This window comes from Nonomuraea mangrovi, assembly GCF_042681425.1.
GTDB classification, from domain to species: Bacteria; Actinomycetota; Actinomycetes; order Streptosporangiales; family Streptosporangiaceae; genus Nonomuraea; species Nonomuraea mangrovi.
The window spans coordinates 225,767-280,624 of the sequence record NZ_JBHUFV010000016.1 but is presented as its reverse complement, the minus strand read 5'-3'; the positions used below and the strand labels follow the sequence as shown (position 1 = coordinate 280,624).

Genomic DNA, 54,858 nt, shown 5'->3' with positions numbered 1-54,858 from the left:
CTGATACCTGCCGCCCTCTGTCAGGTACGGCTGGCAGGCTGGCCCCATGCATCGCATCTACCTGGAGCTCGGTCCCAAGAAGGTGTTCGCCTGCTCGCTCGACTGGCCCGGCTGGTGCCGCGTCGACAGGACCGAGGAGCCGGCCGTCGACCGGCTGGCCGAGTACGCCCCGCGCTACCGGTTGATCGCCGAGCGCGCCGGACTGGTCTTCGAACCGGGTGAACCCGTCGTGGTCGAGCGGGTCAAGGGCAGCAGCACCACCGATTTCGGCGCGCCGGACGCCGAGCCCGCCGCCGACGCCGAGCCCTTCGACCCCGCGACGGCCGCCCGCGACGTGGCCCTGCTGAGGGCGGCGTGGGCGCTGTTCGACGAGGCCGTCGCCGTCACCCCCGAGGAGCTGCGCAAGGGCCCGCGCGGCGGCGGGCGCGACCGCTCCAAGATGGTCGCCCACGTGACCGAGGCCGAACGCGGCTACGCCCGCAAGCTCGGCGTCAGGCACCCGCCGTACACGTCGGTCGCCGACCGGGAAGCCATGCGGGAGGAACTGGCAGGGGTCCTGCTGGAGGGCGGCTCGGGCGGCTGGTCCTGCCGCTACGCCTGCCGCCGCATCGCCTGGCACGTCATCGATCACCTCTGGGAGATGGAGGACCGCAGGTCGTTCTCGTAGGCCAGGATGACCAGCTGGACCCTGTCCCTGACGCCCAGCTTGGTGATCGCGCGCGAGATGTGCGTCTTGACGGTCAGCGGGCTGATCACCAGATGGCGGGCGATCTCCTCGTTCGACAGCCCGGCGGCGATCAGGCCCACGACCTCCAGCTCGCGTGCCGTCAGCGCGTCCAGGCTGCCCGACGGCGCCGGACGGCTCGCGAAGCGCTCGACGACCCTGCGCGTGACGCCCGGCGACAGCAGCGAGTCGCCCGCGTGGACGACCGCGACCGCGCGGCGCAGCTCCGCGGGCTCGACCTCCTTGGTCAGGAATCCGCTGGCGCCCGCGCGGAGCGCGGCGAAGACGTTCTCGTCGGTGTCGAACGTCGTCAGGATGATGATCCGGCAGGCGGGCAACTCGGCGAGAATGCGCCGGGTGGCGGCGATGCCGTCCGAACCCGGCATGCGGATGTCCATCAGCACCACGTCGGGCTTGAGCCGCAGCGCCTGGCGTACCGCCTCCTCGCCGGTGCCTGCCTCGCCGACCACGGCGATCTCCTCGTCCTTGGCCAGCAGGGCGCGGAAGCCCGCGCGCACGAGCGCCTGGTCGTCGGCGAGCAGCACGTCGATCGTCATACCGGCAATCCTGCCCTGACGGCGAAGCCGTCGCCGGCCTCGATCTCCAGCCAGCCGCCGAGCGCGGTGACCCGTTCGCGCATGCCGGTCAGGCCGTGGCCCTCGGTGTAGGAGACGGGGCCCGTGCCGTCGTCGACGACCTCGACCCGCACCTGGTTCGAGGAGTAGTCCAGGTGGACCAGCAGGCGGCGCGCGTCGGAGTGCTTCAGCGCGTTGGTCATGGCCTCCTGCACGATGCGGAAGGCGGCCATGGCCTGCGCCGCGGGTACCTCGGTGGGATCGCCGCCCTCGTCGAGGGTCACGTCGAGTCCCGCCTCCCTCGCCCTGGCCACCAGGTCGGCGATGGAGGAGAGCTCGGGCTGGGGCTCGCCCGACACGTCCCGCAGCACGCCGATCAGCGACCTGAGGTCGGCCATCGCCTTCTTGCGGACGTCGGAGGCGACCCTGATGGCTCCCTTGGCCTCGGGGAGGGAGTCGGCCTCGGCGGCGACGTTCAGGTGGAGGCCGACGACGGTGAGGGTGTGCGCGACGACGTCGTGCAGTTCCCTGGCGATCTGCAGCCGCTGCTCGGCCAGCCTGGTGCCGGCGGCCTCGCGCAGCCTGGCCTCGTGCTCGGCGCGCCAGCGCAGGTGCTGGCGGTAGCCGTGCGCCAGGGCGAGCACCAGGGCGAGCCACAGCAGCTCCGCGCCGCCCCTGGCCAGCTCCATGGTGGGCGCGACAGCCGCGGCCAGGGTGAGGACGCAGATCGCGGCCGTCCAGGGCAGGTTGGCCAGCCCCGCGGTGAAGACCGCGACCGTCATCGGCCAGATGACGCCGCCCTCGAACAGCCCGCCGTACTGCGCGCCCAGCAGCACCGCGGCCGACAGCGCCAGCACGACGACGGGACCGCGCCGCCTGGCCAGCAGCAGCAGGCCGAGTGCGATCGCGACGGGAATCGTGCCGTCCCAGGTCAGCGGGGCGCCGACCGAGGCGAGGGAGGTCAGGGCGCAGATCGCGGTGAGTACGGCGAGCACGGCGTCGAGAAGCAGGAGAGGCATGCCGCGAACGCTAACGAGGGTTGTGCCCCCGGGTCGTCCTCCTTCGCGAGTCATCGGGCTACATCGATCGATGTATGAGCCGGGGCAGCGACGTGATGTGCGCGGCGAGATAGACGCCGAGGGCCTCGGGGACCAGCCGCCGCGAGGTGATCTCGGCGGGGTCGAGGGGCAGCCGCTCGACGTCGTAGACGCCGCTCGCGGGGTCCTCCACCTCGGGGCCGTGACGCAGCGCCGGGTCCATGGAGACCAGGCGGCAGCCGTACACGTGCTGGGTCTTGACCGCGCCCTGGTAGGGATAGGTGAGCGTGGTCAGCGGCGTGACCGCGGAGACGACCGCGCCCAGCTCCTCCAGCAGCTCTCTGCGCAGGGTGTGCTCCAGGCTCGCGTCCTCCGGTTCGACGTGTCCGCCCGGGATCGACCAGTACAACTCCTTGCCGGGGACCGTGCGCCGGAAGACGACCAGCCGCTCCTCATCATCAAGCAGGACACCTCGGACACTAGGTCGCATAAAGACCCTCCAGTTTCTTGGGGTAGCCTAACTTACGGTTGCGTAGCTTGAAGGAGATGAGCTTTATGGTGATGAGTCAGACGGAGCTCCTGCACGAGCTTGAGCCGGTGGTGGCGGGCGAGCTCGACCGGCACCTCAAGGTCGCCAAGGAGTGGTTCCCCCACGAGTACGTTCCGTGGAGCGAGGGCCGCAACTTCGACGGCATCTTCGACGGTGACGCCTGGCAGGAGAGCGACTCGACCATTCCCGAGGCGGCCCGCGTCTCGCTGATCGTCAACCTCCTCACCGAGGACAACCTGCCCAGCTACCACCACGAGATCGCCACCACCTTCGGCCGCGACGGCGCGTGGGGCACCTGGGTCGGCCGCTGGACCGCGGAGGAGGGCAGGCACGCCGTCGCCATCCGCGACTATCTCACCGTCTCGCGCGCCGTCGACCCCGTCGCGCTGGAGCGCGCCCGCATGGTCCACATGGAGGGCGGCTTCCAGACCGAGTACGGCACGATGCTGCAGCAGCTCGCCTACGTCTCCTTCCAGGAGTTGGCCACCCGCATCTCGCACCGCAACACCGGCAAGGCGTCGGGCGACCCCAACTGCGAGCGCCTGCTCGCCAAGATCGCCGCCGACGAGAACCTCCACATGCTCTTCTACCGCAACCTGCTCAAGGCGGCCTTCGAGCTCGACCCCAACCAGACGATGCGCGCCATCACCGACGTCGTGACGACGTTCCAGATGCCGGGCACCACCATCGAGGGCTTCACCCGCAAGGCGATGGTCATCGCCCACGAGGGCATCTACGACCTGCGCCTGCACCTCGACGACGTGCTCATGCCGGTGCTGCGCCAGTGGGCGGTCTTCGACAAGACCAACCTGGACGGCGACGGCGCCAAGGCCCGCGACGAGCTGGCCGCCTTCCTGGACAAGAGCGAGACGACGGCCGCCAGGTTCGTGGAGCGCAGGGAGGCCCGCAGGGCGCGCGAAGCCGCCATGCGATGATCTGCGGATGCCCCTGCTCCTAGCCGTCTCCCTCGCCGTCGTGCTGCTGATGCTCGCGACGGCGGCGCAGCGATTGCTCGACGTCAGGTTCGGCCCCGTCCGCATGACCCTGGCAGTGCTGCTGGCGCTGATGCTCACCCCGGTGTTCCTGGCGCCGGTCTTCCAGTCGTTCGAGAAGTACGACGCCACTCGCGATCCCGGCCTCGGCCCCCTGTGGATCGTGATCCTGGTGTCGATGTGCGTCGTGCTGATCCCCATGGTCATCCTGGTGCTCGGCGAGGCGCTCGTGCCGCCCGGCTCCATCCCGGGGCCGATCGAGCTGGTGAAGTCGGTGCGCGGGCGGCTCGCCCGCGCCCGCCGCTACTCCCAGATCACCAGGATCGCCTTCAGGCACGGCCTCGGCCCCTACCTCAGGGGCAGGGGCGACGACCCGGCGGACCGCGGCGGCAGGGTACGGCTGGCGGCCTCGCTCCGCGAGGCGCTCGACGACGGAGGCGTCACGTTCGTGAAGCTCGGGCAGGTGCTGTCGACCAGGCGCGACCTGCTTCCGCCCGAGTTCGTCGACGAGCTCGGCCGGTTGCAGGACCACGTCAAGCCCGCGCCCTGGGAGGAGATCGCCCAGGTCGTCGACCTGGACGCGTTCGCCTCCTTCGACCGCACGCCGCTGGCCGCCGCCTCGATCGCCCAGGTCCACGCCGCCCGCCTGCACAGCGGCGAGGAGGTGGTCGTCAAGGTTCAGAGACCGGGGATCGCGCCGGTCGTGGCCAAGGACCTCGACATCGTCGCCAGGCTGGCGGCGACGCTCGAGGCCAGGACGAAGTGGGGCAGGGCGCTCGGCCTCAGGGAGCTGGCCGCGGGGTTCGCCGCCGCCCTGCGCGAGGAGCTCGACTTCCGCGTCGAGGCGGGCAACATGGCGGCCGTCGCCGCCTCGGCCGGCGGCTCCGTGGTCTATCCGACCCCCTACACGCCGCTCTGCACCGAGAGGGTGCTGGTGATGCAGCGCCTGTCGGGCAAGCCGCTGGCGACGGCCCCCGCCGCCGAAGGCCCCGCGCTGGCCCGCACGCTGCTCGACTGCCTGCTGCGGCAGATCCTGCTCGACGGCGTCTTCCACGCCGACCCGCACCCCGGCAACATCATGCTGCTGACCGACGGCTCGGTGGGCCTGCTCGACTTCGGCTCCGTCGGGCGGCTCGACGCGTCGCTGCGCTCTGCGCTGCAGCGCTTCCTCCTGGCCATGGACAGACAGGACCCGCTCGGCGTGACCGACGCGCTCCTCGAGGTCGTCCCCAGGCCTGAGGACATCGACGAGGCGGGACTCGAACGCGCGCTCGGCCAGTTCATGGCCAGGCACCTCGGGCCCGGCATGGACAGCGTCGCGATGTTCACCGACCTGTTCAGGATCGTCTCCGAGTACGGCCTGTCGATCCCGCCGGAGGTCGCCGCCGTCTTCCGCGCGCTCGCGACGCTGGAGGGCACGCTCGTCAGGCTCTCGCCCGGATTCCACCTCATCGGCGAGGCCAGGGCGTTCGCGGCGCGCTACCTGGCCGAGCAGGTCAACCCCGGCAGCGTGAAGGAGGCCGTGGCGCAGGAGGTCACCGCGCTGCTGCCGATGCTGCGGCGGCTGCCCCGACGGATCGAGCGGATCGCCAGCGCGGCCGAGCACGGCAGGTTCTCGATGAACGTGCGGCTGCTGGGTGACGAGCGCGACCGCGCGTTCGTCACGAACCTGCTGCACCAGACGCTGCTGACGGTGCTCGGCGCGACGGCGGGCCTGATGGCGGTGCTGCTGCTCGGCACCGAGGGCGGCCCCGTGGTCATGGCAGGGCAGATGTCGCTGTTCCAGCTCATCGGCTACAACCTGCTGGTGGTCAGCTCGGTGCTGGTACTGCGCGTCCTCGTCGGCATCTTCCGCCGGAGACCGCCCTCGTAGGCCTCACATCATGGACGGCGGGCGCGGGCCGTCCATGGCGAAGACATGAGCAGGCCGACCGGCTGGATCGCGGAAGCGCCGCCGAGCTCAGAACTCGCGGCGGAGCCGTTTGAGGTCGGAGCGGTGCTTCTTGGTGAAAAGCCGGCGCTCGACTGCGCCCTTGCTCGGCTTGGTCGGTCTGCGCCGCTTGGGCGGCGGCGCGACGGCCTCGCGGATCCGCTGGGCGAGCCGGTGCGCCGCGGCCTCGCGGTTGCGCAGCTGGGAGCGGTACTCCGAGGCGGCCACCGTGATCACCGGCGACGGCAGCCGCTCCAGCGCGCGGGACTTCAGCGCGGGCGGGATCGCCGTGCTCGACGACACGTCGAACAGCAGCTCCACCCTGCTGTCGGTGGTGTTCACCCCCTGACCGCCCGGTCCTGAGGAACGCGAGAAACGCCACACGAGCTCGTCGCCAGGAATGGCGATCGAGTCGTTGACGATCAACGGGCCGACCATCGGAACGCCTCCTTCGCCTGGAAACCGTACCCGGGTGACATATGCCCAAGGCAACAAGATTTTCCCCGTAACCCATCCGCAAGCCGGGCGTGGCACCATGTCCCCGGAAAAGTGGGGAGTGATCACGGTGGGGATCGTCGGCGTGCACGGCATCGGCAAGTACGACTACTACCTGCGGGCCGGCAGGTCGGTGGGAGGCGCGGCCGAGGCGATGCGGATGAAGTGGGACCGCTACCTCAGCGCCGGGCTGGGCGGCCCGCCGGGCGCCTACTTCGCCGAGGTGGCCTACTACGCCCACCACCTCAACGACCAGGGCAAGGCCAAGCAGGTCGAGTCGATGGGGGCCACGGAGCAGCAGGTGTTCGTCGCATGGGCCAAGCAGCTCGGCGTGGGCGAGACCTTCACGGGGGCGCTCAAGGCGTTCACCGGCTGGCTGCTGACCAGGCTGGACAGCAGGGCTGCGGCCTTCGCGGCGCTGTTCTGCCCCGAGGTCGCCGCCTACCTCACCGACGCGGCCAGGCGCGAGCGGTGCAGGGGGGAGGTGGCCGAGGTGCTCAGGCGGCGCGCGCCCAGGGTCGTGATCGCCCACTCGCTCGGCAGCGTCGTCGCGTACGAGACCCTGCACGCCAACCCGGACATCGAGGTGGACCTGCTGATCACCCTGGGCAGCCCGCTCGGCATGCGCAACGTGGTGTTCGAGCGCCTGCTGCCCGCCCCCGTCAACGGCCTCGGCGAGCGGCCGAAGGGTGTGCGGCGCTGGGTCAACATCGCCGACAAGGACGACATCGCGGCCATCCCGCCCGGCCTGCGCGACCACTTCACCGGCGTCGACTTCGAGGCGCTGGTCAACCTGGACTGGCTCGACTTCCACACCGTGGAGAAGTATCTGGGCTGTGGTGCGATAAATCAGCATCTCCACCCATACCTGGCATAGTGTCGGGCGTGGAAAACGCCTTTCAAGTGGACCTGCGCGGCGTCGTCGATCTGCTGAGCCGTCACCTGTACTCCAGCCCCCGCGTCTACGTGCGCGAACTGCTGCAGAACGCGGCCGACGCCATCACCGCCCGCGCGGAAGGCGAGGGCCGCGTCGCGATCGAGGTCGCCGAAGGACAGGTGCGCGTCCACGACAACGGTGTCGGCCTCACCGAGGCCGAGGTGCACACGCTGCTCGCCACCATCGGCCGCTCCTCCAAACGTGACGAGCTGGGGTTCGCCAGGCACGAGTTCCTCGGGCAGTTCGGCATCGGGCTGCTGTCGGGCTTCCTGGTGGCCGACGAGATCCACGTCGAGACCAGGTCGGTCACCGGCGCCCCCACCGTGAGCTGGACCGGCAGGTCGGACGGCACCTACCAGGTGTCGCCCGCCCCCGCCGAGCGGCCCGAGCCCGGCACGACGGTCACGCTGAAGGCCCGCAGGGACGCCGCCGAGTGGGTCGACCCGCGCACCGTCGCCGAGCTGGCCGCCCTGTACGGCTCGCTGCTGCCGATCGCGGTCACCGTCAACGGCGTCGCCACGACGGCCGACCCGCCGTGGCTGTCCCCGCACGACTCTCCCGACGCGCGCAGGGCGGCGCTGCTGGAGTACGGCAGGCAGCTGTTCGGCTTCACCCCGTTCGACGTCATCGACCTCGACGTCCCCGAGGCGGCCCTGACCGGCGTCGCGTTCGTGCTGCCCAGCCCCGCCAACCCGACCGCGCGCGCCACCCACCGCGTCTATCTCAAGCGCATGCTGCTCACCGAGCGTGCCGAGGGGGTGCTGCCCGAATGGGCGTTCTTCGCCCGCTGCGTCCTCGACGCGGGCGAGCTGCGCCCCACCGCCAGCCGCGAGGCCCTCTACGAGGACGACCTCCTGGAGCACACCCGCGACCACCTCGGCCGCCAGCTGCGCGAATGGCTCGTCAGGCTGGCCGAGACCGACCCCGCCCGCCTGCGCGCCTTCCTGCGCCTGCACCACCTCGGCGTCAAGGCCCTCGCCCTGCACGACGACGACATGCTGCGCCTGGTCGACAGGTGGCTGGAGTTCGAGACCAGCGACGGCCCGATGACGCTCGCCCAGTTCAGAACCCGCCACCCGCAGGGCCGCTTCACCTCCAGCGTCGACGAGTTCCGCCAGCTGTCGGCCGTGTCGGGCGCGCAGGGCGTCGGCCTCGTCAACGGCGGCTACGTCTACGACAGCGACATCCTGCAGCGCCTGCAGCGGATCGACCCCGACATCCGCCTCGACCGCCTGGACCCCGGCGAACTGGCCACCCACCTCGGTCCCGTCGACCCGGGCGCGGACCTGGCCGCCAGGCCCTTCCTCTCCGCGGCCGCCCGCGTCCTCGACCCTCTCGGCTGCGAGCTGGTCCTGCGCGACTTCGACCCCGCCTCGCTGCCCGCCCTCTACCTGACCAGCAGGGCCGCCGAACACCAGGCCGAGCTGCGCGAGGCCAAGGAGGCCGCCGACGACCTGTGGGCCGACGTGCTCGGCGCGATGGAGCGGACCGTCGCCGCCGACCGTCCCCGCCTGGTGCTCAACCACCGCAACCCGCTCGTGCGCCGGGTCGTGGTCCTCAAGGACCTGTCGCTCGCCGCGACCGCCGTGGAGGCGCTGTACGGCATGGCGCTGCTCCACGGCCACCACCCCCTGCGCGCCGCCGACACCGCCGCGCTGAACCGTTCGTTCCTCGGCCTGCTCGACTGGGCCGTCCTCGGCAAGGAGTGACCCCGATGGCCGACGTTGAGGAGATGCTGGACCAGGCCAGGCAGATGCCGTACGGCGAGGCCAGGTCCGTGCTGCTCGAACAGGCGCTCAAGGCCGCCGGTCACGACCCCGAGCTGGCCTTCGAGGTACGGCTGGAGCTGACCGAGGCGTACCAGTACGGCGCGGAGCCCGCCAAGTCGTTCGCCACGTTCTCCCGCAGCGTCGCCGACTACGACGCCGACCCGGGGCGCTGGTCGGACTGGCAGACCTACAGCCTGCTGTGGCAGTTCAAATGGATCGCCAGCGACATGCGCCGCTTCCCCGAGGTCCCGCTCCAGCGGGCCTACGACGCGCTCGCCGAGATGGAGCGCCGCTACGTCGAGGCGGGCTACGGCCTGCACGCCGTCCACACCCAGCGCACCTACGTCGCCGAGCACATCGGCGACAGGGCCGCCGCCGACGAGTGGTTCCACCAGTGGCAGACCACCCCGCGTGACGACATGTCCGACTGTGAGGGGTGCGATCCGAGCGGCAAGGTGTGGCACCTGTCGTGGATGGGCCGCGACGAGGAGGCCATCGAGCTGGCCGCCCCCGTCGTCGCAGGGCATCTGACCTGCCACGTCCAGCCGCAGGGCATCCTCAGCAACCTGCTGCTGCCGTACCTGCGCACGGGGCGGCTCGACGAGGCCGCCGCCGCGCACCTGCGCGCCTACCGGCTCGTCCAGGGCGACGCCAACTACGTCGACGACTTCGGCGACCACATGGAGTTCTGCGCCCTCACCGGCAACGAGACCCGCGGCCTGGAGATCCTGCAGCGCGAGCTGCCACTGCTCGAGCGCTCGCCCACGCCGAGCGACCGCATGCACTTCGCCGGGTGCGCGGCGCTGCTGCTGCGCCGCCTGGAGGACCTCGGCCAGGGCGGGCTGACCGTGCGGAGGAACGGCGCGGACGTTCCCGTCGGCCGCCTGCGCGAGGAACTGGAGGCCGACGCGCGCGCCCTGGCGGCCCGCTTCGACGCGCGCAACGGCACCGGCGAGCAGAGCCGCAGGCTGGAGGAGCGGCTGGCGGCCGAGCCGCTGGTCGACCATCTGCCGCTGACCCCGCACGCGCGCAGGGTCGTGATCCCCACCGCCCCGCCCGCGCCCCCGCCGGCCACCGCGGGACCCGACGAGCTGCTCGACCTGGCCGAGGACGCCTGGCGGCGCAGCGACCACGACGCGGCCTTCGCAGCGTGGGAGCGCTACGACGAGATCGGCGGCGAGGCGGGCGGCAGGCGCACCGACGGGCTCGGGTTCGCCGCGCTCGTCCAGGGCGACGTGGAGCAGGCGCGCGAGCTGTGGACCCGCGCGGCCGAGCTCCACGCCCTGGCGGGCGACGAGGTCAGGCGGCAGGTCGCGCTCGGCAGGCTCGGGCTGGTCACGCCCGAGGGGCTGCCGCTGGTGGAGGAGTCGCACCGGTGGCTGTCGGCCAACGGCGACGAGCGTCAGCGCACGGCCGCGGTGTCGCGGCTCGCCCAGGCGTACGCGAGCGCAGGGCGGGTCGGCGAGGCGATCGCGCTGCTCGAAGGGTCGAAGGACGGCGACCGGCTGTCCCTGCTGGCCAGCCTTCTCGCCGACGGCGACCCGGAGCGCGCGGCCGAGACGGCACGAGAGGCGAGGAAGGCGCTGCGGGCCGAGGGCGACGTGCTCGTCCTCGCCAGAACCGCGCTGTTCCAGGGGCAGCTCATCCAGCGGCATGGCGGCGAGCTGGAGGAGCTCCTCGGCGCCTTCGGGGAGGTGCTGGCCGTCGCGCCGCGCACCGAGCCTGGGCTGCGCGCGGTCGCCCACGCCTCCAGGGGCGAGGTGCTGGTCATGGTGGAGCGCGCGGCCGAGGCGACCGAGGACCTGGTCGAGGCCGTCGCCCTGTTCACCGCGCTCGGCCAGTCCGGCAACGCCGCGCTCGCCAGGGTCGACCTGGCCGCCGCCTACCTGGCGGGCGAGCGGCCCATGGACGCCGCCATCGCCGCGGAGGAGGCGCTGGCGATGCTCGACACCGACGACCTGGACAACACCACGAGCGTCATGTGGACCCGCGCGAACGCGCTGCGCATGCTGGACGACAGGGACGCCGCGCTCGCCGACTTCACCGCGCTCGTCCCGATGTACGCTCACCCGCTGCAGTCGGCCAGGGCGGCGGAGTCCGCGGCGAGCATCCTCGACGAGCTGGATCGCGACCAGGAGGCCGCGGACACCTTCGCCGCCGCGGCCGGCTACTACCGCGCCGCAGGGAGCACCGATGACCAGGCCAGGATGACCCGCAGGCACGCCATGTCGCTGCACTGGGCGGGCAGGAGCGCCGCCGCGATCGAGGCCATGGCCGAGGCGAGGACTCTGCCCCAGGACCCGTTCCAGCTCGCCGCCCTCGCCTACGACGAGGCCCGCGTCCTCGACGGCCTCGGCAGGAAGGACGAGGCGCTCCTGCGCGCCCGCGAGGCGGTCGAGCGCTTCACCGAACTCGGCGACGAGCGGGCGGTCGAATCGGCGAAGGACCTGCTCACCTGGTTGGAGGAGTGATGTTCATCTCCGCTTGACTCGGCTGTCATGGCCGGGTCAGCGGAGGAGGACATACCTGGGGCGTGGAACGCAGAACCTTCCTCGCCGCGACGGCCGCCTCCTTCCTCCTCCCTCCCTCCCGAGCTCTCGCAGGTGATCCGTTCACGCTCGGCGTCGCCTCGGGAGACCCCACCACCGACGGTTTCGTGCTGTGGACCAGGCTCGCGCTCGACCCGCTCGGCGGGGAGGGGCGCGGCGGGATGCCCTCCCGCTCCATCGACGTCGACTGGCAGATCGCCACCGACGAGCGCTTCTCCACGATCGTCCGGTCCGGTACGGTGACCGCCACGGCCGCGGGCGCGCACAGCGTGCACGTCGAGGCGCGCGGCCTCGAACCGGGACGCGAGTACCACTACCGCTTCAGGACCGAGGGCAAGCTGTCGCGCGCCGGCCGTACCAGGACCACCCCGACCGGGGCGCAGCCCCTCTCGTTCGTCGTGGCGGCCTGCGCCCACTACGAGCACGGCTACTACACCGCCTACCGCCGCCTGGCCGAGCAGGAGCCCGACCTGGTCGTGCACCTGGGCGACTACATGTACGAGTACGGCCCCAGCGGCTACACCGCGCTGGCCGGCAGGGTCCGCACGCACACGCCGGGCAAGTGCGAGACGCTGGCCGACTACCGGTTGCGGCACGCGCAGTACAAGAGCGACCGCGACCTGCAGCGCGCGCACGCCGTCGCGCCGTGGCTGGTCGCCTTCGACGACCACGAGATCGAGAACAACTGGGCGGGGCCCGTCTCCAGCACCGGCGCCCGCGACTTCGCCAGGCGCAGGGCCATGGCCTTCCGTGCCTACTACGAGAACATGCCGCTGCGCCGCGCGAGCGTCCAGGGCGCCGTCCTGCGCGTCAACCGGCGCGTCTCGTGGGGCACGCTGGCCCGCTTCCACCTGCTCGACACGCGCCAGTTCAGGGACGACCAGGCCTGCCTCGACGGGGTCCGCGCCTCCTGCGACGAACGGCTGTCGGCGCGCCGCACCCTCCTGGGCGACGAGCAGCGGCGCTGGCTGTCGGAGGGGCTGCGCTCGTCCACCACGCAGTGGAACCTGCTCGGCCAGCAGATCATCATGGCGCAGCGCGACTACAAGGTCGGGCCGGGCCGCGAGGTCAACCTGGACTCGTGGGACGGCTACGCGCCCGAGCGCGACCGCCTGCTCGGCTGGATGAAGGAGACCTCCAATCCCGTCGTCCTGACCGGCGACGCGCACATGCACCACGCGGCCGAGCTCAAGCTCGACTTCGACGACCCGTCCTCGCCCGTGGTCGCCCGCGAGCTGGTCACCTCCTCCATCGCCAGCGACGGCGACGGATACCGCGACAAGGCCTGGATCGCCGAGGCGCTGGCGGAGAACCCGCACATCTCCTACATCGACCAGCGGCGCGGCTACATCGCGGCCAGGCTCACCTCGTCGGAGCTGTCGGTCGACTTCCGGACACTCGACTACATCTCCCGCAGGGGCGCGCCCGCCAGGACCACCAAGTCCCTCACCATCCCCGCCGCCCCACTCGGCCGCTGACCCCCGCGCCACCGCGGGTCGTGAGTTAGCGTCTGTTGTCATGACCTGGGTGCTGTTTGACTACGGAAACGTCCTGTCCCTCCCGCAGCCGAAAGCAGACGTCGAGGCCATGGCCGCCGCCGCGGGGGCCGACCAGGACACCTTCGAGCGCGGCTACTGGAAGCACCGCCTGGAGTTCGACAGGGGCACGATCACCCCGCGCGCGTTCTGGTCGCTGGCGCTCAACCGCGATGTCGGCGACGAGGAGGTCGCCAGGCTCGTCGAGCTGGACGTGGCCAGCTGGTCGCACCCCAACCGCGACACGGTGGCCGTCATGGAACGGCTGCCGCGCGTGGCGCTGCTGTCCAACGCGCCCGACTGCGTCGCCGACGGCATCGACGGGCTGCCGTGGATGGCCAGGGTCGAACCCCGCTTCTACAGCGCCAGGATGCGCATGACGAAACCCGACCCCGAGATCTACCTCGCCGTCCTGGACGGGCTGGGAGCCGAGCCTGGCGAGGTGACGTTCGTCGACGACAGGCTGGAGAACATCGAGGCCGCCGAGCGGGTCGGCATCGTCGGCGTGCACTTCCGCGAACCCGGCGACCTGGCGCCGCTGCTGGGCTGACCCGCTCGCGACCGGCTCCGCCGATGCCGGCCCGCTCTGCCCGCGACCGGCTCCGCCGAAAGGCTGACGCGCTGTCCCCGCGACCGGCTCTGCGAAAGGCTGACGCGCTGTCCCCGGCGTCCGGCTCCGCCGAAAGGCTGACGCGCTGTCCCCGGCGACCGGCTCAGCCGAAGGCGTAGCCGTACAGGCCGGGGCCGCTACCGAGCTTGTGGGCCTTGCCGGGGCGCAGCCCGGGAAACGGACCGGGGCGGCGCGAGCCAGGCACGAAGGTGACCACGCCCGTCCCGGGCGCCGCCACGACGAGCCCGTCGACGGGACGGGCCGTCGACAGCGTCCGGTAGCGGCCGACGGCGGGCAGAGCGGTCAGCGACGCCCCGAAGTCGCGGCCCCTGCCCTTGATCAGCAGGTCGCCGTACCGGGTCAGGCCGCCCTTCCTGGCGCTCGCCAGCACCTGCACCGAGTTCTCCCCCGGCACGCCGATCGCCAGCTCGGCGTCGCCGTCGCCGTTGAAGTCGCCCGTCGCCAGCGCCGCGCCGAACCTGTCGTAGTAGCGCGGGGTCCCCTTCAGCAGCCGCTGCGTCCACGCCTCCCAGCGGCCCGTGCCGTAGCGGACGTGGACCATGCCGTCGCCGTAGTCCATGGCCCGCTGGTTGGCGCTCAGGCCCTCGCCCGGCACGCCGATCGCCAGGTCGTCGCGCCCGTCGGCGTCGAAGTCCGCGGCGGCGAGCGAGGCGCCGAAGGCGTCCCACTTCTCCGAGCCGCCCTTCACCCCCGGCGAGGACTGGGTGTACTGCACGGCCCTGCGGCTGCGCGGGTTCACCACGGTCACCGAGCCCTGGCCGTCCAGGCGGACGGTGTCGGCCGGGGCGCCGATCGCGATCTCGTCCTTGCCGTCGCCGTCGAAGTCGCCGGTGGTCAGCGCCGAGCCGAACTGGTCGGTGACCAGACCGCGCTGGCGCAGGCCGCGCTGGGTGATCTGGTACCGCCCGCGGCCCTCGAAGCCGTCGACGACGACCGTGCCGCCGGTGCCCATCGCGGGCGCGCCGATGACCAGCTCGTCGGCCTTGTCGCCGTCGAGGTCGCCCGCCGCCAGGGCCGCGCCGTACCGGTCGGAGCCGCGCTTGGCCGGCGACAGCTGCCTGCCGGGGGTGAGGCCGCGGGGCGAGCCGTGGAAGAGCTGCACGGCGCCGTTGCCGTCGGCGCCGGGGACCGGCGTGCCGAAGAACTCCTCCGAGACGCCGACAGCGAGGTCGGCGCAGTCGTCGCCGTCGAAGTCGCCGACGGCGAGAGCGGAGCCGAAGGAGTCGCCGGTCTCCGGGTCGCCCGGCACCCCGGGCGTCGCCTGGGAGAGCCTGGCCTTCTGGCCGGAGCCGTACATGATCGTGACCGCGCCGGCGCGGGAGCGGCCTTCCACGCTCTCGTACGGCGCCGCGATGGCCAGGTCGGGCAGTCCGTCGCCGTCGAAGTCCGACGGGTGCCCGCCGCAGGACGTCACCGAGGCGCCGGCGGCCGGCATGGGGAGGAAGGGGAGGGTGAGGCAGGCGACGGCGAGCAGGGCGGTGCGCGAGACGTTCATGCCCGGATGGTCCCCAGGCCCGTCGAACCTGGCCTTAACACCCCGGGAACGTGCCAGGATAGGCGGGTGGACATCGACCTCGCGGACCTGGACTTCTGGCGTAAACCGCTCAAAGAGCGGCAGGAGGCGTTCGCCAGGCTCCGGCAGATGGAGCACCCGGTCTTCTTCCCCGAGCGGAAGGTGCCGCTGCTGCGTTCGGGCACCGGGTTCTACGCCCTCGTCAGGCACGCCGACGTCGTCGAGGCCAGCCGCAACGCCAAGGTCTTCTCCAGCGAGCCCGCCGTCACCAACCCCGAGCCGCCCGGCTGGGTCAAGCACGTGTTCGGCGAGTCGATGGTCAACATGGACGACCCCCGCCACGCGAGGCTCAGACGCATCGTCTCGCGCGCCTTCAGCCCCAAGATGCTGCAGAACCTGCAGGCCGATATCGAGAAGGCGTGCGAGCGGATCGTCGACGACGTGATCGCCGCGGGTCCTGGCGACTTCGTCACGCAGGTCGCCGCCCGGCTGCCCATCCACGTCATCTGCGACATGATGGGCATCCCCGACGAGTTCCGGGCGAAGGTGCACGAGCACGTCGACGCCTCGACCGCCTACAGCGGCGTACGGCCGAGCGTGCTGCAGAGCGCCCGCCTGGCGGGCAAGAACGTGGTGGCGCTGCTGGCTCTGCAGCGCATGGTCATCCAGCTCGGCCACCAGCGCGTCGCCGACCCGGGCAAGGACCTGGTGTCGGCGCTGGTCACGGCCAACCCTGACGGGGAGAGGCTGACCGACAAGGAGCTGGGCTCGTTCTTCGCGCTGCTGCTGGTGGCGGGCAACGAGACGGCGCGCAACACGATGGCCCACGGCATCAAGCTGCTCACCGACCACCCCGAGCAGCGCGAGCTGCTCATGGGTGACTTCGACGGGCACGTCAACGGCGCGATCGAGGAGATGGTCAGGCACGTCTCGCCGATCATCCAGTTCCGCAGGACCGTCACCGAGGACTACTCCCTGCGCGGCCTCGAGCTGAAGAAGGGCGACAGGGTCGTCCTCTTCTACGGCTCGGCCAACCGCGACGAGGAGGTCTTCCCCGACGCCGACGCCTTCGACATCACCCGCGACACCAAGCCGCACGTCGGCTTCGGCGGCCCAGGACCGCACTTCTGCCTGGGCGCGAACCTGGCCAGGCAGGAGATGCGGACCATGTTCCGCGAGCTGCTGACCAGGTTGCCCGACATCAGGTCGGTGGGCGAGCCCGAGCTGCTGGTGTCCAACTTCGACAACAGCGTGCGCAGTCAGTCGTTCACGTTCTGAGGCCGCTGCGGGGTCTGCGGGGCCAGCACGTTGGTCCTGATCGTGAGGAAGGTGATCAGCGCGGAGACGGCCATCATGCCGGCGCTGATCAGCATCGCCCTGGTGAACCCCGCGGCGTACCGCACGGGGTCGCTGAGAGCGTCGCCCGCCAGCCCGACGAACGGCGGGATCGCCGCCACCGCCAGCAGGCTGCCGGTCCTGGCCAGGGCGTTGTTGATGCCGCTTGCCGTACCGGCGTAGCGGTCGTCGGCGGTGGCCAGCACGGTCGCGGTCAGCGGCGCGACCGCCGCCGACAGGCCGAGGCCGAAGACCGAGACGGCGGGCAGCACGTGCAGCCAGTAGCTGGAGCCCTTGCCGATCGTGCTCATCAGCAGGAAACCGGCGCCGGCCACGAGGATGCCGGTCGTCATCGGCAGCCGCGGCCCGTACCTCTTGGCCACCTCGCCCGCCCGCGCCGACAGCAGCAGCATGAGGATGGTCACCGGCAGCAGCGCCGACCCCGCGGCGACGGGGGAGAAGCCCGCGACCGTCATCAGCTGCAGGGTGAGCAGGAAGAAGACCACGCCCATCGCCGCGTACATGATCAGCGTGACCACGTTCACGGCGCCGAACACGGCGTTCTTGAACAGGCTCATCGGCACCAGCGCGTCCGGCGACCTGCGGATCTCCCACGCCACGAACACCCCACCGAGCACCAGGCCCGCGACCAGCGGCACCAGCTGGCCCTTCTCGGTCAGGCCGTAGGTGATGCCCGCCAGGGCCAGCGCCGCCAGGACCGAGCCGACGATGTCGAACCTGCCGACGGCCTGCTCGTCCTTCGTCTCGGGGACGTGCCTGAGCGTGATGACGACGACGAGCGCGGCGAACGGCAGGTTCACCAGGAACGCCCAGCGCCAGCCCGCGTTCTCCACCAGCCATCCGCCCAGCAGCGGGCCGATCGCGGCGGCCACGCCGCCCAGCCCGGACCACGCGCCCACCGCCCTCGGCCGGTCCTCGCGCACGAAGCTCGCCTGGATGATCGCCAGAGAGCCGGGGGTGAGCAGCGCGCCGCCGATGCCCTGCAGGCCCCGGGCCAGGACCAGCAACTCGATGTTGGGGGCGAGCCCGCACAGCGCGGAGGCCAGCGCGAACCACACCGTGCCGATGAGGAAGACCCTGCGACGGCCGAACCGGTCGCCGAGCGAGCCGCCGAGCAGGATCAGGCCCGCCAGCGTGAGGGTGTAGGCGTTGATCGTCCACTGGAGGCCGGCCATGTCCGCCTTCAGCTCGGCCCGCAGCGCAGGAAGCGCGACGTTGACGATCGTGCTGTCGAGCATGGCCAGGCCTGAGCCGAGCACGGTCGCTGCCAGGATCCACTTGCCCTGTGCGGATTTGAGCTGGACGTCCATGTGGACAATCTTGTCGTAAGACTCGAAGCGGACTGGACTCCCCCCTCTGAGGGGACGCCCGCCGGGGGTGGGGACGGTCAGGAGGTGCTGCTCAGGGCGCGCAGGACGAAGCCCGACACGATCTCCTCGGCCGCCTCCACGCTCACCCGGCCGCTGATCAGCGGCTCCCGTTCGGCGCCGATCACCGCGAGGATCATGCGGGCCGTCGCCGCCACGTCCTGTACCTGGAAGTCGCCCGACCCCGCGCCGCTGTCCAGGATGTCCACGAGGATCCGCTGCATGGGCGCCACGTGGTCGGCCAGCTGCTGGTAGGCGTCGGGACCGAGCGTCGCGCTCAGCCCCGCCGCTCCCGGGTGCGGGTGCGCGAGCAGCCCCGCCAGCTGCAACCGCACGAACGCCCGCAGCCGCTCGGCCGGCGTGGCCGAAGGAGGCAGCTCGCTGGTGTAGGCCTCGATGAAGTAGTGCGTCACCCGCTCGGTGAACGCCAGCAGCAGCGCCGCCTTGTCCGGGTAGTAGTTGTAGAGCACGGTGCGGGTGATGCCCGCCTCGTGCGCCACGTCCGTCATCGAGATCGCGTCGATGCCCTGGACGCGCGACAGCCGCGAGACCGCCTGCAGGATCCGGTCCTGCGTCTGGGCGCGGTGCTCGCCGATCGTGGCGGCGGAGATCCTGGGCATGAGCACATGTTAGGCCGCGGACCTGACCATGTGCAGCAGCTCTGCGAGCACCTCGGTGTTGAGCTGGTACGCCAGGCGCACCTCGCGGATGATCCGCTGCTGCTCGGCCTCGTCGACGGGAAGGGCGTCGAGCCTGGCGCGGTAGTCGTTCTTGAAACGGGGCAGCGAGCCGACCTCGTCGAAGATGTAGAAGTCGACGCCGCCGCCCTTGCCGTACCCGTAGATCTTCTGCAGCTCCATCCTGATGAACTGGCCGCCGGACAGGTCGCCCATGTAGCGCGTGTAGTGGTGGGCGATGTAGCCGCCCGGCCAGTCGGCGACCTGCTCGATGCGGGCCACCAGCGTCCTGGTCGCCTTGGAGGGCTCGATGCGCTCGCGCCAGGCGGGACCGTAGACGGTGGCGAGGTCGCGCTCGAGCGCCGCTTCCCGGTAGAGGGAGGGGAAGACGAACGGCCCCGCCATCGGGTGGTCGGCCAGGCGCTTGGAGACGCCGTCGAGGGCCAGGTAGGCGAAATAGTGCTGGGCGACCATCTCGCCGTACTCCTGCGCGCTGAGCCGCCCTGCCATGAGTTCCTTGAGGTAGCTCTCGTCCTCGGCGGACTCGTGGTCGCCCCAGGTGGCGTTGCGCAGCGTCTCGGAGAAGGTCATGACACAGTGTCACCAAAATCTGCGGCCCGCGTCAAGCCGATGACGACACCATGTCATAAAGACCAGGGCAAGAGCCACGACCGGGAGCCATGCCAGCCGTTCGAGCACCCACGAGGGCGTGTCGGGCCTGCCGTACAGGCCGAAGGCGAGCACGGTCACCACCAGCGCCGTCTGGTGCCACAGGAAGATCGACATGGCGCCCAGATTGGCCACGGCGACCGGCGCCCACAGCCTGGGCCTGCGCATCAGCCGGCTCAGCGGCCCGTGGAGAAGCAGCGCGAGGCCTGCCTGCGCCAGGCCGAAGCAGACCGCGGCCAGCGTCGGCGGGCTGAGGTTGGAGGCGCTCTGCCCCGTGATGCCGATCATGGCGGCCGGGTACCCGCCCCACGCCACCAGCGCGATGGCCGCCGCGCCTCCACCGGCCAGGAGCCACGGGCCGACCCTGCGCGGGCACAGGTCGCCGCGCGCCCACAGCACGCCCAGCAGGTACGGCACCAGCCACGCCGCCGCGAGGTTCACCCAGCCGACCGCCGCCGGAGCGCCCAGCCCGAACCGCAGCAGGTCCACGGCCGCCACGACCGTGACCGCCGCGCCGACCGCGACCGGTCCCGCCCTGACCAGCCACGGCGTGAGCGCGGTCAGCGCCGCGAACACGCCGAGGAACCACAGCGGGCCGAGCGCGGGCTTGGCCAGCGCGACCACCGACGCGACCGGCTGGCCGTTCAGCACAGACACCAGCGCGCCGAGGGCCGCCCACGCCAGCAGCAGCGGCACCACCGGCAGCGCCAGGCGGACCAGCCGCGCCACCACCCACGAGCGGTACGGCTCCCGCACCCCCCGCGCGGCCGCGTAACCCCCGACGAGGAAGAACACGGCCAGTGTCTGGAGCACCCACGAGACGGGCGACAACTGCGGCATGTACGCCAGCGGAGAGGAGATGACCAGGTGCGGGTTCCGCTCCCACGCGCTGACCAGCCAGTGCCCGAGCACGACCCCGACGATCGCCACCGCCCGGAGCGCGTCCACGCCCCTGTCACGGCCCGCCGGCGTCGCCGCCTCGATCCTGCGCACGTCAAGCACGGCCCACCTCCTCGCCGCTGGTCGTCGGGGTGGCGGCCTGGATGCTGCGCACGTCAGGCACGGCCCACCTCCTCGCCGCGGTCGAGCGCGATGAGGGCGAGGTTGCGCAGGGAGGCGGTGCCCTCGTCGAAGTAGTCGCTGTGCCCGCCCGGCCCGGTCGCGAAGATCCGGGCGCCGAACGCGGGATCCATCGGATCACGCCCGAACCCGACGGGCCCGGCCTTCAGGTGGGGCACCATCGAGATCCAGTCGCCCGCACCCCGCCCCGCCCACACGCGCGGCCCGATGAGCGAGGCCCTGCGGGCGCCGCCCATGCCGGGGCTGCCGACGACGGCGAGGTCGGCCACCGGCAGTCCCGGCGCGGCCAGGGCGCAGACGACCGAGCCGTAGCTGTGGCACAACAGCGCGACCGGCGCCTTCGGCAGGCTCAGCACCCGCTCGCGCAGTTCCCGCGCCCCGTCCGCCGCCGCCACGTCGGTGAGGGCGGACAGGCTCCAGGTGGGCGGGCTGTCGTAGCCGAGCCATGCGACGACCGCCAGCCTCGTGCCCGGCTCGATCCTGCGCGCCTCGGCCAGCAGCGCCCTGGCCGCTCCGCCCGGCCGGTGGGTCCCGTTCTCGAAGGTGGCGGCGGTCGAGTCGCTGCCCGGCACGATCACCGCGATCCGGTCGGCGGTGGCGAGATCGCCGTACACCTTGACGAGCCGATCGCCGGGCGAGACGGGCATGGCGAAGGCGGCGACGCCGAGCAGCAGCGCCCCACCTGCGCAGAGTTTCCTGACCATGGGGCCGAAGGTAGGAATCGCGGCCGCTAGCGGTCGTCGCTCCCCGGCACGATCTTCGCTGGTCCCTCTCAGGTGCTAGCTCGTCCGCGCGAAGAACCCGTGACCTTCGGCTGATGAGCGTCGGCCACCCCCGCTCGTGCGAGATGCCGGGTCACTGCATGTGATCTTGTATTGGCCTAGCATCAATCTAGACCGACTAGACAGGGGGCTCCCATGAGCGGATGGCAGGTGCAGGAGGCGAAGCAACGCTTCAGCGAGGTCGTGCGACGGGCGGTCAGTGAAGGCCCGCAAGTGGTCACGCGGCACGGAGAGGAAGTGGCCGTGGTCATCGACATCGCCGAGTATCGCCGTCTCAAAGGCGACGCTCCGGACTTCGGGCAGTTCCTCCTCGCTGACCCCGACTGGGACGACGACATGGAGTTCCCACGGAACCAGGACCTCCCCCGAGAGGTGGAATTCGACTGATGGGCGTCGGCTACCTCCTCGACACGAACGTGGTCTCCGAGGTTCGGAAACGCAACGGAAGCTCTCACGTCAGGAACTGGATAGGCGAGGCACACGGGCCCACGCTCTACCTCAGCAGCCTGACGGTGGGTGAGATCCGCAGCGGAGTCGAGCTCCGCCGGCGCAGGGATCCCGCGCAGGCGACGATTCTGGAACGCTGGCTTCACGGGCTTCACCGGCAGTTCGGTGATCGCATCATTCCCATCACCTCGGAGATCGCGGAAGAATGGGGACGCCTGAACGCCATCCGTCCGATCCCGACGATGGACGGCCTGATCGCCGCGACGGCCAGAGTGAACGGCTGGACGCTGGTGAGCAGGAACGTCAAAGACTTCGAGGGGACGGGCGTGTCCGTGGTCAATCCCTTCGAGCCGCCGCGGCGAGATCAACCCCGCGTGTAGCGGTGCTTGGAACCTGGCGGGAAGTAGTCGGGGTCGCCCGTCTCACGCAGACGGATGAACGGCGGCTGCCTGTCCGCGGGAACGTAGGCGGCGAACTCGCTGTTGAGCCGGAGCAACTGGCCGAGGATCGCCTCCCCGACGGCCCGCGCCGTCTCCTCAGCGGGCGGCACGCCTTGCGCCAGCTCGACGGTCACGGTCAGCCGCCGGTCGCGCTCGGCGTCCTCGACCACCTCCAGCACGAACTTGCCGGTGACCATCCCGCTCACCTCCGGCTGCTCCAGGCCGACAGAGATGTTCTCGGGGTAGAACATCAGTTAACGCTGTCATTCCCCCGGAGGGCTCATGATCCCCGTCGTGTCATACGCCCGCATCTCGATGGACGGCAAGAAGGACGAGCACGGAGTCCAGGACCAGCATGCGGTCAACCGGCAGACCGCAGCCCGGCACGGCTGGACCGTCGTGCACGAGTTCACCGACAACGACAAGTCGGCGGCGAAGGCGCACGTCGTCCGCGACGCATTCGAGGCGATGGTGAAGGCACTGCGGGCAGGCAAGCTCGACGACGGCACGCCGGTTCAGGGCGTGGTGGTCGTGGCCGATGACCGTCTCGCCCGGCGGTCCGGAGACTACGAACGGTTCGTGGAGGCGTTCACCAAGCGCGATGGCCTGGTCTTCGCCGACTCCAGGCAGGTGAAGAACCTCTACAGCGAGGACACCGAGAGCATGGGCCTGTTCGGTGTGGTGATCTCCAAGATGGAGGTCCGCAAGATGCAGCGCCGGATGCGTCGTTCCCACCGGGCCCGGGCCGAGAGCGGAACGCCGGTTGGCGGGCATCGTCCGTTCGGTTGGCAGGACGACCGGTTGACCCTCGACCCGGTGGAAGCGCCGTTGGTCCGCCAGGCCGCCCGTGAGTTCATCGCAGGACGCTCGCTCTACTCGATCGTCAGGGCCTGGCAGTCGGACGGCGTGAAGACGGCACGGAGGAAGGTCTGGCAGAGCGTCACCCTTCGAGCGCTGCTGTCCTCTCCCCGGCTGTGCGGATGGCGTCGCTTGGACGGCGAGATCGTCCGGGACACCGAGGGAAACCCGATCGTCGGCAAGTGGGAAACGATCCTCACTCCTGAGGAATGGCTGGCCGTCCAAGCCATCATCGACGGTAGGAAGGGCAGGCTCGTCAACAACGACGGAACCGTGGCCAGGGCGATTTCTCCGCAGGAAAGGGAACGTCAGTATCTGCTCTCCGGCATTCTCCGCTGCGGACGCCCGACCGCGGACGGAGGCATCTGCAACAAGCCACTCCGGATCAGCCGTCGTCAAGGAATCGAGCATCACAGTTATTCCTGCCCGTCGAAGGGCGCGGGTGGTTGTGGTGGCATCTCGCGCCGTGGTGATGTGGTCGACTTTTTCATCTCCGAACTGGTGATGACCAAGATGGAGGAGGCCACTTTTGCCGCATCGGAGGGGGACTCCGAATGGACGGGAGAGGAGGAACTTGCGACCGCTGTGGAGCAGCTCGACGAGCTGACCCGCCGATGGAGAACCAAGGAGATCAGCGGAGAGCTGTAGTTCCGGGTTGCCCCGGAGCTGGAGGCGACCATGGCACGCCTGCGGGCGGAGAAGGCCAAGCGGACCGCCTCGGCAGAGGTACGGCAGGCACGGGCGGCCTTGAGCATGAGCGAGATCCGGCGACGCTGGTACCTCCCGGAGGAGGAGGGCGGGCTGCCCCTGTCCAGCAAGCGTGCTCACATCACGGACGCCCTGCACGCCATCATCGTCCATCCGAGAGGCGGCGGGCGCGCCCCCTTCAACCCGGACCTTCTCGAACCGATCTGGCGGGAGTGACGTCTCAAGACGTCCTCGACGATCAAGGGAGCTGTCCGCCTTACTGAGGGGCGACAGCTCCCTTGCTTTTCGATGCTGGTGATCAGATGCAGCGGTAGGCAGCGGGACGCCACGGGACGCAGCGGTATGTCAGTGGACGTCCTGGGACGGCTGAAGGGACGGGATCCGCGTAATTCACGCTCGCATAGATTCGCATGCGCGGTGGTACAAATGGAGATACCCAAAGCTCCCGTCATTCCGGGAAGGCAGCGAGAAACCAGCCGCGACAGAAACGAGCGTAGAAAGCCACCGGGCACAACCAACGAAAGCCGTTCCGCTGGAGGGACCCGGCCAGCGGTAGGCCAGCAGTACCGGCATCGCTCACTGGTGAAGAGTCGCGCAACCCTTAACACTCCAAACTCTCGCTGAAAGGCCACTGTTCTCGCCAGACATGCACGATTCGCATGCCTGGCGATGATGCACGCCTTCTTACTGGGCATGGCGGCAGCTCCCTATGAGGAAAGGAGTTGTTTGGTTCCCGAAGGAATGGGGCCATATGTCGCGCTCTCCAAGGAGTGGTGCGAGCGCATGATCGCCGACTCGCCCCGGTGGTCCGCTGATCGATGGCGACGCATCGCCGCCATCCACGGCATCGAACTCGTCGAGGAGACGGCTCCTGCCACCGCCACACGACGCAAGGAGATCGAGAAGAGGGAGAACGCCGCATGACAGAGGTTCCATCCTTCTCCGCTGATGTGCTCGCCGCCATGGAGCGTGCTGCCATGCCGGACTTTGGACGGTGGCGACGCATGGTGTACGCCACCGGCGGTTGCGCTCAGCCCGTCCGGCTCCGCGGTGAACGGATCACCGTGGACGCCGGAACGGGTGAGGTCCTGGACGTCTACCGGACCGTCGACGAACCGACCGGCTTCCTGCTGACCGCGTGCGGCAACCGGCGCGCGTCACGCTGCCCTGCCTGCTCGGCCACCTACAAGGACGACACCTATCACCTGATCATCTCGGGCCTGCGCGGCGGCAAGGGTGTCCCCGAGGACGTCAGCACCCACCCTCGCGTGTTCGCCACCTTCACCGCCCCGTCATTCGGTGCGGTCCACGCTCACCGGGAGAAGAACGGCAAGACCCTGCCCTGTCGCCCCCGGTGCGACTTCCCCGTCTGCGTGCACGGACGGCCCGAAAGCTGCGGCGCTCGTCATGACCGGGATGACCCCCAGGCTGGGCAACCGCTCTGCGCGAGTTGCTACGACTACGAGGGTGCCGTGCTGTGGAACGCCCATGCCGGTCGGCTCTGGCGGGAGTTCACCAAGACTGTCCCGTCCGTCTTCGCGCGGTTGCTCGGCGTCAGCCGTACCGACCTGCGCGGCATGCTGCGAGTGTCCTACGCCAAGGTCGCCGAGTACCAGGTGCGCGGCTTGGTCCACTTCCACGCGGTGATCCGCCTCGACGGCCCGGGCGGCCCGGCTGACCGCCCCCCGGACTGGGCAACCGTCCCGCTGCTGGACAAGGCGATCCGCCAGACGGCTCACCAAGTCGTCATCTCCATGCATGGGGAGCGCCCGATCTCGCTGCGCTGGGGCGAACAGCTCGATGTGCGCCCGGTCTACGTCTCCACCGATCTCGACGGCATGAGTGATCGGCGTGTGGCCTCCTACGTCGCCAAGTACGCCACCAAGGGCGCGGAGTCGGCGGGGACCGTTGACCGCCCTGTCCGCCACTCGTGGGAAGTCCGGAACCTGGACGTCACCGAACACGCCCGGCGCATGATCTACACCTGCCTTCTTCTCGACGACCTTCCGGAATACCGGGACCTTCCGCTCCGGCAGTGGGCTCACATGCTGGGCTACCGCGGCCACTTCTCGACCAAGAGTCGTCACTACTCGACAACCCTGGGAGCACTGCGCCAGACGCGTGCCGACTACCGCGCGGCGCAGGCCCGGATGCTGCAGGGCCTACCTGACCCCGGCCAGGGCAACACGCTCACGGTGTCCGAGTGGACATACGGCGGCACTGGCCACCGGAACGGAGAATCGTTTTGGGCCGAACTCGCCAGGCAACACATCGCCGCTACTCGGCGGATCACGCGGGTACGTGACGAGGAAGACCACAACTGAAGCTTTTTGTCCTGAGTAGCGTGGCGCTGAGGCTCGCATCCGTGCCGCTGAGCTGGCCGAAGATCGCTACCCGATCTCGCCGAGGTCGAAGGCGACGTCGGCGAGGTGAACCGTCCGCACCTCCGGGTCGTCGAGGAGCTTGCGCAGGTCGGAGAGTTTCCAGCGGTCGACGACGAGCCCGTGCACGACGCCCTCCTTGGCCGCTCCGGCGAGCCACTCGTAGTTCAGCCCGAACGCGCTGAAGTCGTCGCCCTCGTCAAGCAGCCCGACCCACCTACGGAACTCCGCCAGCGCCGCCTCGGGCTCGGTCTCGCACTGATAGGTGAGATCCCTCCCGGTGTCGTCCTTGGCCATGACGCGGTTCCAGACGACCGCGTTCAACGGGGGCTCACCGCTGGAGTCGTCGTAGTTGTACGGCGAGTACATGTAGGAGACATCCGCCCCTCCGCAGGTGCTGTGCCTCCGGTTGAAGGCGACGAGCCGCTCTGTGGTCATCGAGTTCGCGAACTCCACGACCGCGACAGCGTCGAGCGTCTGGGGAAGCCCGTCGATGATCTTTCGAGCCTCTTCCGCCAGCTCACTGTCGACTTGCTCACTGTCGACGCCGAGGTCCGCCTCCACTGAAGCGACCGCGTCGGCCAAGCTGCCGGACGGCCCGTCAAGGGAGGGGGCCCTGACGCCGTCGAACAGGCTCTCCACGATTTCGTACTCCCCCTCACCCTCGCCCGGACCGGCCCGGCGCGGCTCACCCCACAGCGTGTAGGTCGTCTCCAGAAGTCCTCCGCCATCGCTGTAACCGTGCGTCAAGCGCTTGTCCGGGTTCGCGACGCGGGCGGCCGTGCCGTACACCTGGGCCATCCGCTCGTCGTTGAAGTCGATGAACAGCCACAGAACTCGCTCGACCGCGCTGAGAGCCAGGAACAGCGCCGCGGTGACGGCCAGGACCTTGGCAAGGGACCTGGCCACGTAGGCCCAGTCGGGCACCCTCACGTTCATCACCGCGCACTCCTGCGACCTAGATCAAATCGGGTACGGTGCACCATAGCCGTCCAGAACCAGCGTGGACAGGGCAGATCAGGGTGGGACTCGGTTGGCGGCGCAGCCGGAACTGCTGCAAAGCAGGGCTGCATGCCCCGGCTGGCGGGCAAGCGCAGCCGGGCTCACTGATGGGCCCGTTCTCAGGCGAGTGGCGTGGCCGGCGGAATGCCGAAGGCACCCGTAGGGCGAGCGAAGCGAGTTCGGCCGGCGACGCCACGACCATCAGTCTCCCGCCGACGCCGAGGACAGGGAGAGCCTTGACCCGCCTATTCGCTGTCGGGAGAGAGCTCCTGGCGCTCCTCGCGCGTGGTCACGAAACTGCCCATGCCAGGCTCGGTGCGGATCAAGCCATCCGCACGGAGAGCGCGCATGACCTTCTGCCCGGTGGCGTTGGCGATGCCGAACTCCTCGATGAGATCGACAAGAGAGGGGATGCGCTCGCCCGCCTTGTACTCACCCGTTCGGATGCGCTCCGCGATGATCGCGTGCACCTGCCGCCACCTGGGCTGGTTCGCCTTCAGCTCCACCACGGTGATCACGTTAGGGAGCTGTCGCGCGCCATGGCGATGGATAGCGCGCTAGGTACGCTATAGCGCGCTATAGCTTGGGTGGTCTATGGTGAGGCCATGGCCGAGCGCAGCGCAGACAACCTGCTCGACCAGTGCATCAGTCCGCATGTGGCCATGGCCCAACGGGATCATGTGCGCCTGGACTGGCAACCGCCGTACGGCGCGCTCGCACGCGTGCGGCCAGTTGCTTGGACCTGTACATGCCGGGCGACGTTCTACGAGCTGTGCGAGGGCGGGGGGCAGGCGTTCATTCGCCGCACCGTGCAGCTCGACGACAAGCCGGAGATCTCCGAGACCTACCGCTGGTTGATCGCTGAGGCTCGGCTTGTCTGGACGGCTCTGCTGGCGGGACGGGTCCGATAGACGGGCGTGGCGGCGTGGGACCTGGAGGGACGGCGTCGCCACGTCTATTCATGTACTGGTATGCGTGAACTCGGGTGTCCGCGGCTGCCTTGAATGACGCCTGCCCAGGTGTGGTAGAGGTGGTGGGGGTGTGTGAGGTGATGCTGCTGCCGCAAACTGCTGTGCAGCTTCTACTGGCAGTTCTTGCGATCCTGGGCCTCGTGCAGGAACTCCTGCAAAGGAACTACCGCATCAACAGTGACTTGTCTGCTCTCGTCATACCTCTGAACGAGTACCTTCCCGGGCTTGAGTTTGCCTGCATCGTCGGCCTGGAAGCTCACGTGGCTGGTGGAGCTGGTGTTGTCGCTCGTCGCGCCGAAAGCCGTGTAGGTGATCGCCGGATCCGGCATCAACGGTGTGGGGGTTGCTACCCATTCACCCGTGGGCGCATCGATCCGGAACGATGCACTCTGACCGGACAGCCCCTCGGTGCTGTACCTGGCATCCTCGATGGTTGGGCCATCTGCCGTTCCAGCAGCAGAGTTCGTGTCAGAAGCGAGACGGTCGTGGTAAATGATCACCGTGTCCGGACCTCGACCGCACCAGGCAAGGACCACAGTGAGGTGCCCCGCCTCATCGACGCTGATGCCAGTAGCACCGTTGCTGGGCACGACACAGCCCGCGAGTCCAGTTAACAGCCCGCCACAATTGGTACCCACACCCATCTACGCACGTCCTGACGCTACGGGCGACCGACGATCTTTGAGGATCACGATCAGAACTCGTAATGTCACCGACTTAAGGTCGTTATGCACTGCACGCGAGCTGGGACTGGCGATCTCGGGGCCTTGATTCCCCGACCAACTCGCGGGGGGTGAACGCTGTCAGTGCCACGGCGGTAGCCAGCATGGCAAGAGAGGTGTGTCCGTCCGGTTATCAGGTGGACCAAGTACCACCGTGCCCGGTGGCAAGGCCCGACGAAGGAGGGTCGCGGCAGCGATCGCCCCTGCCCGTACGGAGGGCTGCGAAGTGGCGATCGTCACGGCCCTCCCCAGAACGTTCCCCTACGATTGCCGACCATGTCTGACGACTTTGATCTCGCTACCGAAGCTGTCGAGGGTTTTCAAGATCGGCACCACGCGTGGAGGTTCATACGCCGCTTCGCCGAAAGCTGGTCGAGACCCCTCTCCAAGGACGACGGGTTCAGCGAAGCGGAGATCGACGCTGCCGAGAAGCGCCTCGGGCTGCAGCTTCCGGTTGCACTTCGAGAAGCGTATGTGTTGTTCGGCAAGCGAGATGATCTGTGCCACTGGCACAACCGCCTGCAGCGTCCCGATGAGCTGGAAGTCTTTGGTGAGGCGGGGTTGCTATACCACGCGGAGAATCAGGGCTGCTGGGGGCGCTATATCCGGCTAACCGACCTTCACCTTGCGGACCCGCCGACGAGGGAGTCATGCGATTGTTTACGCGTTGAGCATCAAAGTGGAGTGCCCTACGCCGAACGACTCTCCGCGGCGTTGGTTGCGATGGTGTTGAGCGAGGCGTTTGCCGGTCCAAGAGAGCAGGCTGCCTATGGCGAACTACTGACACAAGACATCTCTGAAGTCGATCGTCTTTTCACGAGGATGGACTTGCCCGTGCTTGGGACCGATTGCACGGAGGCTCCGCGGGGAGAGGGGCGCTGGTACATCGGGAAGGATGCACTGCTCTACCTGAGCGTGCATCGAGAGATGTGCGACGACGATGACCCATGGAACCGCCCCAGGAGCAAGGGCAGTCTGAGAGTCCGCACCCGTACTCCTCACGCCCGCAGGCGCCTGATGGAGACGCTGCCCAGTGAATGGTTCAACTGGTGGTGGTAGCCGGATCTCAGCCCGAGGATCTACGTCAGGCATGCGCTGATCGCCACGGTCCAGGCTGCCGCTGTGGAGGATTAAGCGCGTGGGCGGCGCTGGCCGCGACCGGCCGGAGAGCCGCAGCGCGGCCAGCGACCGCCCGACGCGCGGCAGGCCGCCGCAGGCGGGCTGCCCTTGACCCTGTAGAGAAGATTGTCGCCGTTCAAGATCGTGAACGATGAGCTAAGTGCTTGTCGCGAGAGTCAGCTGACTTGCTTGCCCAGGTCGAGCCTAAAGGCCTACTTCCGCCATGTGGTTCTGGCGACCCTCTCGGTGATTGGCGATCTTGAAAGAATGGTTGCCTGAACTGATGTTCTCGGGATAGACGTTCGCGCCGTAGTAGGACACCGTGAAGTGACCGCGGCCGAAGACGTAGGCGAAGGGTCGCTCCGGGCCGGGGGCCGAGGGTGTGAAGCCGCGCCCGGCGAGGAAGCCCAGCATCCTGTCGTACGGCAGCAGCCCGCCCTCGTCGGCGATGTGGTAGCGGACCAGGGGGATCCCGTTGTCGCCTGAGAAGAGCAGCGTGCCCTCGTGCTCCTCGAAGAAGCGGACCTCCGGGTCGTACTGGACGAGTGTCGGCAGCCGCGACTCGCCGAAAAGCTCCCGCGCGGTGTCGGGGCGGGCCGCCAGGAATCGGCGGATCTCGATCGACAGCGGGGTCTCGTTGCCAAGGACGCCCGCGTCGGCCGTGCCGTACAGGGAGGCGGTGTCGCGGAGTGGGTCGGTCATGCCCGCACGCTCGGCCACCAGTGACCGCCACTCCTCGCTGAAGACCTCGCCCGCGGTGACCAGCTTGATCCGGTACTCGTGCCAGGGAAGGCCGCCGGTGTCGATGACGTCCTTGAGGAAGGGCGGGTAGCCGAGCAGGACCACCTGGTCGAAGTGCGGGGCCAGCTCGGGGATCACCCTGACGATCTCGCGCTTGTCGGCGCCCGGCGCGACGGCGGTGATCGGGTAGCCGCGCTCGGCCAGGTGGCGCACGCAGGAGAGGGTGAACAGGCCGCCCACCCAGGTGCCGAGCGCGAAGCACACGACGGCGAGCGTGCGCCTGCGGCGCGCGTCGAAGGCGTCCCTGAAGACCTCCTCGAACCTGTCGGCGATGACCCGCTCGTCCTCGGCCGATCGGGGCCAGAAGGAGGGGGCGCCGGTCGAGCCCGAGGAGACGGCGATCATGTCGCCGATGGTCCCTTCGCGGCAGAGATCGGGCAGGGGATGGCGGCGGGTGTAGGTGTCCTTGGTGGTCATCGGCAATCGTGAGAAGTCCCGCAGGGTCGTGACCTGGGCCGGGTCGATCGCGTGCGCGGCCAGGAACGCGCGGTAGGCGGGCACCGTCGCCGCCGTCCGTTGGAAGAGCTCCACCGGGTCCATCAGCCGATGGTACGGCCCAGCGGCAGCCTCGCCCGCACCTCGAATCCGCCCTCAGGCCTCGGCCCCGCCTCGAGGGACCCGCCGAGTAACTCGGCCCGCTCCCGCATGCCGATGATCCCGTGCCCGCCCCCGGCGGCGGGGGCGGCCGCGAGCGGGGGCCGGTTGGCGACGACGATCACCAGTTCCGCCTCGGTCCTGCCCACGTCGACGCTCACCTCGGCGCCTGGCGCGTGCCGCATCGCGTTGCTCAGGGACTCCTGCAGGATGCGGTAGGCCGTCTCGCCGACCGGCGGGTCCACCTCGCCGAACTCGGAGGTCACCGTCACCGGGTGGCCGGCCGCGCGGACCGTGTCGAACAGCTCGCCGACGCGGTCGAGGCCGGGCGCGGGAGCCTGGCGCAGGGTGCCGACGATCTGCCGCATCTCGGAGATCGCCTCCAGCGAGATCTCCCGTACCTCGGCCAGGCCGGTGTCGAGGAGGGCGGCGTCACCGGCGGCGCGCAGCCGTACCGCCTCCGACTGGATGGCGATGGCCGACATGTGGTGGGCGACGACGTCGTGCAGCTCGCGCGCGATCCGCAGCCGTTCCTCCGCCACCGCCTGCGCGGCGAGGGTCTGCTCCGCCTGCGCCGTCAGCTCGGCCTGGGTGCGGCGGCGGGCCCTGACGACCTGGCCGAGCACCAGGACGACCGGGAGGAGCAGCAGCTCCAGGCCGAAGGGCTGCGGTCTGTACAGGATCTCCGCCAGCGTGGGGACGATCCACACGGCGACGGCGCCGATGACGGGGACGCGGGTGGCGACCGTGTAGGCGCACAGCACGACCGAAAGGCCGCCGACCGAGGTCAGCTGATGGATGGGGTACGGGTTCCACACCATCACGACGGCCGCCAGAACCAGCGACATGACCGGCGCCGGTCTGCGCAGCGCGACCGGCGCCGACGCGATGGCCGCGACGAGCGTGAGCATTCCGTCGTCGGTCGGCGGGTCGAGGTCGCCGGGCCCGAGCCGCCGGCCGACCTCGACCGGCGGCTCGAGTCCGGCCGGCCCGAGCGGGAAGCCGGTGGTGCTCGCGGTCAGGTCGTCGCGGGTCAGCCAGAACAGCACGAGCCCGACCACGACGTCCGCGGCCAGCAGCATCCGTGGCGACGCGTACCACTTGGAGTCATTCACCGGGGCGGACCAGCCCCGTCTCGTAGGCGTAGACGATCGCCTGCGCCCTGTCGCGCAGGTCGAGCTTGGTCAGCACCCTGCCCACGTGTGTCTTCACCGTCTGCTCGGCGACCACGAGCCGGTCGGCGATCTCCTGGTTGGACAGGCCCTGCGCGATCAGGGTGAGCACCTCGGTCTCGCGCTCGGTCAGCTCCGCCAGGCGCTTGACCGACGGCGCCCGGGGGCCGCCCAGCCTGGCGAACTCGTGGATCAGCCGCTTGGTCACCGCCGGAGCGATCAGGGCCTCGCCCGCGGCGACCACCCGCACCGCCTCGGCCAGCTGCGCGGCGGAGGCGTCCTTGAGCAGGAATCCGCTGGCCCCCGCCCGCAACGCCTCGTAGACGTAGTCGTCGAGGTCGAAGGTCGTCAGGATCAGCACCTTGGTCTCACCGGCGGCCATGAGCCGGCGCGTGGCCTCCAGGCCGTCCATCACCGGCATCCTGACGTCCATGAGCACGACGTCGGGCTTCAGCTCGGCCACCCGCTCGATCGCCTCCTGGCCGTTGGCGGCCTCGCCCACCACCTCGAGGTCGGGCTGGCTGCTGAGGAACACCGTGAAGCCCGTGCGGACCATGCCCTGGTCGTCGGCGATCAGCACCCGGATCATGACGTCCGCTCCAGCGGCAGCAGGGCCTTCACCTCGAACCCGCCCCCTTCCATGGGACCAGCCTCCAGCGATCCGCCCAGCAGGGTGGCCCGCTCGCGCATGCCCACCAGCCCGTGGCCGGCGCCCGGGGCCTCCCCGGGCCTGCGCCCTGGCCCGTTGGCCACCCGCACGCGCAGGTCGCCGGCCCAGATCACCTCGACCGCAACGGCCGAACCCGGCGCGTGCCGCATGGCGTTGCTGAGCGATTCTTGCACGATCCGATAGGCCGAGACGGCCATGGCCGTGGGCACCTCCTCCAGCTCTCCCGAGCGTTTGACCAGCACGGTGAGGCCGGCCGACCTGGCGTTGCCGACCAGCTCGTCCAGCCGGTCGAGGGCGGGCGGCGGCGTGGTGTCGGCCCTGCCCTCTTGATCGCGCAGCACGCCGAGGACCTGCCGCAGCTCCTTGATCGCCTCAAGGGACAGCCCGCGGATCTGCGCGAGCCCCGCCTCCAGGAGGGAGGCGTCCCCTCGGGCCTCCATGGGGACGGCCTCCGCCTGGATCGCGATGACCGACAGGTGGTGGGCGACCACGTCGTGCAGTTCCCTGGCGATCCGCGCCCGTTCGGCCATGACGAACCGCTCACCGATGGCAGCGTCCCTGCTCTCGGTGGCGCTGCGCCGTACCCGGACGTTGTAGCCGAACAGCAGGATCACGGTCATCGTGACCGTGGACAGCGTCATCGTGTTGCGGTCGACGATCCAGACGGTCAGCACCGAGACCACCCACACCGCGATCGTGACGCGCCTGTCGGACCTGGCGGCGACCGTGTAGAGCACCAGCAGGTACATCACGATGGCCGCCCCGAGGTAGGGCGGCTGCATGTCGGTGACCTGTTCGACGACGTGGAGCGACACCGGCATGAGCACCACGGCCAGGCGCCAGGCCGCCAGCGGACGGCGCTCGCGCAGGGCGACCGGCAGCGAGAAGCCGAGGGCGGCCAGGTAGACCATGTACGCCGGCTGCCGCGTGGTCGGGCTCAGCTCCGTGAGCGTGGTGACGAACAGGGTCGCCGCCACGACGAGGTCGGCCCCCTGGACCACGTCGACGTGGTCGAAGGGCAGCAGCAGCCGCAGCACGCCGGGCGTGCGGCGGCGCAGGCGGGGAGAACGGACCGGAGGCGGGTCGGCCTCGCCGCGGAAGAACGCGAGCCAGAACGGCTGGACGAGGGCCGAGATCACCGCAACAGCGTACGGCCCCGCTCACCAGGCAGGCGTCACCCCTGGGAGTGACCATCTCAGGTATGACTTACATCATTACGATCGCCGTGAGCGAACATCAGCAAGGAAGGGAACAATCCTGGGCTCCAATGAATTGAGCGTGTATAACTCAACCCCATTGGAGTTCAGATGAGTGAGAGCTTGATCCTCCCGGTCCTGCCGCTCGACGACGAGGTGGTCCTGCCGGGCATGGTGGTCCCTCTGGACCTGTCCGACTCGGAGGTCCGGGCTGCGATCGACGCGGCTCAGGCTTCTGGTCTCAACAAGCCGCGTGTCCTCCTCGTTCCCAGGATCGACGGCCGCTACGGCGCGGTCGGCGTGCAGGCCGTGGTCGAGCAGGTCGGCAGGCTCCCCGGAGGCGAGCCCGCCGCCGTCGTGCGCGGCGTCAACAGGGCGCGCGTCGGCAAGGGCACGACCGGCCCGGGCGCGGCCCTTTGGGTGGAGGTCCACACCGTCGACCCCGTGCACGTCGGGGAGCGGGCGCAGGAGCTGGCCAAGGAGTACAAGGCGCTGGCCACCACGATCCTGCAGAAGCGTGGCGCGTGGCAGGTGGTCGACCAGGTCAACCAGATCGACGACCCCTCGGTCCTCGCCGACAGCTCCGGCTACACGCCGTGGCTGAGCACCGCTCAGAAGGTCGAGCTGCTGGAGGCCCCCGACCCCGCCGACCGGCTGGCCAAGCTGGTGGAGTGGTCGCGTGAGCACCTGGCGGAGCTCGACGTCGCCGAGACGATCCGCAAGGACGTCCAGGAGGGCATGGAGAAGCAGCAGCGTGAGTTCCTGCTGCGCCAGCAGCTCGCCGCCGTGCGCAAGGAGCTGAAGGAGCTCAACGGCGACACCGCCGAGACCGAGGAGGAGGACTACCGCGCCCGCGTGGAGGCGGCCGACCTCCCCGAGAAGGTGCGCGAGGCGGCGCTCAAGGAGGTCGACAAGCTGGAGCGGACCTCTGACCAGTCTCCCGAGACCGGCTGGATCCGCACGTGGCTCGACACCGTCCTCGACATCCCCTGGAACGAGACGAGCGACGACAACTACGACATCGCCGGCGCCCGCGAGGTGCTCGACGCCGACCACACCGGCCTCGAGGACGTCAAGGACCGCATCATCGAGTACCTGGCCGTGCGCAAGCGGCGCCAGGACAAGGGCCTCGGCGTGGTGGGCGGCCGCCGCAGCGGCGCCGTCCTCGCCCTCGCCGGTCCGCCCGGAGTCGGCAAGACGTCGCTGGGCGAGTCCGTGGCCCGCGCCATGGGCAGGAAGTTCGTCCGCGTCGCCCTCGGCGGCGTGCGCGACGAGGCCGAGATCCGCGGCCACCGGCGCACCTACGTCGGCGCGCTGCCCGGCCGCATCGTGCGCGCCATCCGCGAGGCCGGCTCGATGAACCCCGTCGTCCTGCTCGACGAGATCGACAAGGTCGGCGCCGACTACCGGGGCGACCCGACGGCCGCCCTGCTCGAGGTCCTCGACCCGGCGCAGAACCACACCTTCCGCGACCACTACCTGGAGGTCGAGCTCGACCTGTCGGACGTGCTCTTCCTCGCGACGGCCAACGTCCTCGAGGCCATCCCGGGGCCGCTGCTCGACCGCATGGAGGTCGTCACGCTCGACGGCTACACCGAGGACGAGAAGGTGGCCATCGCCCGCGACCACCTGCTGCCCAAGCAGCTGGAGCTGGCCGGGCTGACGGCCGAGGAGGTCACCCTGGAGGAGGCGGCCCTGCGCAAGCTGGCCGCCGAGTACACCCGCGAGGCCGGCGTGCGCTCCCTCGAGCGTTCCATCGCCAGGATCCTGCGCAAGGTCACGGCCAAGGACGAACTGCCCACCACGGTCGGTGAGGACGGCCTGGTCGACTACCTGGGCAGGCCGCGCTTCGTGCCCGAAGCCTCGCTGCCCGAGTCCAAGCAGCGCACCTCGGTGCCCGGCGTGGCCACCGGCCTGGCCGTCACCGGAGCCGGCGGCGACGTCCTCTACGTCGAGGCGTCCCTGGCCGACCCCGAGACCGGCGACACCGGGCTGACCCTCACAGGACAGCTCGGCGACGTGATGAAGGAGTCGGCGCGGATCGCGCTGTCCTACCTGCGCTCGCACGGCGCGGAGCTGGAGCTGCCGGTCACCGCGCTGAAGGACCGCTCGGTGCACGTGCACTTCCCCGCGGGCGCCGTCCCCAAGGACGGGCCCTCGGCGGGCGTCACGCTCACCACGGCGCTGGCCTCGCTGCTGTCGGGACGGCTCGTCCGCAACGACGTGGCGATGACCGGTGAGATCTCCCTCACCGGGCGGGTGCTGCCCATCGGCGGCGTCAAGCAGAAGCTGCTGGCGGCGCACAGGGCGGGCATCACCACGGTCCTCATTCCGGCCCGCAACGAGCCCGACCTGGACGACCTGCCCAAGGAGGTCCGCGACGAGCTGACCATCCACGCCGTCGGTGACGTGCGTGAGGTGCTCGACATCGCCCTCACCCCCGCCAAGGTCGCCCAGACCACCGCGGCCTGACCACCCGCCGAAGCCGCCCCGCCGTCCGTACGGCGGGGCGGCTTCGCCATGGTGGCCGGACAACGGCGCCTGTCGGTCGCGTTCTGTGACGCGCCGCCAGAGGGGCGGTGGTGAGCCACTTCACATCGGCGGACGGGAATAGGCGCCGGTAAGAGGATCGTTGGCAACAACGTGAACGAGATGCGAATGCGCAGGTGTATGGGCTGTCAGGCCCGCTAGAGCGCACCCTTCCGCCCTCCTCGTTCGAAGGTATCTCCCTGATGATCCGCCCCAGCTTCGTGCTGCGCCGCCTGAGCCACCTGCCGTTCCACCCCGGCACTCGCTGACGCGTCCCCCAACGCTGACCGTCCGTTACCGAATCCGTTGTGGGGAATTTTCGTGATCCAGGCTGCAGGCCTGCGCAAGTCGTACGGTGACACCGTCGCGCTGGACGGTGTCGATCTGCACGTGCGCCAGGGGGAGATCTTCGGTGTGCTCGGCCAGAGCGGCGCGGGAAAGAGCACGCTGCTGCGCTGCGTCAACCTCCTCGAGCGCCCCGACCGCGGCACCGTCGCGGTCGCCGGGCAGGAGCTGACCACGCTCGGCGAGCGCGACCTGCGCGCCGCCAGGCAGCACATCGGCATGATCCACCAGCACTTCGCGCTGCTGTCCTCACGCACGGTCGCGGGCAACGTGGCCTTCCCCCTCGAGGTCATGGGAATGGGCAGGGCCGAGCGTTCGGCCAGGGTCGCCGAGCTGCTCGAGCTCGTCGGCATCGCCGACAAGGCCGACGCCCGCCCCGGGCAGCTGTCCGGCGGGCAGAAGCAGCGCGTGGGCATCGCCAGGGCACTGGCCGGCAACCCGAAGGTGCTGCTGGCCGACGAGGCGACCTCGGCGCTCGACCCCGGCACGACCTCCTCCATCCTCGCCCTGCTCAGGCGGCTCAACACCGAGCTCGGGCTGACGATCCTGCTGATCACGCACGAGATGAACGTGGTCAAGAGCATCTGCGACTCGGTGGCGATCATGTCGGGTGGCGCGATCCTGGAGTCGGGGCCCATCAGGCAGCTGCTGACCACGCCCGGCTCCCGCCTGGCCGCCGAGCTGTTCCCGCTGCCGGCGCCCGAGACGGGCAACGTCACGATCACGTTCACCGGAGCGGCGGACGAGCCGGTGATCTCGCACGTCGTGCGCAAGTTCGACGTGGACGTCAGCATCCTCGGCGGCGCGCTCGAGGAGGTCGCCGGCGGCTCTGTCGGCCGCCTGCGCGTCTCGCTGGCGGGTGCCGAGACCTCGGCCGCGCTCAGCTACCTGCGTGAGCAGGGGCTGATCGTGGAGGTGGCGGCATGACCTGGGAAGAGATGGTCCCGCTGCTCGGGCAGGCGACGTGGGAGACGGTCCAGATGGTGTTCTGGTCCACGCTCTTCACCGTCGTGTTCGGGCTTCCGCTCGGCGTGGCCCTGGTCGGCACCTCGCGTGAGGGGCTGTTCCCCTCGCGGATCGCCAACCAGCTGCTCAGCCTGGTCGTCAACATCGGCAGATCGCTGCCGTTCATCATCCTGATGATCGCGGTGATCCCCTTCACGCGGCTGCTGGTCGGCACCACCATCGGCCTGTACGCGGCCGTCGTGCCGCTGACGATCGGCGCGGTGCCGTTCTTCGCCCGCCTGGTCGAGATCGCGCTGCGTGGTGTCAGCGCCGACGTCGTCCAGGCGGCCCACGCCATGGGCGTCAGCCGTACCTCGATCGTCACCAAGGTCCTGCTGCCCGAGGCCAAGTCGGCGCTGGTGGCCGGGATCACGGTCACTGTCATCACGCTGGTGTCCTACTCGGCGATGGCGGGCGTCATCGGCGCGGGCGGCCTCGGCGACCTGGCCATCCGGTACGGCTACCAGCGATTCGAGACGCCTCTCATGATCGCGACCTGTGTGGTCATCATCATCCTCGTCCAGCTGGCCCAGACCGTCGGCGACGCTCTCGCCAACCGTCTGGCCGCCAGGCGCTAGCGACACCTTCACCCCGTTCTTCCGGGGTCCGCCACGAGCGGATCCTGCTTCCTCATACCCAGACAAGGAGCACAGCCGTGCGCAAGTTGTTCGGTCTCGTGACCGCCGCCGTCCTGGCCCTGACCCTCGCCGCCTGCGGATCGTCCGCTTCCGGCTCGTCGGCCTCCGGCGCCCCGAGCGACCCGCTCAAGATCGGTGCCACTCCCACTCCGCACGCCGAGATCCTCAAGTACATCTCGGACAACCTGGCGGCCAAGGAGGGCCTGAAGCTGGAGATCGTCGAGTTCAGCGACTATGTGCCGCTGAACCCGCAGCTCCAGGAGGGCCAGCTGGACGCCAACTACTTCCAGCACCAGCCCTACCTCGGCGACTACAACAAGGAGAAGGGCGCCAAGCTCACCTGGGTGGAGAACGTGCACCTGGAGCCGCTCGGCCTCTACTCCAGCAAGGTGAAGGACGTCGCCGCGCTCGCCTCCGGCGCGACCGTCGCCGTGCCCAACGACGCCACCAACCTCGGCCGCTCGCTGAAGCTGCTGGCCGACAACGGCGTCATCACGCTGAAGGACGGCGTCGGCACCGCGGCCACCGAGCGTGACGTCACCGCCAACCCGAAGAACATCACCTTCAAGGCGCTCGACGCGGCCCAGCTGCCCCGCTCGCTCGCCGACGTGGACGCCGCGGTCATCAACGGCAACTACGCCCTCGAGGCCAAGCTCAACCCGGCCACCGACGCGCTCATCGCGGAGAAGGCCGAGGGCAACCCGTACGCCAACGGGCTGGTCGTCCAGGAGGGCAAGCAGAACGACCCGCGGGTGCAGAAGCTGGCCAAGCTGCTGCAGAGCCCCGAGGTCAAGAAGTACATTGAGGACACCTATAAGGGCGCGGTCATCCCAGCCTGAATTTTTCCTGTGAATGATCGGGAAAATGTGTTTTCCGAATAATCGACCGCCGGCCAGGTAATCAAGCGAATTGTAAGTGTTCGGCAATCCGCCGGGACTACGAAGAGCGTGTCAGAAACCCTCTTCTCCCGAGGAGTCCCGTCATGCGATTCGTTTCGCGAATCCTGACCGGCGCCGTCATCGCCATTGCCGTGGCGGTCGGCGCCCCCGTCGCCGCGGGCGCGGCGACGACGGCCACGGCCACGGCCACGGCCACGGCCACCGGCACCGGCACCGGCTGGGGGGCCTACCACTCCAGCGACCACAGGGCCGAGGCCTCAGGGCACGTCTCCGTGACCAAGAAGTCCTACAAGGTCTGGCACTGGGAGACCTTCTACAAGAAGGTCCTGGTCTGCTGGAAGGACAAGCACGGGAACAAGCACTGCGTCTGGAAGAAGAAGCCCTTCAAGAAGAAGGTCTGGACCTGGAAGCACGACTACTTCTACTCGGTGGACAGCACCCTCACCAACCACAAGTGGTGGGGCAAGCAGAAGTACGTCTGCGCGTGGGAGACCTTCAAGGTCGTGAACTTCGACGGTTCGACCTACTTCAAGAGCTTCAAGAACTGCGGCAAGCACGACGCCGACTACTCGTTCGGCGGTAAGAACGCCAAGCACATCTACGTGGATGTGAGCCGTGGCGCACATGGTGGCCCGAGCGGCTTCCACTCCGGCTGGCAGGACGTTTACCACGCCTAATGGCGGTTCCCCCTCGAAGAGGCCGTGATCTCGAATACGGGATCACGGCCCCGCCGTTTTCCGAGGAATTCGCGAGATGGATGTGACGCCATTTCCCGGTGTCATTCCCGTGAGGCTGCGGTGGATGGCGGGACGGCGTGGACACTTCCTGCGCGACCCCGAACCGAATACTGTTCTGGTCATGTATCCGGGAGCCATCGCAGCAGTCACCCCCGACAAGCCCGCTGTGATCATGGCGGGCTCCGGGAACATCGTCACCTACCGCCAGCTCGAGGAGGAGTCGAACAGGCTCGCCCACCTCTTCCGCTCCGCCGGCCTCAATCCGGGCGACCACATCGCGTTCATGCTCGAGAACCATCCGCTCTTCCTGGTCATCGCCTGGGCGGCACACCGCTCAGGGCTGTACTACACCGCGATCAGCTCGCGCCTGCAGAGCGAGGAGCTGTCCTACATCGTCGACAACTGCGAGGCCAGGGTCTTCATCGCCTCGTCCGGGCTGGCCGAGGTGGCCGCCTCGATCGACGCGCCCGGCGTGGAGCTCAGGCTCATGGTCGACGGCGTCGCCGACGGCTTCCAGTCCTACGAGGAGGCCGTCGCGGGGCAGCCGCCGACGCCCATCGCCGACGAGTGCCTGGGCGCCGACATGCTCTACTCCTCCGGCACCACGGGCAGGCCCAAGGGCGTCAAGCCGACGCTCTCGCAGGCGCCGCTCGACACTCCCGGACCGCTGCTCCAGCTCATCCAGTTCCTGTTCGCGCCCGCGGCCGACAGCGTCTACCTGTCGCCCGCGCCGCTCTACCACGCCGCCCCGCTGCGCTACTGCCTGCAGTTCCAGCGGCTCGGGGCGACGGTCGTCGTGATGGAGCGTTTCGACCCCGCCGAGTACCTCGCGCTGGTCGAACGGCACGCGGTCACGCACACCCAGCTCGTGCCGACGATGTTCATCAAGATGCTCAAGCTGCCCGACGAGGTCAGAGCCAAGCACGACCTGTCGTCGCTCCAGTGCGCGATACACGCCGCCGCGCCGTGCCCGATCCCCGTCAAGGAGCAGATGCTCGACTGGTGGGGTCCCATCATCCACGAGTACTACGCGGGCACCGAGGGCAACGGCTTCCTGTACGCGGGCCCCTCGGACTGGCTCGCCCACAAGGGCACCGTCGGCCGCCCCCTGCTCGGCGTCGTGCACGTCTGCGACGAGGAGGGCCACGAACTGGCGCCCCGCGAGCACGGCACGGTCTACTTCTCCGACGGACCCCGCTTCGAGTACCACGGCGACCCGGACAAGACCCGCTCCGCGCACGACCCCCAGGGCAGGGGCTGGACCACGCTCGGCGACATCGGCTACGTCGACGAGGACGGCTTCCTCTACCTGACCGACCGCCGCTCCTACATGATCATCTCGGGCGGGGTGAACATCTACCCGCAGGAGTCCGAGAACGTGCTGTCCCTCCACCCCAAGGTCGCCGACGTGGCCGTGTTCGGCATCCCGGACGAGGAGATGGGCGAGCAGGTCAAGGCCGTCGTCCAGCCCGCCGACCTCGCCGAGGCGGGCCAGGCGCTGGAGGCGGAGCTGATCGAGTACTGCAGGGCGCGGCTGGCCCACTACAAATGCCCCAGGTCCGTCGACTTCCGCGACGAGCTGCCCCGCCACCCGACCGGCAAGCTCTACAAGCGGCTGCTGCGCGAGCAGTACCTCGACGTCCCCTAGGAACCTGACCGCACAAGGCCTGCCGCCTTCGTCGCCGCCCCGACCGCTCCGGCCCGTCCGCGCCGCCCCGTCCGCGCCGCCCCGTCCCCGATCGCGCCACAGAGGAGCCTGTCACCAGGCCCTTGAACCCGGCTCGGCAGACCACCCACACCCACGCCGAGGACCGGAAGGCCGACGAGGACGAGGGCGGGGATCCGATCTTCTCGTCAACCGGGCGGCGGGCCGTGGCCCGCTCGAGGCGAGGGGCGTGACAGGACCCTTCGGTCAGCCCCGTTCGATGATCCTCGCCAGGTCCCTCCGGAACGCCGATCCGTCGAGGCTGGGGTGGCCCGTCCTCTTGTCCGCCACGATCTGCTCGGCGTGGTCGAAGCAGAGGGCGTATCCCCGCATGATCGTGTAAGCCTCGGCGGAGCGCTTCTGTCCCAGGCAGACAAAGCAGTAAAGGGTCATGATTGTCACGGTAGCCAACGATCGGCAGCCGGAGGCGGGCCTCCCGCGAGCCCGCGGCGGGGAGTCGGGTGTGGACTCGGCAGGGGAGGAAGGCCGATGGTGCGCTGCACCCCGCTCGATGAATCTTTGATGAGAGATCGCGACCGCAGCCCATGCCTGACCTGGGGTGATAAAGCCCCCGTCAGGGGGTTCGGCACCCCAGGATCGGCGGCTTAACCAGCGTTTACAGCCCCGTTGACACCCTGGGAGTACGGCACGCCACAGTGGCGCGCCACAGCGGCCTTTTGGGGATGGACATGAACGCGAACGAGCCTCGTGAGCACGGCGAAGGCAATGTGGGTGGGAGCTGGACCCAGTTCGGTTCCAAGCCTCCCGTCGCCGGCGGATTCCAGCACGCCGTGCCGACGCCGTCGGACGATACGACGATCATGCAGGTGCCTGCCGTACCGAAGCAGCAGTCCAGGTTCACCACCGGCCAGAAGGCCATCGCGGGGCTCGCCCTCGCGGCGACGGCGCTGATCGGCGGCGTGGCGGGGGCCGCGACCGTGAGCGCCTTCGGTGGCGGGACGACGACCGTGGCCTCCTCGCCCAGCCCGACTTTCAAGCAGGCGTCGAACCCGCTGACCGTGGCCGACGTCGCCCAGAACGTGCAGCCGTCGGTCGTCATGATCCAGGGCCGTACGGGTGAGGGCTCGGGCGTCGTCCTGTCGGAGGACGGTCTGATTCTCACCAACAACCACGTGGTGGTCGGCGCGGGCCAGGGCGGCTCGATGACGGTGAAGTTCAGCGACGGCAAGACCGCCAAGGCGTCGGTCGTCGGCACCGACCCGACGACCGACCTGGCCGTCATCAGGGCGGAAGGCGTCTCGGGGCTGACCAAGGCCGCCCTCGGCGACAGCGACGCGCTCAGGGTGGGCGACGCCGTACTGGCGATCGGAAGCCCGCTCGGCCTGGACGGCTCGGTCACCGCGGGCATCGTCAGCGCGCTGGACCGCACGCTCACCGTCGGCAACGAGGACCAGAACCAGCAGCAGCTGCCGCCCGGGTGGGGCAACCTGCGCGAGCAGTCGCAGCCGTCGTCGACCACCACGATCGGCGGGGCCATCCAGACGGACGCCGCCATCAACCCCGGCAACAGCGGTGGCGCTCTCGTCAACGCGGCCGGTGAGGTGATCGGCATCAACACGGCCATCGCGACCGGCGGCGGTACCGGCAACATCGGCGTCGGCTTCGCCATCCCGATCAACACCGCCAAGCAGGTGTCCCAGCAGCTCATCGACAACGGCAAGGTGAGCCACGCCTACCTCGGCGTCAGCGTCACCGACGCCTCGGGTGACGTGCCGGGAGCTCTGGTACGGCAGGTGCAGGAGGGAAGCCCCGCGGCCAAGGCCGGGCTGAAGAACGGCGATCTGATCACGAAGATCGGCGAGACGGCGGTTGACGGGGGAGATACGGTAGTCGGACAGGTCAGAGGTTTCAAAGTCGGCCAGCAGGTCAAGATCACATATATGAGGGACGGCAAGACCCACGAGGTCACCGTGACCCTCGCGGAGAAGACTGGCGAGTAGAACCCCCCTCGTTGGACGGAGGTGCCGTCGAGATCGCTGCGGACTCGGCGGCACCTCCCCCCTTTCAGCCCCCTTCCGGCCGGGCGGGGGTTCAGCGGAACCTGCGGCCCTCGTCACGGCGGTAGGCCCACACCGCGGCGGCGGCGCCCGCGACGGTCCAGACCGCCAGCGTGACCAGCGGCAGCGGCTCAGGCCTGAAGTCCGTGGTGGCGGCCCACACCAGCTCCATGGCACCCCTGCTCGGCAGGTACGGCGCGACCGCCCCGATGAAGGCCGGCGGGTCCATCGGGTTGCCGAACATGCCGCCGCCGATGGCGATCGGGAAGAACAGCACCTGCGAGACCGCGATGGCCGCCTTGGCCGGGAGCGAGTAGCCGACGAGCAGGCCCAGCATCATGAACGGCAGCGCGCCCACGATCAGCGCGCCCAGGCCGAGCAGCAGTTGCAGGGGCGTGGCCGTCGCCTCGGTGAGGAACGCCGCGACCAGCACGACGGGCACGACCGCGATCAGCATGACGGCCAGCGAGGTCAGCATCCGCCCCGCGAAACGGGGGAAGGGGCCGGCGGGCAGCGTGCGCAGGTAGGGGTCCCAGGGCTTGCCGCGGTCGTCGGCCACGCCGATGCCGAGCCCCATCAGCCCGCTCGACATCACGGCGAACAGCGTCATCGACGCCGTGCCGACCGTGGCCGTCACGGGATCGTGTCCGGCGAACGGCACGACGAAGGCCAGCATCGAGATGGTGGGGAAGAAGACGCCGGCCACGATCGCGATCGGGACCCGCAGCTGCTCGAGGAACTGGTAGCGGGTGTGGGTCAGGATCAGGCTAGACACCTGCGGTCTCCTTCGAGGTGATGGCGAGGAAGGCGTCCTCGAGCGTGGCCGGGCTGATCTCGAGCCCCGAGAACGGCACGCCGCTGGCGACCAGGTCCAGTACCAGGCGGTCGGAGTCGGAGGTGAGCAGCTCGTGACGGTCGTCCACCCGCTCGGCGCTGACCACGCCGGGCAGGTCGGGCAGGTCGGCGGCCGACAGCGACACCCGGCGCACGCCCACCATGCCGCGCACGGCCTGCATCGTGTCGTCGGCCAGCACCCTGCCCTTGCCGATCACCACCACGCGCTCGGCCAGCGCCTCGACCTCCTCCAGGTAGTGGCTGGTGAGCACCACCGTGCCGCCTTCGGCGTGGAAGGCTCTGACCCCTTCCCACAGCGACCTTCGCGCCTCCACGTCGAGACCGGTGGTGGGCTCGTCGAGGAAGACGATGCGCGGCTTGCCGGCGAAGGCCAGCGCCACCGCGAGGCGGCGTTTCTGGCCGCCTGACAGGCCCCCGACCTGCCTGCGGGCGAGGTCGTCGAGGCCGAACCTGGCCAGCAGTTCCTGCCTGCCCGCCCTTTCGGGGAAGTGGGAGGCGACGAAGTCGACGATCTCGCCGACGCGCAGCGCCTCCGGCAGGCCAGTCTCCTGTGGCGTCACGCCCATGCCCTGCCGTACGCGGGGGTCGGAGGGGGCGCCGCCGAGCAGCTCGACCACGCCCTTGGTCGGCCTGCGCAGGCCGACGAAGAGGTTGACGAGCGTGGACTTGCCCGCGCCGTTCGGGCCGAGCAGGCCGACGAGCTGTCCTGAGGGGATCTCCATGGACACGTCGTCGAGGGCGGTCACCTCGCCGTAGCGTCGGGTGACCTCGACGGTCCTGGCCAAGACGGTCATGCTTCGCCTCCAAGAAGGGCGCGGATCGCGATGGTGTATTCCTCGAAGGCCAGCCGTCCGCGCCTGGTCAGCGCGACGTAGGTGACGGGGGTACGGCCCTTGTGGGTTTTGGTGATCTCGACGTAGCCCGCGTCCTCGAGCTTGGTCAGGTGCACCGACAGGTTGCCCGCCGTCATGGCGAGCAGATCCTTCAACCCGGGGAAGGCGATCTGGTCACCTTCGGCCAGGGCGTTGAGCGTGGCCACCACGCGCAGCCTGGCCTGCGCGTGGATGACGGGGTCGAGGTCGGGGAGCGTCACCGGCGCCGCCTGAGCACGATTCCCATGACGAAGAAGCCGCCGCCGACCAGCAGCGAGATCAGCAGGGCGTGCCAGCCGGGACCCAGGGTGGCGCCGGCGGTGTTGACGGCCGCGATCCAGACGCCGAGGAAGAACATCGGCCACTCGTGCCAGACGGCGCCGCCCGCCATGTAGAGGATGGAGACCACCAGCAACGACACCGAGGCGTAGAGCAGGCCGATCTGGTCGCGGGGGAACATCGGGGCGAAGTGGCTGAGGATCAGGCCCATCGACAGCATTCCGACGAACCAGGCGTAGCCGTACATCATCCCGCGTTCGGCGGTGCCGCCGCGGATCTTCACGGTGGAGCGGGCGGTCCAGAAGAGGAACGCGCCGGCCAGCAGTTGCGCGCCCATCAGGACGGCCAGCGCGAGCTGCCAGGTGATCGGGGCGATGGGGCGGCCGTCGAGACCGTAGGACAGGAAGAAGGTGCCGAAGCCGACGAGCCACGCCAGGCCCCAGGGGGCGTAGAGGAACAGGGGGTCGGGCTGAAGCCTGCGCGCGGCGGCGGCGCCCTGCTCCTCGATGAGCCGCATCATCTCGGCGGGGCTCAGGTCTTCGTCGTCCACAACAGTCCAAACTGGTCGATTCCATCAACTGGTTTGAATCATAAACCTGATTGCGTGGCAAACGGAAGTGGGGGAGTGGAACACCCGCAGACACAAGAGCGGCCCCTCCCCGCGCTGGGGGAGGGGCCGCTCTCGCCTGCCTACCGGGTCAGCCCTTGCCTCCGGGGAGGGACAGGCCGATGACCAACGGGTCGTGGTCGGAGGAGCGGAACGCGTCGGGCTGGTAGAGGCCCGGCGGGTTGAACTCGGTGTTGTAGTCGAGGATGCGCGGCTCGTCCGAGTTGACGTGCCAGATGGTCGCACCCGTCACCCGCTTGAGCAGCTGCTTGCCGACCAGCGCGTGGTCGAGCTCGCCTGCCAGCCCGCCGAACAGGTAGCTGTAGCGGAACGGCGCGGGCACGAACCGCTTGGTCACGCTCGTCAGCCCTCCGGTCTGCAGCGTGTCGATCGGGTCCTCCTCGCCGTAGGCGTTGAGGTCGCCGAGCACCAGCGGGTTGGGCAGGTCGAGGGAGGAGATCACCCCGAGCACGGCCCCGGCCTGCTTGACCCGCAGCGGGTTCCAGCAGCTCTGCCCGTCGCCCTGGTCGGCGTCGGGACCGCTGGGCGGGCACGAGCCCTTCGACTTGAAGTGGTTGACGATCATCGTGAACGGCTGGCCGCCGCCCGCCCGCCTGAAGGTCTGGATCAGCGGCGGCCTGCTGAAGACCGGGTCCTCGGACGACAGCGCCGCCCCGACCGGCGCCACGCGGGCGGGCTTGTAGATCATCGCCACGTGGATCAGGTCCGTCCCGGGGAACGGGTGGGTGAGCGCCGCGTAGGTGCCCGCGCCGACCTTGGCGTTCAGCGCGTCGACCAGGGCCTGCAGAGCGGTCTGGCCGTTGTTCTCGACCTCCATGAGCCCCACCACGTCCGCGTCGAGGCCGTGCAGGGTCGCCACCAGCTTGTCGAGCTGGCGCCGCTGCTCCTCGGCGGTCGTCGCGCCGCGCGAGCCCAGCGTGGTGAACCAGTTCAGCGTGTTCAGGCTGGCCACCTTGACGTTGCCGCCGACGGGCAGCGGCCTGGGCAGGCGCGGGTTGGTCCGCAGGAAGCTGATCGGCTTGGTGGGCTGGAGCCGGTAGGAGCCGAACCCGTAGCCGAGCACGCCGGTCACGCCGAAGGCCGTGTCACCCGTGCGCACCACGCGCGGGCTGGTGTAGGGGATCGTGGCGGGGTTCTCCCTGGTGGAGCCGTCGTCGATGAGCAGCGTACGGCGGGCGTCGAGCGCCGCGTCCACGCCTGGCCTGTCGGTCGGCTGGTAGAGGCGTCCCTCGGAGGAGACGGTGACCTCGCCGAAGCGTCCGAGGTTGAAGTGCTCGGAGACGGTCAGCGGCTCGTCGAACGTGACGAGCATGTTCTCGACGGGCTCGAAGGTCGTGCCGTCGGCGCGTGGCAGCCGGTACTGCTGTGAGGGGATCGTCCCCGTTCCGCACACGTCGATCGCGGTGACGGGCGACAGCTCGGTCCACCCGTTGAACTCGGTGACCTTGCCGGTGACGAGCACCCTGTCGCCGACCTTGACGTCCTTGACGGTGTCGCGGGCGAACGCGAACAGGCCCTCGGAGGTCTTCGGGTCGGCGTCGGGCGTGGCGTCCTGCAGGAAGAAGCCGCTCAGCTCGGTGCTCTTCTGGAAGTCGCCGGTCACGACGCCCTCCACCCGTACGGTCTGCCCGGCCAGGGGACTGGCCTCGCCCGCGCCCTGGACGCCGGCGATCTGGTGCGTCGCGGCCGTGTCGCAGGGCTCGCCCGTGGGGGTGGGCGATGGTGTGGGGGTCGGCGTGGGCGTCGGCTCCTGGCCGCCGTCACAGGGGGCGGCGGGCGACGCGGTGTTGCGCGGGGCGGGCGAGCCGGACTCCAGGTCAGCGGCGTTGTCGTCGGTGTCGGCGCAGCCGTGCGTCTTGCGCAGCGCGGCCGTGGTGTTCGACAGGCCCGGCGCGGCGGCCGTGCCCTCGAAGAAGGTCGCGTTGCCGAAGCCGACGAGGTCGGCGATCTGGGCGGTCTGCTGGGCCGTGCACGAGGTGGGGGTGCCGTTGCAGGCCAGGCCCGTGGCCGAGCGGACCAGGGCGAGCTTGCCCGCGCCGGCGCTGACCGCGATGGTGGCGGTGGCGTCGGGGGTGGGCAGCGCCGGGCCGGGGTTGCTGCCGGGAGCGAGCTGCACGAGGTAGTACTGTCCCGGCGCCAGCGTGCCCGACAGCGGGGCGACGTTGGCGGCGAAGTGGCCCGAGCCGGTCGCACTGGCGTACTGCACCGACCAGCCGTCGACGGCCACGGGCGCGGAGCTCCTGTTGAACAGCTCCACGAAGTCGTTGGCCAGCGGCGCTCCAGAGTTGCCTCCGCCGCCGTAGACCTGGCTGATGACGACGGGGCCCGGCGCCGCGGAGGCCGGGGCGATCGTGAGGGTCGCCACGCCCGCGGCGGCGAGGCCGAGGGCGACAAAGGCGGATAAGGCTCGCATGACCCGCACTTTAGAGGGAGATAGTCGAACATACCGCCACCAAACGATGAAATCATCGACCCTTGACAGACGGCGTCTGGCGTCATGTCGTCTCATGACCTAGCAACGCGGGTATGCACACGTCATGGACTGGGTCACGTGTTCACACTCCCCGTCGTGCACGGGAGTCGCGCGCCAGCCGTACGGCAGCTGCCTGTCCCACCTTTCTCCCGAGCAGCTGGCCGACGCACTCGCAGCCGTCCGCCCAGGACGGCTGCTCGACCTCCGCGGCACCACGATCGACGGCGAGCTGCTGGCCAGGGTGCTGGCCGCGGCGGAAGGCAGGCCCGGCAGGGCCCGCATGGACCTGGCGCGCTTCACCGGCGAGGCGCGCTTCACCGAGGTGAGCTTCCAGGGCGACGTGTCGCTGGACGGCTCCAGGTTCGACAGGCTCGCCTCCTTCTTCGGCGCCAGTTTCGCGGGCAACGTGTCGTTCAACGGCGCGCGGTTCGCCCGCCAGCTGTCCTTCCACGGGGCGCGGGTGCGCGGGCATGCCGGATTCGACAGGGCGGTGGTGGCCAGCGACGCCCTGTTCGGCCAGGCGGTCTTCGCGCGCGGGCTGTCGGCGGAGCGTGCCAGGTTCGACGGGTTCGCCACGTTCGACGGGGCCGAGTTCGGCGAGCTGGCCACCTTCAGGGGCGCGAGGTTCGGCCGCACGCTGTCGTTCAAGAAGGTGCGGGGGCGGGCGGGCTTCGAGTCGGCTCACTTCGCCTCCGGGGCCTACCTGTCGGCGACCAGGCATCTGGCCGTGACCGGAGCGCGCGTGGACGGCGCGCTCGACCTGGCCGTCGAGGACTGCTCGGTCGACCTGCGCAAGGTCGAGGTCAGGGGCACCACCGCGGTCAGGCTGTCGCGCGCCCACGCCGACATGGAGGCGGCCGTCCTGCGGGGGCCCGCGACGGTGAGCGGGCGGGGCTTCTGCACGATCAGCTCGCTGCGCGAGGCGGTCGCGCCGGACCTGTCGCTGTACAAGCTGGACCTGTCGGCCTGCCGCTTCGCCGGGCTCGCGTATCCCTCGGGGCTGCGGCTGACGGGATGCACCTTCGCCTTCACTCCTCGCGGGGTGCGCTTCAGCCTGCGCTGGCCGCCGCTGCGGTGGTTCTCCAGGCGCAGGGCGCTGGCCGACGAGCACGGCTGGCGTGGCTGGTCCAAGGGCCCCGACGACCCCTCCTCGCCGGACGGCCTGGCCGTGCTCTACGACGCACTGCGCCACTCGCCCGACGACGACGGGACCGCCGCCGACTTCGCCTTCGGCGCGATGGAGATGCGCCGCGCCGCGGGCCGCCGCTGGTGGCTGTCGCTGTACTGGCTGCTGTGCGGGTACGGCCTGCGCACCGGCAGGGCGGTGGCGTGGGGCGTGTTACTGGTGGCGGTCACCGCGGGCGCGGTGCTGTGGACCAGCACCTCCCACGCGGCCAGGCGGGCCTCGACGCCGCGTCCCGCCGTGCCAGGACCCGCCGCGCACCATTGACCGCGAATCAGGGGTTTCCCCGATGCTGCCCCTGGGCGGCCCTTCGTACACTGGAGACCATGCTCATCGACGACTACGTGGCAGGGCTCCACCGGGCGCTCGACGGCCCCAGCGGAGCCAAGCGCGATCTGGTCGTCGAGGCTCGCGACAGCCTGGCCGACACCGCCGAGGCCTACGAGGCGGGCGGGCTGGCCCGGCTGGAGGCCGAGCGGCTGGCGGTCGAGGAGTTCGGCGAGCTGGCCGAGATCGCGCCCGGCTACCAGCGTGAGCTGACCACCACGGCCGGGCGCAGGCTCGCCGCGCTGCTGTTCGTGAGCGTGCCGATGACCACGCTGCTGTGGAGCGTGGTCTGGGCGTTCTTTCCCATGGACGCCGCCGACTGGTCGCTGCGGCCCACGTGGTTCGTTCCCGTGGCCCGCCTGCTCGACGGCTTCCACCTGACCACCGGGGTGCTCGGCGGGCTGACGCTCCTGGCGCTGACCTGGGGCGCCCGCTGGGTGCGCAGACCCGAGCGGCTGACCAGGGTGCTCGCGCTGTGGGTGTGGGCGATGCTGCCGGTCACGCTGCTGCTCAGCGCCGCCCTCCAGTACGGCTCCCACGGCCCCACCGGGTTCACCGCCTTCGTGCCCGGCATGGTCCTGTCGCTGACCACGCCGCTGCTGAACGGCCTGCAGCTCTACGGCGCGGCCCGCTGCCTGCGCATCACCCGGCGACTTCGGCCCGCCTGAGCCCCGGCTCGAGCACGCTGCCGATCACCCCGGTGAACTCCCGCCAGGCCGACCGCTCGCCCGCGAGTTGCTTGGCCCCCGAGGCGGTCAGCCGGTAGGTGCGCCGCTTGCGCCCGCCGACGGTCGCCCACTCGCTGGCCAGATAGCCGACGCGCTCCAGCCTGCGCAGCGCGGGATAGACGGTGCCGGTCGGGACGGCCAGCGCGCCGCCGCTGCGTTCCGTCAGCGCCTCGATGATGGCGTAGCCGTGCAGTGGCTCGTGCTCCAGCACGGAGAGCAGCAGGGCGTCCATGTGCCCGCGAAGCGCGTCGGGATTCACATCACCCATCCTAGGTCCGCGGTCGTCATGTAGACAGTCTACATGTAGGCTCTCTATATGTAGACAGACACAACGACGGAGTTGATGGGATGGACGTCCTCGACCTGGCCCGGCTGCAGTTCGCGCTGACCGGCAGCCTGCACTTCCTCTTCGTGGTGCTCACGCTGGGCCTGGCCCCCCTCGTGGCGATCATGCACACCCGCTGGGTGCGCTCGGGCAATCCACTGCACGAGCACCTGACCCGCTTCTGGGGCCAGATCTACGTGATCAACTACGCCCTCGGCATCGTCACAGGCCTGGTGATGGAGTTCCAGTTCGGACTGAGCTGGAGCGGCCTGTCGCACTACGCGGGCGACGTCTTCGGCGCGCCGCTGGCCATGGAGACGCTGATCGCGTTCTTCCTCGAGTCGACGTTCCTCGGCCTGTGGATCTTCGGCTGGCACCGGCTGCGCAAGGGCCTGCACCTGGCCTGCATCTGGATCGTCACCCTCACCGCCTACGGCAGCGCCTTCTACATCATGGTCGCCAACTCCTTCCTGCAGAACCCGGTCGGCTCCGTGGTCGACGGCGACCGTCTGCGGCTGACCGACTTCGGCGCGCTGATGACGAACAAAGCGCTGGTCCTGTCCTTCCCGCACGTCCTCGGGGCGGGGCTGGCGGCGGGCGGCTTCGTGGTGATGGGCGCGAGCGCCTACCAGTTGCTCCGCCGTACCGCCTATGCCGAGTTCTTCACCAAGTCGCTGCGCACCGGGGTCGTGGTCTCGGCCGTCGGCGTCCTGCTGGCCGTCGCCACCGGCTACGCGCAGTTCGGCGTGGTCCAGGAGGGCAAGTTCAACGGCAACACGGGAGCGGCCACCGGGCTCGGCTTCATGGTCCTGATCGGCGAGCTGCTGCAGCTCGTCGTCCTGCTCATGCTGCTGCCCGTCATCTACTGGCTGCCCCGCTGGCGATGGACGCACCCCATCCTGATGATCATGACGCCGCTGCCCTTCCTCGCCGCCGTCTTCGGCTGGATGGCCCGAGAGATCGGCCGCCAGCCCTGGATGATCTGGGAGCGGCTCACCGTCGCCGACGCCATGTCGCCAGGGCTGACCTCGGGCATGGTCACCGCGTCGCTGATCGGCTTCACCGCGGTGCTCGGCCTGCTCGCCGTCGTCGACTACGTCCTCATCGCCCGGGTCGTACGGCGCGGCCCCGGCGATCTCGCCCTCGGCGCCTGGCCCCTCGCCACCACCCCCGCGCCCGTCCGCATGGAGGTCTGACGTGACTCCTCCGCTCCCTGAAGGGAGCGGCTTCTCGCTAAGCCGCTTCCGCCCGGCGAAGGGCAAGCCCTGCCCTGAGAATGTTCGTGGCCGCGTTCACGTCGGCGTGCGCGGCATGCCCGCACGCCGTACAGGCGAACTCAGCCTGTGTGGGGCGGTTTTCTCGCGCGCAGTGCCCGCAACGGGCGCACGTGCGGGAGGTGTTGGCGGGATTCACTGCGATCAGCTCTCGACCGGCGCTTTCAGCCTTGTGCGCGAGGACCGCAAGGAACACCCCCCAACCCGCGTCGAGAATGCTCCGGTTGAGGCCGGACTTGGCGGCGACCATCCGGCCGGGCTGTTCGAGAGTGCCGGCAGCGGAGTGGGTCATGTTGGTGATCGGCAGGTCTTCGTAGACGATCACGTCGTAGTCGAGGACCAGCGCGTTCGCGGCCTTGTGCGCACCGTCCAGGCGCTGACGGCGGACCTTGGCGTGCAGGGCGGCGAGCTGGGAGACCACCTTACGGCGGCGGTTGGATCTGGGCTTCTTCCGGGCCAGGTCCCGCTGGGCGGCGGCGAGCAGGTCGGCGGAGGCTGCCAAGTGACGGGGGTTGGCCAGGTGGTCACCATCGCTGGTCGTGACGAGCGAGGCCACGCCCATGTCGATCCCGGCCACCGCGCCGGTCGTCGGGAGCGGCTGCGCGGGCACACCGTCGCACGACAGGATCACGTACCAGCGGGAGCCTTCCCGCTTCACGCTGATCGTTTTCACGGTGCCCCGGACCGGGCGGTGCTGGTGTACGCGTATGTGCCCGATGCCCTGCAACCGCACGTAGGTGGTGGTGGGGTGCTCGGGCTGGGAGTCCCAGCGGCAGCCGTCGCCGTCTTTGGGCCACTCCACCGTGTCGAACCAGCCGCGCCCCTTGAAACGCGGGAAGCCCGCGCACGGCCCTCGCGGACCCGCTTGAAGAACGACGCGTACGCCTTGTCCAGGCGGCGCGGGGTGGCCTGCTGGGAGGAGAACGACCAGCGCGCCTGCCCGTCCGGGTCGTCGGCGCGGATGTGCTTCAACTCGGCCGACTGCTCGCCGTACCGGACGGTCACACCCGCCTTGCGGAAGGCCGTTCGCCGGTGCTCCAGCGCGGCGTTGTACAGCTGGCGGTGGTCTTCCAGGCACTGGGCCAGCGCGGCGGCCTGCTTGACGGTGGGGCGCAGCAGGAACTTGAACGACCTACGCACGGCGACCTGCCCCGGGCCGCTCAGCCTGCGCCTGGACGTGGCGCTGCACCGTCACCCGCCCGCCGAGGACCGGGCGGCGGTACTTCGGGCACCACACGACGTGGTACCCGAGGTCGTACGCCGCACCGGGAGAGGTGCGCAGCTGACGAGTCACCCGATCATTGCAACACCGTCATGCATCTAACAACTCAGAGAATGGAGATTCTGATGCGCGGACCTGGCAGGTCAGAGCACGCTCGGGCCTTGGCGGCCCTCCCTCTCCCGATTCCCCCGTCGTCCAAAGGCGACGGTCCCCTCGGGAGTATCTGATGGAAGTCGTCTGGCTCGTCGTCTTCGCCGCCCTGCTGGCGGGCTACTTCGCCCTGGAGGGCTTCGACCTGGGGGTGGGGCTGCTGCTGGCCGGACGCCCCCAGGAGCGCAGGGACCGCATGGTCGCCGCCATGGCGCCGTTCGTGCTGGCCAACGAGGTGTGGCTGGTGGCGGTCGCGGGCGTGCTGTTCGGCGCGTTCCCGCTGCTGGAAGGGGAGGTGATCTTCGCGCTCTACCCGTTCGTCGTGGCGATGCTGCTGGGCTGGGTCGTGCGCGACGCGGGCCTGTGGTTCCGCCGCAGGATCGAGGGTCCGGCATGGCGCGGCTTCTGGGACCTGAT

At 69.9% G+C, this 54,858-nt stretch carries 55 protein-coding genes and 1 pseudogene (2 of these 56 only partly in view); 29 read left to right on the top strand and 27 right to left on the bottom strand.

All coding sequences use genetic code 11. The annotated features are described in order from the left end of the window. Together ACFSKW_RS11455 and ACFSKW_RS11450 are read left to right on the top strand one after the other, a co-directional pair. Positions 1-4, top strand: the 3' end of a protein-coding gene (locus ACFSKW_RS11455) for an HAD-IIA family hydrolase (protein ID WP_379572037.1). 776 nt of this gene lie to the left of the window's left edge; 4 of the gene's 780 nt are visible here — the last part of the coding sequence; its start codon lies beyond the left edge, outside the window; its stop codon occupies positions 2-4. 42 nt (positions 5-46) lie between these two features. Beyond that, positions 47-667 (top strand): hypothetical protein, encoded by a 621-nt coding sequence (locus ACFSKW_RS11450; protein ID WP_379572035.1) that lies wholly within the window; start codon positions 47-49, stop codon positions 665-667. Here ACFSKW_RS11450 and ACFSKW_RS11445 read toward each other — a convergent pair. The 3 genes from ACFSKW_RS11445 to ACFSKW_RS11435 are packed head-to-tail and all read right to left on the bottom strand — an operon-like array spanning position 628 to position 2,826. Beyond that, complete coding sequence (locus ACFSKW_RS11445) at positions 628-1,281, bottom strand: response regulator (protein ID WP_379572033.1); 654 nt, start codon at positions 1,279-1,281, stop codon at positions 628-630. The genes ACFSKW_RS11450 and ACFSKW_RS11445 overlap by 40 nt on opposite strands. Next, positions 1,278-2,318 carry a sensor histidine kinase gene (locus ACFSKW_RS11440; protein ID WP_379572031.1) on the bottom strand — a complete coding sequence of 347 codons (1,041 nt, stop codon included), beginning with the start codon at positions 2,316-2,318 and terminating at the stop codon, positions 1,278-1,280. The genes ACFSKW_RS11445 and ACFSKW_RS11440 overlap by 4 nt, the downstream gene beginning before the upstream one ends. 58 nt (positions 2,319-2,376) lie before the next feature. Beyond that, positions 2,377-2,826: an NUDIX domain-containing protein gene (locus tag ACFSKW_RS11435; protein WP_379572029.1), complete on the bottom strand. Its 450-nt coding sequence runs from the start codon at positions 2,824-2,826 to the stop codon at positions 2,377-2,379. Positions 2,827-2,882: 56 nt separating this feature from the next. Here ACFSKW_RS11435 and ACFSKW_RS11430 point away from each other — a divergent pair, with 56 nt between their 5' ends. Together ACFSKW_RS11430 and ACFSKW_RS11425 are read left to right on the top strand one after the other, a co-directional pair. After that, a complete protein-coding gene (locus ACFSKW_RS11430; protein ID WP_379572027.1) occupies positions 2,883-3,821 on the top strand; it encodes an acyl-ACP desaturase in 939 nt (312 codons plus the stop codon). A 7-nt stretch (positions 3,822-3,828) separates the two neighbouring features. Beyond that, positions 3,829-5,751 (top strand): ABC1 kinase family protein, encoded by a 1,923-nt coding sequence (locus tag ACFSKW_RS11425; RefSeq protein ID WP_379572025.1) that lies wholly within the window; start codon positions 3,829-3,831, stop codon positions 5,749-5,751. A gap of 87 nt (positions 5,752-5,838) precedes the next feature. Here ACFSKW_RS11425 and arfB read toward each other — a convergent pair whose 3' ends face one another. After that, positions 5,839-6,246: an alternative ribosome rescue aminoacyl-tRNA hydrolase ArfB gene (gene arfB, locus ACFSKW_RS11420; RefSeq protein WP_379572024.1), complete on the bottom strand. Its 408-nt coding sequence runs from the start codon at positions 6,244-6,246 to the stop codon at positions 5,839-5,841. Between the two features lie 97 nt (positions 6,247-6,343). Between arfB and ACFSKW_RS11415 the strand changes: the two genes are divergently transcribed. From ACFSKW_RS11415 to ACFSKW_RS11395, 5 genes are all read left to right on the top strand, one after another. Continuing rightward, positions 6,344-7,180: a hypothetical protein gene (locus ACFSKW_RS11415; RefSeq protein ID WP_379572022.1), complete on the top strand. Its 837-nt coding sequence runs from the start codon at positions 6,344-6,346 to the stop codon at positions 7,178-7,180. An 8-nt stretch (positions 7,181-7,188) separates the two neighbouring features. Then, complete coding sequence (locus tag ACFSKW_RS11410) at positions 7,189-8,949, top strand: HSP90 family protein (protein WP_379572020.1); 1,761 nt, start codon at positions 7,189-7,191, stop codon at positions 8,947-8,949. A 5-nt stretch (positions 8,950-8,954) separates the two neighbouring features. Next, positions 8,955-11,480 (top strand): hypothetical protein, encoded by a 2,526-nt coding sequence (locus ACFSKW_RS11405; protein WP_379572018.1) that lies wholly within the window; start codon positions 8,955-8,957, stop codon positions 11,478-11,480. A 62-nt stretch (positions 11,481-11,542) separates the two neighbouring features. Beyond that, complete coding sequence (locus tag ACFSKW_RS11400; RefSeq protein ID WP_379572016.1) at positions 11,543-13,036, top strand: alkaline phosphatase D family protein; 1,494 nt, start codon at positions 11,543-11,545, stop codon at positions 13,034-13,036. A 40-nt stretch (positions 13,037-13,076) separates the two neighbouring features. Continuing rightward, positions 13,077-13,643, top strand: coding sequence for an HAD family hydrolase (locus tag ACFSKW_RS11395; protein ID WP_379572014.1), 567 nt, complete (start codon positions 13,077-13,079; stop codon positions 13,641-13,643). 163 nt (positions 13,644-13,806) lie between these two features. Here the strand turns inward: ACFSKW_RS11395 and ACFSKW_RS11390 are convergent, their stop codons facing one another. Beyond that, positions 13,807-15,219, bottom strand: coding sequence for an FG-GAP and VCBS repeat-containing protein (locus ACFSKW_RS11390; protein WP_379572012.1), 1,413 nt, complete (start codon positions 15,217-15,219; stop codon positions 13,807-13,809). Positions 15,220-15,285: 66 nt separating this feature from the next. Between ACFSKW_RS11390 and ACFSKW_RS11385 the strand changes: the two genes are divergently transcribed. Next, positions 15,286-16,515, top strand: a complete 1,230-nt coding sequence (locus ACFSKW_RS11385; protein WP_379572010.1) for a cytochrome P450 — start codon at positions 15,286-15,288, stop codon at positions 16,513-16,515. Here the strand turns inward: ACFSKW_RS11385 and ACFSKW_RS11380 are convergent. The 5 genes from ACFSKW_RS11380 to ACFSKW_RS11360 all read right to left on the bottom strand — a co-directional run bounded on the left by ACFSKW_RS11380 (position 16,497) and on the right by ACFSKW_RS11360 (position 21,090). Continuing rightward, on the bottom strand, positions 16,497-17,903 hold the full coding sequence (locus ACFSKW_RS11380) for an MFS transporter (protein WP_379572008.1): 1,407 nt from the start codon (positions 17,901-17,903) through the stop codon (positions 16,497-16,499). The two genes, ACFSKW_RS11385 and ACFSKW_RS11380, sit on opposite strands and share 19 nt — an antisense overlap. 77 nt (positions 17,904-17,980) lie before the next feature. Continuing rightward, complete coding sequence (locus ACFSKW_RS11375) at positions 17,981-18,580, bottom strand: TetR/AcrR family transcriptional regulator (RefSeq protein ID WP_379572006.1); 600 nt, start codon at positions 18,578-18,580, stop codon at positions 17,981-17,983. 9 nt (positions 18,581-18,589) lie between these two features. Then, positions 18,590-19,228, bottom strand: coding sequence for a biliverdin-producing heme oxygenase (locus ACFSKW_RS11370; protein WP_379572004.1), 639 nt, complete (start codon positions 19,226-19,228; stop codon positions 18,590-18,592). A gap of 9 nt (positions 19,229-19,237) precedes the next feature. After that, the gene (locus ACFSKW_RS11365; protein WP_379572002.1) at positions 19,238-20,308 is read right to left on the bottom strand and encodes an acyltransferase family protein; all 1,071 of its coding nucleotides are present in this window, start codon (positions 20,306-20,308) and stop codon (positions 19,238-19,240) included. A 53-nt stretch (positions 20,309-20,361) separates the two neighbouring features. Beyond that, the gene (locus ACFSKW_RS11360) at positions 20,362-21,090 is read right to left on the bottom strand and encodes an alpha/beta hydrolase (protein ID WP_379572000.1); all 729 of its coding nucleotides are present in this window, start codon (positions 21,088-21,090) and stop codon (positions 20,362-20,364) included. Positions 21,091-21,303: 213 nt separating this feature from the next. Between ACFSKW_RS11360 and ACFSKW_RS11355 the strand changes: the two genes are divergently transcribed. Both ACFSKW_RS11355 and ACFSKW_RS11350 read left to right on the top strand, forming a co-directional pair. After that, the gene (locus ACFSKW_RS11355) at positions 21,304-21,555 is read left to right on the top strand and encodes a type II toxin-antitoxin system Phd/YefM family antitoxin (RefSeq protein ID WP_379571998.1); all 252 of its coding nucleotides are present in this window, start codon (positions 21,304-21,306) and stop codon (positions 21,553-21,555) included. Next, entirely contained in the window at positions 21,555-21,995 is a 441-nt protein-coding gene (locus ACFSKW_RS11350) for a type II toxin-antitoxin system VapC family toxin (protein WP_379571996.1), read from the top strand. Before ACFSKW_RS11355 ends, ACFSKW_RS11350 begins: the two co-directional genes overlap by 1 nt. Here ACFSKW_RS11350 and ACFSKW_RS11345 read toward each other — a convergent pair. Continuing rightward, complete coding sequence (locus tag ACFSKW_RS11345; protein ID WP_379571994.1) at positions 21,980-22,306, bottom strand: hypothetical protein; 327 nt, start codon at positions 22,304-22,306, stop codon at positions 21,980-21,982. The genes ACFSKW_RS11350 and ACFSKW_RS11345 overlap by 16 nt on opposite strands. 31 nt (positions 22,307-22,337) lie before the next feature. Here ACFSKW_RS11345 and ACFSKW_RS11340 point away from each other — a divergent pair, with 31 nt between their 5' ends. The 4 genes from ACFSKW_RS11340 to ACFSKW_RS11325 all read left to right on the top strand — a co-directional run bounded on the left by ACFSKW_RS11340 (position 22,338) and on the right by ACFSKW_RS11325 (position 25,945). Continuing rightward, positions 22,338-23,561 carry a recombinase family protein gene (locus tag ACFSKW_RS11340; RefSeq protein WP_379571992.1) on the top strand — a complete coding sequence of 408 codons (1,224 nt, stop codon included), beginning with the start codon at positions 22,338-22,340 and terminating at the stop codon, positions 23,559-23,561. Between the two features lie 30 nt (positions 23,562-23,591). Then, a complete protein-coding gene (locus tag ACFSKW_RS11335) occupies positions 23,592-23,837 on the top strand; it encodes a hypothetical protein (RefSeq protein ID WP_379571990.1) in 246 nt (81 codons plus the stop codon). A 510-nt stretch (positions 23,838-24,347) separates the two neighbouring features. Then, positions 24,348-24,545: a hypothetical protein gene (locus tag ACFSKW_RS11330; protein ID WP_379571988.1), complete on the top strand. Its 198-nt coding sequence runs from the start codon at positions 24,348-24,350 to the stop codon at positions 24,543-24,545. Continuing rightward, on the top strand, positions 24,542-25,945 hold the full coding sequence (locus ACFSKW_RS11325; protein ID WP_379571986.1) for a replication initiator: 1,404 nt from the start codon (positions 24,542-24,544) through the stop codon (positions 25,943-25,945). The genes ACFSKW_RS11330 and ACFSKW_RS11325 overlap by 4 nt, the downstream gene beginning before the upstream one ends. 66 nt (positions 25,946-26,011) lie before the next feature. Here the strand turns inward: ACFSKW_RS11325 and ACFSKW_RS11320 are convergent, their stop codons facing one another. Both ACFSKW_RS11320 and ACFSKW_RS11315 read right to left on the bottom strand, forming a co-directional pair. Continuing rightward, positions 26,012-26,941, bottom strand: coding sequence for a hypothetical protein (locus ACFSKW_RS11320; protein WP_379571984.1), 930 nt, complete (start codon positions 26,939-26,941; stop codon positions 26,012-26,014). Positions 26,942-27,249: 308 nt separating this feature from the next. Next, complete coding sequence (locus tag ACFSKW_RS11315; RefSeq protein ID WP_379571982.1) at positions 27,250-27,513, bottom strand: GntR family transcriptional regulator; 264 nt, start codon at positions 27,511-27,513, stop codon at positions 27,250-27,252. 96 nt (positions 27,514-27,609) lie between these two features. Between ACFSKW_RS11315 and ACFSKW_RS11310 the strand changes: the two genes are divergently transcribed. Further along, a complete protein-coding gene (locus tag ACFSKW_RS11310; protein ID WP_379571980.1) occupies positions 27,610-27,915 on the top strand; it encodes a hypothetical protein in 306 nt (101 codons plus the stop codon). A 170-nt stretch (positions 27,916-28,085) separates the two neighbouring features. On the opposite strand, the gene ACFSKW_RS11305 is transcribed toward ACFSKW_RS11310, so the two are convergent. Beyond that, a complete protein-coding gene (locus ACFSKW_RS11305; RefSeq protein WP_379571978.1) occupies positions 28,086-28,475 on the bottom strand; it encodes a hypothetical protein in 390 nt (129 codons plus the stop codon). A 498-nt stretch (positions 28,476-28,973) separates the two neighbouring features. On the opposite strand from ACFSKW_RS11305, the gene ACFSKW_RS11300 reads away from it, so the two are divergent. Next, positions 28,974-29,756 carry an SMI1/KNR4 family protein gene (locus ACFSKW_RS11300; RefSeq protein ID WP_379571976.1) on the top strand — a complete coding sequence of 261 codons (783 nt, stop codon included), beginning with the start codon at positions 28,974-28,976 and terminating at the stop codon, positions 29,754-29,756. 264 nt (positions 29,757-30,020) lie between these two features. On the opposite strand, the gene ACFSKW_RS11295 is transcribed toward ACFSKW_RS11300, so the two are convergent. Genes ACFSKW_RS11295 through ACFSKW_RS11280 form a run of 4 tightly spaced genes read right to left on the bottom strand, consistent with a single transcriptional unit; the run spans position 30,021 to position 34,192 of the window. After that, positions 30,021-31,157: a phenylacetate--CoA ligase family protein gene (locus tag ACFSKW_RS11295; RefSeq protein WP_379571974.1), complete on the bottom strand. Its 1,137-nt coding sequence runs from the start codon at positions 31,155-31,157 to the stop codon at positions 30,021-30,023. After that, positions 31,157-32,326, bottom strand: coding sequence for a sensor histidine kinase (locus tag ACFSKW_RS11290; RefSeq protein ID WP_379571972.1), 1,170 nt, complete (start codon positions 32,324-32,326; stop codon positions 31,157-31,159). Before ACFSKW_RS11290 ends, ACFSKW_RS11295 begins: the two co-directional genes overlap by 1 nt. Further along, a complete protein-coding gene (locus ACFSKW_RS11285; protein ID WP_379571970.1) occupies positions 32,319-32,972 on the bottom strand; it encodes a response regulator in 654 nt (217 codons plus the stop codon). The genes ACFSKW_RS11290 and ACFSKW_RS11285 overlap by 8 nt, the downstream gene beginning before the upstream one ends. Further along, a complete protein-coding gene (locus tag ACFSKW_RS11280; RefSeq protein WP_379571968.1) occupies positions 32,969-34,192 on the bottom strand; it encodes a sensor histidine kinase in 1,224 nt (407 codons plus the stop codon). Before ACFSKW_RS11280 ends, ACFSKW_RS11285 begins: the two co-directional genes overlap by 4 nt. Positions 34,193-34,360: 168 nt before the next feature. Here ACFSKW_RS11280 and lon point away from each other — a divergent pair, with 168 nt between their 5' ends. The 6 genes from lon (at position 34,361) to ACFSKW_RS11250 (ending at position 42,050) form a co-directional block, all read left to right on the top strand. Further along, on the top strand, positions 34,361-36,721 hold the full coding sequence (gene lon / locus ACFSKW_RS11275; protein ID WP_379571966.1) for an endopeptidase La: 2,361 nt from the start codon (positions 34,361-34,363) through the stop codon (positions 36,719-36,721). Between the two features lie 378 nt (positions 36,722-37,099). After that, positions 37,100-38,050 carry a methionine ABC transporter ATP-binding protein gene (locus ACFSKW_RS11270; protein ID WP_379571964.1) on the top strand — a complete coding sequence of 317 codons (951 nt, stop codon included), beginning with the start codon at positions 37,100-37,102 and terminating at the stop codon, positions 38,048-38,050. Further along, positions 38,047-38,706, top strand: a complete 660-nt coding sequence (locus ACFSKW_RS11265; protein ID WP_379571962.1) for a methionine ABC transporter permease — start codon at positions 38,047-38,049, stop codon at positions 38,704-38,706. The genes ACFSKW_RS11270 and ACFSKW_RS11265 overlap by 4 nt, the downstream gene beginning before the upstream one ends. A 77-nt stretch (positions 38,707-38,783) precedes the next feature. Next, positions 38,784-39,605, top strand: a complete 822-nt coding sequence (locus tag ACFSKW_RS11260; RefSeq protein WP_379571960.1) for a MetQ/NlpA family ABC transporter substrate-binding protein — start codon at positions 38,784-38,786, stop codon at positions 39,603-39,605. Positions 39,606-39,748: 143 nt separating this feature from the next. Next, positions 39,749-40,342 carry a hypothetical protein gene (locus ACFSKW_RS11255; RefSeq protein ID WP_379571959.1) on the top strand — a complete coding sequence of 198 codons (594 nt, stop codon included), beginning with the start codon at positions 39,749-39,751 and terminating at the stop codon, positions 40,340-40,342. 124 nt (positions 40,343-40,466) lie between these two features. Next, a complete protein-coding gene (locus tag ACFSKW_RS11250) occupies positions 40,467-42,050 on the top strand; it encodes an AMP-binding protein (protein ID WP_379571957.1) in 1,584 nt (527 codons plus the stop codon). Positions 42,051-42,314: 264 nt separating this feature from the next. Here ACFSKW_RS11250 and ACFSKW_RS11245 read toward each other — a convergent pair whose 3' ends face one another. Then, positions 42,315-42,500 carry a hypothetical protein gene (locus tag ACFSKW_RS11245; protein ID WP_379571955.1) on the bottom strand — a complete coding sequence of 62 codons (186 nt, stop codon included), beginning with the start codon at positions 42,498-42,500 and terminating at the stop codon, positions 42,315-42,317. Between the two features lie 296 nt (positions 42,501-42,796). Here ACFSKW_RS11245 and ACFSKW_RS11240 point away from each other — a divergent pair, with 296 nt between their 5' ends. Then, positions 42,797-44,068 (top strand): S1C family serine protease, encoded by a 1,272-nt coding sequence (locus ACFSKW_RS11240; RefSeq protein ID WP_379571953.1) that lies wholly within the window; start codon positions 42,797-42,799, stop codon positions 44,066-44,068. A 91-nt stretch (positions 44,069-44,159) separates the two neighbouring features. Here ACFSKW_RS11240 and ACFSKW_RS11235 read toward each other — a convergent pair whose 3' ends face one another. The 5 genes from ACFSKW_RS11235 to ACFSKW_RS11215 all read right to left on the bottom strand — a co-directional run bounded on the left by ACFSKW_RS11235 (position 44,160) and on the right by ACFSKW_RS11215 (position 49,172). Beyond that, on the bottom strand, positions 44,160-44,900 hold the full coding sequence (locus ACFSKW_RS11235) for an ABC transporter permease (protein WP_379571951.1): 741 nt from the start codon (positions 44,898-44,900) through the stop codon (positions 44,160-44,162). Further along, positions 44,893-45,774 carry an ABC transporter ATP-binding protein gene (locus ACFSKW_RS11230; protein ID WP_379571949.1) on the bottom strand — a complete coding sequence of 294 codons (882 nt, stop codon included), beginning with the start codon at positions 45,772-45,774 and terminating at the stop codon, positions 44,893-44,895. The genes ACFSKW_RS11235 and ACFSKW_RS11230 overlap by 8 nt, the downstream gene beginning before the upstream one ends. Continuing rightward, a complete protein-coding gene (locus ACFSKW_RS11225) occupies positions 45,771-46,073 on the bottom strand; it encodes a transcriptional regulator (RefSeq protein WP_379571947.1) in 303 nt (100 codons plus the stop codon). Before ACFSKW_RS11225 ends, ACFSKW_RS11230 begins: the two co-directional genes overlap by 4 nt. After that, positions 46,070-46,681, bottom strand: a complete 612-nt coding sequence (locus ACFSKW_RS11220; protein WP_379571945.1) for a hypothetical protein — start codon at positions 46,679-46,681, stop codon at positions 46,070-46,072. Before ACFSKW_RS11220 ends, ACFSKW_RS11225 begins: the two co-directional genes overlap by 4 nt. 148 nt (positions 46,682-46,829) lie before the next feature. Continuing rightward, positions 46,830-49,172: an ExeM/NucH family extracellular endonuclease gene (locus ACFSKW_RS11215; protein ID WP_379571943.1), complete on the bottom strand. Its 2,343-nt coding sequence runs from the start codon at positions 49,170-49,172 to the stop codon at positions 46,830-46,832. 124 nt (positions 49,173-49,296) lie between these two features. On the opposite strand from ACFSKW_RS11215, the gene ACFSKW_RS11210 reads away from it, so the two are divergent. After that, entirely contained in the window at positions 49,297-50,682 is a 1,386-nt protein-coding gene (locus ACFSKW_RS11210) for a pentapeptide repeat-containing protein (protein WP_379571941.1), read from the top strand. A 59-nt stretch (positions 50,683-50,741) separates the two neighbouring features. Further along, positions 50,742-51,410, top strand: a complete 669-nt coding sequence (locus tag ACFSKW_RS11205; protein WP_379571939.1) for a permease prefix domain 1-containing protein — start codon at positions 50,742-50,744, stop codon at positions 51,408-51,410. Here the strand turns inward: ACFSKW_RS11205 and ACFSKW_RS11200 are convergent. After that, a complete protein-coding gene (locus ACFSKW_RS11200; protein ID WP_379571937.1) occupies positions 51,385-51,729 on the bottom strand; it encodes a helix-turn-helix transcriptional regulator in 345 nt (114 codons plus the stop codon). The two genes, ACFSKW_RS11205 and ACFSKW_RS11200, sit on opposite strands and share 26 nt — an antisense overlap. An 89-nt stretch (positions 51,730-51,818) precedes the next feature. On the opposite strand from ACFSKW_RS11200, the gene ACFSKW_RS11195 reads away from it, so the two are divergent. After that, positions 51,819-52,991 carry a cytochrome ubiquinol oxidase subunit I gene (locus ACFSKW_RS11195; RefSeq protein WP_379571935.1) on the top strand — a complete coding sequence of 391 codons (1,173 nt, stop codon included), beginning with the start codon at positions 51,819-51,821 and terminating at the stop codon, positions 52,989-52,991. 37 nt (positions 52,992-53,028) lie between these two features. Here ACFSKW_RS11195 and ACFSKW_RS11190 read toward each other — a convergent pair whose 3' ends face one another. Together ACFSKW_RS11190 and ACFSKW_RS11185 are read right to left on the bottom strand one after the other, a co-directional pair. Next, positions 53,029-53,871, bottom strand: coding sequence for an RNA-guided endonuclease InsQ/TnpB family protein (locus ACFSKW_RS11190; protein ID WP_379571933.1), 843 nt, complete (start codon positions 53,869-53,871; stop codon positions 53,029-53,031). Between the two features lie 269 nt (positions 53,872-54,140). Next, positions 54,141-54,209 (bottom strand): annotated as a pseudogene (locus ACFSKW_RS11185) (helix-turn-helix domain-containing protein); the annotation flags it as partial. A gap of 308 nt (positions 54,210-54,517) precedes the next feature. Between ACFSKW_RS11185 and ACFSKW_RS11180 the strand changes: the two are divergent. After that, positions 54,518-54,858, top strand: partial view of a cytochrome d ubiquinol oxidase subunit II gene (locus ACFSKW_RS11180; RefSeq protein ID WP_379571932.1) — the 5' end (the start) only. 388 nt of this gene lie beyond the right edge of the window; the window shows 341 of its 729 coding nt (coding positions 1-341); it begins with the start codon at positions 54,518-54,520; its stop codon lies beyond the right edge, outside the window.

What these genes read in the sequence shown, in the direction of transcription:
- ACFSKW_RS11450 (WP_379572035.1), top strand. Translation starts at nt 47, where the DNA reads ATGCATCGCATCTACCTGGAGCTCGGTCCCAAGAAGGTGTTCGCCTGC.
- ACFSKW_RS11445 (WP_379572033.1), bottom strand. Translation starts at nt 1,281, where the DNA reads ATGACGATCGACGTGCTGCTCGCCGACGACCAGGCGCTCGTGCGCGCG.
- ACFSKW_RS11440 (WP_379572031.1), bottom strand. Translation starts at nt 2,318, where the DNA reads ATGCCTCTCCTGCTTCTCGACGCCGTGCTCGCCGTACTCACCGCGATC.
- ACFSKW_RS11435 (WP_379572029.1), bottom strand. Translation starts at nt 2,826, where the DNA reads ATGCGACCTAGTGTCCGAGGTGTCCTGCTTGATGATGAGGAGCGGCTG.
- ACFSKW_RS11430 (WP_379572027.1), top strand. Translation starts at nt 2,883, where the DNA reads ATGAGCTTTATGGTGATGAGTCAGACGGAGCTCCTGCACGAGCTTGAG.
- ACFSKW_RS11425 (WP_379572025.1), top strand. Translation starts at nt 3,829, where the DNA reads ATGCCCCTGCTCCTAGCCGTCTCCCTCGCCGTCGTGCTGCTGATGCTC.
- arfB (WP_379572024.1), bottom strand. Translation starts at nt 6,246, where the DNA reads ATGGTCGGCCCGTTGATCGTCAACGACTCGATCGCCATTCCTGGCGAC.
- ACFSKW_RS11415 (WP_379572022.1), top strand. Translation starts at nt 6,344, where the DNA reads ATGTCCCCGGAAAAGTGGGGAGTGATCACGGTGGGGATCGTCGGCGTG.
- ACFSKW_RS11405 (WP_379572018.1), top strand. Translation starts at nt 8,955, where the DNA reads ATGGCCGACGTTGAGGAGATGCTGGACCAGGCCAGGCAGATGCCGTAC.
- ACFSKW_RS11395 (WP_379572014.1), top strand. Translation starts at nt 13,077, where the DNA reads ATGACCTGGGTGCTGTTTGACTACGGAAACGTCCTGTCCCTCCCGCAG.
- ACFSKW_RS11390 (WP_379572012.1), bottom strand. Translation starts at nt 15,219, where the DNA reads ATGAACGTCTCGCGCACCGCCCTGCTCGCCGTCGCCTGCCTCACCCTC.
- ACFSKW_RS11380 (WP_379572008.1), bottom strand. Translation starts at nt 17,903, where the DNA reads ATGGACGTCCAGCTCAAATCCGCACAGGGCAAGTGGATCCTGGCAGCG.
- ACFSKW_RS11375 (WP_379572006.1), bottom strand. Translation starts at nt 18,580, where the DNA reads ATGCCCAGGATCTCCGCCGCCACGATCGGCGAGCACCGCGCCCAGACG.
- ACFSKW_RS11370 (WP_379572004.1), bottom strand. Translation starts at nt 19,228, where the DNA reads ATGACCTTCTCCGAGACGCTGCGCAACGCCACCTGGGGCGACCACGAG.
- ACFSKW_RS11360 (WP_379572000.1), bottom strand. Translation starts at nt 21,090, where the DNA reads ATGGTCAGGAAACTCTGCGCAGGTGGGGCGCTGCTGCTCGGCGTCGCC.
- ACFSKW_RS11355 (WP_379571998.1), top strand. Translation starts at nt 21,304, where the DNA reads ATGAGCGGATGGCAGGTGCAGGAGGCGAAGCAACGCTTCAGCGAGGTC.
- ACFSKW_RS11350 (WP_379571996.1), top strand. Translation starts at nt 21,555, where the DNA reads ATGGGCGTCGGCTACCTCCTCGACACGAACGTGGTCTCCGAGGTTCGG.
- ACFSKW_RS11345 (WP_379571994.1), bottom strand. Translation starts at nt 22,306, where the DNA reads ATGTTCTACCCCGAGAACATCTCTGTCGGCCTGGAGCAGCCGGAGGTG.
- ACFSKW_RS11340 (WP_379571992.1), top strand. Translation starts at nt 22,338, where the DNA reads ATGATCCCCGTCGTGTCATACGCCCGCATCTCGATGGACGGCAAGAAG.
- ACFSKW_RS11335 (WP_379571990.1), top strand. Translation starts at nt 23,592, where the DNA reads ATGGCACGCCTGCGGGCGGAGAAGGCCAAGCGGACCGCCTCGGCAGAG.
- ACFSKW_RS11325 (WP_379571986.1), top strand. Translation starts at nt 24,542, where the DNA reads ATGACAGAGGTTCCATCCTTCTCCGCTGATGTGCTCGCCGCCATGGAG.
- ACFSKW_RS11320 (WP_379571984.1), bottom strand. Translation starts at nt 26,941, where the DNA reads ATGAACGTGAGGGTGCCCGACTGGGCCTACGTGGCCAGGTCCCTTGCC.
- ACFSKW_RS11310 (WP_379571980.1), top strand. Translation starts at nt 27,610, where the DNA reads ATGGCCGAGCGCAGCGCAGACAACCTGCTCGACCAGTGCATCAGTCCG.
- ACFSKW_RS11300 (WP_379571976.1), top strand. Translation starts at nt 28,974, where the DNA reads ATGTCTGACGACTTTGATCTCGCTACCGAAGCTGTCGAGGGTTTTCAA.
- ACFSKW_RS11295 (WP_379571974.1), bottom strand. Translation starts at nt 31,157, where the DNA reads ATGGACCCGGTGGAGCTCTTCCAACGGACGGCGGCGACGGTGCCCGCC.
- ACFSKW_RS11285 (WP_379571970.1), bottom strand. Translation starts at nt 32,972, where the DNA reads ATGATCCGGGTGCTGATCGCCGACGACCAGGGCATGGTCCGCACGGGC.
- lon (WP_379571966.1), top strand. Translation starts at nt 34,361, where the DNA reads ATGAGTGAGAGCTTGATCCTCCCGGTCCTGCCGCTCGACGACGAGGTG.
- ACFSKW_RS11265 (WP_379571962.1), top strand. Translation starts at nt 38,047, where the DNA reads ATGACCTGGGAAGAGATGGTCCCGCTGCTCGGGCAGGCGACGTGGGAG.
- ACFSKW_RS11255 (WP_379571959.1), top strand. Translation starts at nt 39,749, where the DNA reads ATGCGATTCGTTTCGCGAATCCTGACCGGCGCCGTCATCGCCATTGCC.
- ACFSKW_RS11250 (WP_379571957.1), top strand. Translation starts at nt 40,467, where the DNA reads ATGGCGGGACGGCGTGGACACTTCCTGCGCGACCCCGAACCGAATACT.
- ACFSKW_RS11245 (WP_379571955.1), bottom strand. Translation starts at nt 42,500, where the DNA reads ATGACCCTTTACTGCTTTGTCTGCCTGGGACAGAAGCGCTCCGCCGAG.
- ACFSKW_RS11240 (WP_379571953.1), top strand. Translation starts at nt 42,797, where the DNA reads ATGAACGCGAACGAGCCTCGTGAGCACGGCGAAGGCAATGTGGGTGGG.
- ACFSKW_RS11230 (WP_379571949.1), bottom strand. Translation starts at nt 45,774, where the DNA reads ATGACCGTCTTGGCCAGGACCGTCGAGGTCACCCGACGCTACGGCGAG.
- ACFSKW_RS11215 (WP_379571943.1), bottom strand. Translation starts at nt 49,172, where the DNA reads ATGCGAGCCTTATCCGCCTTTGTCGCCCTCGGCCTCGCCGCCGCGGGC.
- ACFSKW_RS11210 (WP_379571941.1), top strand. Translation starts at nt 49,297, where the DNA reads ATGGACTGGGTCACGTGTTCACACTCCCCGTCGTGCACGGGAGTCGCG.
- ACFSKW_RS11205 (WP_379571939.1), top strand. Translation starts at nt 50,742, where the DNA reads ATGCTCATCGACGACTACGTGGCAGGGCTCCACCGGGCGCTCGACGGC.
- ACFSKW_RS11195 (WP_379571935.1), top strand. Translation starts at nt 51,819, where the DNA reads ATGGACGTCCTCGACCTGGCCCGGCTGCAGTTCGCGCTGACCGGCAGC.